Annotated in this window: 52 protein-coding genes (1 of these 52 running past the window's edge); 25 read left to right on the top strand and 27 right to left on the bottom strand. The window is 66.0% G+C overall.

Annotated features, from left to right (window positions below):
- The 3 genes from HNP98_RS19280 to HNP98_RS19270 all read right to left on the bottom strand — a co-directional run.
- On the bottom strand, positions 1 to 507 hold the beginning of the coding sequence (locus tag HNP98_RS19280) for a vanadium-dependent haloperoxidase (protein WP_173811817.1). 795 nt of this gene lie to the left of the window's left edge; 507 of the gene's 1,302 nt are visible here — the first part of the coding sequence; its start codon is at positions 505 to 507; its stop codon lies off the left edge, out of view.
- Between the two features lie 177 nt (positions 508 to 684).
- Positions 685 to 1,152, bottom strand: a complete 468-nt coding sequence (locus HNP98_RS19275) for a hypothetical protein (protein ID WP_173811816.1) — start codon at positions 1,150 to 1,152, stop codon at positions 685 to 687.
- An 85-nt stretch (positions 1,153 to 1,237) separates the two neighbouring features.
- Positions 1,238 to 1,618: a hypothetical protein gene (locus HNP98_RS19270; protein WP_173811815.1), complete on the bottom strand. Its 381-nt coding sequence runs from the start codon at positions 1,616 to 1,618 to the stop codon at positions 1,238 to 1,240.
- Between the two features lie 406 nt (positions 1,619 to 2,024).
- On the opposite strand from HNP98_RS19270, the gene HNP98_RS19265 reads away from it, so the two are divergent.
- Positions 2,025 to 5,105 (top strand): hybrid sensor histidine kinase/response regulator transcription factor, encoded by a 3,081-nt coding sequence (locus HNP98_RS19265; RefSeq protein WP_173811814.1) that lies wholly within the window; start codon positions 2,025 to 2,027, stop codon positions 5,103 to 5,105.
- Between the two features lie 184 nt (positions 5,106 to 5,289).
- Here the strand turns inward: HNP98_RS19265 and HNP98_RS19260 are convergent, their stop codons facing one another.
- Positions 5,290 to 7,482 carry an alpha-ketoacid dehydrogenase subunit alpha/beta gene (locus HNP98_RS19260; RefSeq protein WP_173811813.1) on the bottom strand — a complete coding sequence of 731 codons (2,193 nt, stop codon included), beginning with the start codon at positions 7,480 to 7,482 and terminating at the stop codon, positions 5,290 to 5,292.
- Between the two features lie 115 nt (positions 7,483 to 7,597).
- Between HNP98_RS19260 and hemF the strand changes: the two genes are divergently transcribed.
- Positions 7,598 to 8,518 (top strand): oxygen-dependent coproporphyrinogen oxidase, encoded by a 921-nt coding sequence (hemF, locus tag HNP98_RS19255; protein WP_173811812.1) that lies wholly within the window; start codon positions 7,598 to 7,600, stop codon positions 8,516 to 8,518.
- Positions 8,511 to 9,107: a phosphatase PAP2 family protein gene (locus tag HNP98_RS19250; RefSeq protein ID WP_173811811.1), complete on the top strand. Its 597-nt coding sequence runs from the start codon at positions 8,511 to 8,513 to the stop codon at positions 9,105 to 9,107. Before hemF ends, HNP98_RS19250 begins: the two co-directional genes overlap by 8 nt.
- A gap of 355 nt (positions 9,108 to 9,462) precedes the next feature.
- Here the strand turns inward: HNP98_RS19250 and HNP98_RS19245 are convergent, their stop codons facing one another.
- The 3 genes from HNP98_RS19245 to HNP98_RS19235 all read right to left on the bottom strand — a co-directional run bounded on the left by HNP98_RS19245 (position 9,463) and on the right by HNP98_RS19235 (position 12,588).
- Positions 9,463 to 10,329, bottom strand: coding sequence for an EamA family transporter (locus HNP98_RS19245; protein ID WP_173811810.1), 867 nt, complete (start codon positions 10,327 to 10,329; stop codon positions 9,463 to 9,465).
- Between the two features lie 70 nt (positions 10,330 to 10,399).
- The gene (locus HNP98_RS19240) at positions 10,400 to 10,990 is read right to left on the bottom strand and encodes a riboflavin synthase (RefSeq protein WP_173811809.1); all 591 of its coding nucleotides are present in this window, start codon (positions 10,988 to 10,990) and stop codon (positions 10,400 to 10,402) included.
- Between the two features lie 173 nt (positions 10,991 to 11,163).
- Complete coding sequence (locus HNP98_RS19235) at positions 11,164 to 12,588, bottom strand: sugar transferase (RefSeq protein ID WP_173811808.1); 1,425 nt, start codon at positions 12,586 to 12,588, stop codon at positions 11,164 to 11,166.
- A 121-nt stretch (positions 12,589 to 12,709) separates the two neighbouring features.
- Between HNP98_RS19235 and HNP98_RS19230 the strand changes: the two genes are divergently transcribed.
- The 3 genes from HNP98_RS19230 to HNP98_RS19220 all read left to right on the top strand — a co-directional run bounded on the left by HNP98_RS19230 (position 12,710) and on the right by HNP98_RS19220 (position 14,787).
- On the top strand, positions 12,710 to 13,405 hold the full coding sequence (locus HNP98_RS19230) for a protein-L-isoaspartate(D-aspartate) O-methyltransferase (protein WP_173811807.1): 696 nt from the start codon (positions 12,710 to 12,712) through the stop codon (positions 13,403 to 13,405).
- Between the two features lie 59 nt (positions 13,406 to 13,464).
- Positions 13,465 to 13,983 (top strand): acyl-CoA thioesterase, encoded by a 519-nt coding sequence (locus tag HNP98_RS19225; RefSeq protein WP_173811806.1) that lies wholly within the window; start codon positions 13,465 to 13,467, stop codon positions 13,981 to 13,983.
- A 105-nt stretch (positions 13,984 to 14,088) separates the two neighbouring features.
- Positions 14,089 to 14,787 (top strand): hypothetical protein, encoded by a 699-nt coding sequence (locus HNP98_RS19220; protein ID WP_173811805.1) that lies wholly within the window; start codon positions 14,089 to 14,091, stop codon positions 14,785 to 14,787.
- Positions 14,788 to 14,825: 38 nt separating this feature from the next.
- Here the strand turns inward: HNP98_RS19220 and HNP98_RS19215 are convergent, their stop codons facing one another.
- The 8 genes from HNP98_RS19215 to alaS form a co-directional block, all read right to left on the bottom strand.
- Positions 14,826 to 15,656 (bottom strand): hypothetical protein, encoded by an 831-nt coding sequence (locus HNP98_RS19215; RefSeq protein WP_173811804.1) that lies wholly within the window; start codon positions 15,654 to 15,656, stop codon positions 14,826 to 14,828.
- A gap of 194 nt (positions 15,657 to 15,850) precedes the next feature.
- Positions 15,851 to 16,975: a TlpA disulfide reductase family protein gene (locus tag HNP98_RS19210; protein ID WP_173811803.1), complete on the bottom strand. Its 1,125-nt coding sequence runs from the start codon at positions 16,973 to 16,975 to the stop codon at positions 15,851 to 15,853.
- A 182-nt stretch (positions 16,976 to 17,157) separates the two neighbouring features.
- The gene (gene gatB, locus HNP98_RS19205) at positions 17,158 to 18,624 is read right to left on the bottom strand and encodes an Asp-tRNA(Asn)/Glu-tRNA(Gln) amidotransferase subunit GatB (protein ID WP_173811802.1); all 1,467 of its coding nucleotides are present in this window, start codon (positions 18,622 to 18,624) and stop codon (positions 17,158 to 17,160) included.
- Between the two features lie 216 nt (positions 18,625 to 18,840).
- Entirely contained in the window at positions 18,841 to 20,460 is a 1,620-nt protein-coding gene (locus tag HNP98_RS22395) for an OmpA family protein (RefSeq protein ID WP_173811801.1), read from the bottom strand.
- A gap of 209 nt (positions 20,461 to 20,669) precedes the next feature.
- Entirely contained in the window at positions 20,670 to 21,524 is an 855-nt protein-coding gene (locus tag HNP98_RS19195) for an energy transducer TonB (RefSeq protein ID WP_173811800.1), read from the bottom strand.
- Between the two features lie 130 nt (positions 21,525 to 21,654).
- The gene (locus HNP98_RS19190) at positions 21,655 to 22,374 is read right to left on the bottom strand and encodes a hypothetical protein (RefSeq protein WP_173811799.1); all 720 of its coding nucleotides are present in this window, start codon (positions 22,372 to 22,374) and stop codon (positions 21,655 to 21,657) included.
- A 110-nt stretch (positions 22,375 to 22,484) separates the two neighbouring features.
- Positions 22,485 to 23,078 carry a TonB family protein gene (locus HNP98_RS22390; protein WP_173811798.1) on the bottom strand — a complete coding sequence of 198 codons (594 nt, stop codon included), beginning with the start codon at positions 23,076 to 23,078 and terminating at the stop codon, positions 22,485 to 22,487.
- Positions 23,079 to 23,230: 152 nt separating this feature from the next.
- On the bottom strand, positions 23,231 to 25,972 hold the full coding sequence (gene alaS, locus HNP98_RS19180; RefSeq protein ID WP_173811797.1) for an alanine--tRNA ligase: 2,742 nt from the start codon (positions 25,970 to 25,972) through the stop codon (positions 23,231 to 23,233).
- A gap of 166 nt (positions 25,973 to 26,138) precedes the next feature.
- Between alaS and HNP98_RS19175 the strand changes: the two genes are divergently transcribed.
- The 5 genes from HNP98_RS19175 (at position 26,139) to HNP98_RS19155 (ending at position 30,191) form a co-directional block, all read left to right on the top strand.
- A complete protein-coding gene (locus HNP98_RS19175; protein ID WP_173811796.1) occupies positions 26,139 to 27,176 on the top strand; it encodes a glycoside hydrolase family 53 protein in 1,038 nt (345 codons plus the stop codon).
- Between the two features lie 12 nt (positions 27,177 to 27,188).
- Positions 27,189 to 27,542 carry a MerR family transcriptional regulator gene (locus HNP98_RS19170; protein ID WP_068232072.1) on the top strand — a complete coding sequence of 118 codons (354 nt, stop codon included), beginning with the start codon at positions 27,189 to 27,191 and terminating at the stop codon, positions 27,540 to 27,542.
- 5 nt (positions 27,543 to 27,547) lie between these two features.
- Positions 27,548 to 27,970 (top strand): hypothetical protein, encoded by a 423-nt coding sequence (locus HNP98_RS19165; RefSeq protein ID WP_173811795.1) that lies wholly within the window; start codon positions 27,548 to 27,550, stop codon positions 27,968 to 27,970.
- Between the two features lie 29 nt (positions 27,971 to 27,999).
- Positions 28,000 to 29,136 carry a DNA-processing protein DprA gene (gene dprA, locus HNP98_RS19160; protein ID WP_217425836.1) on the top strand — a complete coding sequence of 379 codons (1,137 nt, stop codon included), beginning with the start codon at positions 28,000 to 28,002 and terminating at the stop codon, positions 29,134 to 29,136.
- 230 nt (positions 29,137 to 29,366) lie between these two features.
- A complete protein-coding gene (locus HNP98_RS19155) occupies positions 29,367 to 30,191 on the top strand; it encodes an aminotransferase class IV (RefSeq protein WP_173811794.1) in 825 nt (274 codons plus the stop codon).
- Here the strand turns inward: HNP98_RS19155 and HNP98_RS19150 are convergent.
- From HNP98_RS19150 to HNP98_RS19130, 5 genes are all read right to left on the bottom strand, one after another.
- Positions 30,177 to 30,398: a hypothetical protein gene (locus HNP98_RS19150; protein ID WP_173811793.1), complete on the bottom strand. Its 222-nt coding sequence runs from the start codon at positions 30,396 to 30,398 to the stop codon at positions 30,177 to 30,179. The two genes, HNP98_RS19155 and HNP98_RS19150, sit on opposite strands and share 15 nt — an antisense overlap.
- 245 nt (positions 30,399 to 30,643) lie before the next feature.
- The gene (locus tag HNP98_RS19145) at positions 30,644 to 31,525 is read right to left on the bottom strand and encodes a 3-keto-disaccharide hydrolase (RefSeq protein ID WP_173811792.1); all 882 of its coding nucleotides are present in this window, start codon (positions 31,523 to 31,525) and stop codon (positions 30,644 to 30,646) included.
- Positions 31,526 to 31,614: 89 nt separating this feature from the next.
- Complete coding sequence (locus tag HNP98_RS19140) at positions 31,615 to 32,142, bottom strand: hypothetical protein (protein ID WP_173811791.1); 528 nt, start codon at positions 32,140 to 32,142, stop codon at positions 31,615 to 31,617.
- 7 nt (positions 32,143 to 32,149) lie between these two features.
- Positions 32,150 to 32,944 (bottom strand): thymidylate synthase, encoded by a 795-nt coding sequence (locus HNP98_RS19135; RefSeq protein ID WP_173811790.1) that lies wholly within the window; start codon positions 32,942 to 32,944, stop codon positions 32,150 to 32,152.
- Between the two features lie 32 nt (positions 32,945 to 32,976).
- A complete protein-coding gene (locus HNP98_RS19130; protein ID WP_173811789.1) occupies positions 32,977 to 33,273 on the bottom strand; it encodes a TIGR03643 family protein in 297 nt (98 codons plus the stop codon).
- Between the two features lie 146 nt (positions 33,274 to 33,419).
- Between HNP98_RS19130 and HNP98_RS19125 the strand changes: the two genes are divergently transcribed.
- Positions 33,420 to 33,974 carry a hypothetical protein gene (locus HNP98_RS19125; protein WP_173811788.1) on the top strand — a complete coding sequence of 185 codons (555 nt, stop codon included), beginning with the start codon at positions 33,420 to 33,422 and terminating at the stop codon, positions 33,972 to 33,974.
- 72 nt (positions 33,975 to 34,046) lie between these two features.
- On the opposite strand, the gene HNP98_RS19120 is transcribed toward HNP98_RS19125, so the two are convergent.
- Positions 34,047 to 34,301, bottom strand: a complete 255-nt coding sequence (locus HNP98_RS19120) for a hypothetical protein (protein ID WP_173811787.1) — start codon at positions 34,299 to 34,301, stop codon at positions 34,047 to 34,049.
- 157 nt (positions 34,302 to 34,458) lie between these two features.
- Here HNP98_RS19120 and HNP98_RS19115 point away from each other — a divergent pair, with 157 nt between their 5' ends.
- Entirely contained in the window at positions 34,459 to 36,759 is a 2,301-nt protein-coding gene (locus HNP98_RS19115; protein WP_173811786.1) for an efflux RND transporter permease subunit, read from the top strand.
- A gap of 86 nt (positions 36,760 to 36,845) precedes the next feature.
- Here the strand turns inward: HNP98_RS19115 and HNP98_RS19110 are convergent, their stop codons facing one another.
- A complete protein-coding gene (locus HNP98_RS19110) occupies positions 36,846 to 37,400 on the bottom strand; it encodes a 2OG-Fe(II) oxygenase (protein WP_173811785.1) in 555 nt (184 codons plus the stop codon).
- A 110-nt stretch (positions 37,401 to 37,510) separates the two neighbouring features.
- Between HNP98_RS19110 and HNP98_RS19105 the strand changes: the two genes are divergently transcribed.
- Positions 37,511 to 38,329: an oxygenase MpaB family protein gene (locus HNP98_RS19105; protein WP_173811784.1), complete on the top strand. Its 819-nt coding sequence runs from the start codon at positions 37,511 to 37,513 to the stop codon at positions 38,327 to 38,329.
- A gap of 28 nt (positions 38,330 to 38,357) precedes the next feature.
- A complete protein-coding gene (locus HNP98_RS19100; RefSeq protein WP_173811783.1) occupies positions 38,358 to 38,765 on the top strand; it encodes a ribosomal maturation YjgA family protein in 408 nt (135 codons plus the stop codon).
- A gap of 93 nt (positions 38,766 to 38,858) precedes the next feature.
- Here the strand turns inward: HNP98_RS19100 and HNP98_RS19095 are convergent, their stop codons facing one another.
- Complete coding sequence (locus HNP98_RS19095) at positions 38,859 to 42,620, bottom strand: AAA domain-containing protein (protein WP_173811782.1); 3,762 nt, start codon at positions 42,618 to 42,620, stop codon at positions 38,859 to 38,861.
- Positions 42,621 to 42,801: 181 nt separating this feature from the next.
- Here HNP98_RS19095 and HNP98_RS19090 point away from each other — a divergent pair, with 181 nt between their 5' ends.
- Entirely contained in the window at positions 42,802 to 43,332 is a 531-nt protein-coding gene (locus HNP98_RS19090) for a hypothetical protein (RefSeq protein WP_173811781.1), read from the top strand.
- 33 nt (positions 43,333 to 43,365) lie between these two features.
- Here HNP98_RS19090 and HNP98_RS19085 read toward each other — a convergent pair whose 3' ends face one another.
- Positions 43,366 to 43,842, bottom strand: a complete 477-nt coding sequence (locus tag HNP98_RS19085) for a hypothetical protein (protein WP_173811780.1) — start codon at positions 43,840 to 43,842, stop codon at positions 43,366 to 43,368.
- Between the two features lie 120 nt (positions 43,843 to 43,962).
- Here HNP98_RS19085 and HNP98_RS19080 point away from each other — a divergent pair, with 120 nt between their 5' ends.
- Complete coding sequence (locus HNP98_RS19080) at positions 43,963 to 44,322, top strand: Imm51 family immunity protein (protein ID WP_173811779.1); 360 nt, start codon at positions 43,963 to 43,965, stop codon at positions 44,320 to 44,322.
- A 140-nt stretch (positions 44,323 to 44,462) separates the two neighbouring features.
- Here HNP98_RS19080 and HNP98_RS19075 read toward each other — a convergent pair whose 3' ends face one another.
- Positions 44,463 to 45,617 (bottom strand): L-dopachrome tautomerase-related protein, encoded by a 1,155-nt coding sequence (locus HNP98_RS19075; protein ID WP_173811778.1) that lies wholly within the window; start codon positions 45,615 to 45,617, stop codon positions 44,463 to 44,465.
- 173 nt (positions 45,618 to 45,790) lie between these two features.
- Here HNP98_RS19075 and HNP98_RS19070 point away from each other — a divergent pair, with 173 nt between their 5' ends.
- From HNP98_RS19070 to HNP98_RS19055, 4 genes are all read left to right on the top strand, one after another.
- A complete protein-coding gene (locus tag HNP98_RS19070; protein ID WP_173811777.1) occupies positions 45,791 to 46,084 on the top strand; it encodes a type II toxin-antitoxin system HigB family toxin in 294 nt (97 codons plus the stop codon).
- Positions 46,081 to 46,440 (top strand): helix-turn-helix domain-containing protein, encoded by a 360-nt coding sequence (locus HNP98_RS19065; RefSeq protein WP_173811776.1) that lies wholly within the window; start codon positions 46,081 to 46,083, stop codon positions 46,438 to 46,440. Before HNP98_RS19070 ends, HNP98_RS19065 begins: the two co-directional genes overlap by 4 nt.
- Positions 46,441 to 46,466: 26 nt before the next feature.
- Positions 46,467 to 46,724, top strand: a complete 258-nt coding sequence (locus HNP98_RS19060) for a hypothetical protein (protein ID WP_173811775.1) — start codon at positions 46,467 to 46,469, stop codon at positions 46,722 to 46,724.
- Between the two features lie 72 nt (positions 46,725 to 46,796).
- A complete protein-coding gene (locus HNP98_RS19055; RefSeq protein WP_246275227.1) occupies positions 46,797 to 48,782 on the top strand; it encodes an AAA domain-containing protein in 1,986 nt (661 codons plus the stop codon).
- Between the two features lie 71 nt (positions 48,783 to 48,853).
- On the opposite strand, the gene HNP98_RS19050 is transcribed toward HNP98_RS19055, so the two are convergent.
- Complete coding sequence (locus tag HNP98_RS19050) at positions 48,854 to 50,038, bottom strand: SMP-30/gluconolactonase/LRE family protein (protein ID WP_246275226.1); 1,185 nt, start codon at positions 50,036 to 50,038, stop codon at positions 48,854 to 48,856.
- A 310-nt stretch (positions 50,039 to 50,348) separates the two neighbouring features.
- Here HNP98_RS19050 and HNP98_RS19045 point away from each other — a divergent pair, with 310 nt between their 5' ends.
- Together HNP98_RS19045 and HNP98_RS19040 are read left to right on the top strand one after the other, a co-directional pair.
- Positions 50,349 to 52,559: a catalase gene (locus tag HNP98_RS19045; protein ID WP_173811774.1), complete on the top strand. Its 2,211-nt coding sequence runs from the start codon at positions 50,349 to 50,351 to the stop codon at positions 52,557 to 52,559.
- Between the two features lie 160 nt (positions 52,560 to 52,719).
- Positions 52,720 to 53,235, top strand: coding sequence for an FKBP-type peptidyl-prolyl cis-trans isomerase (locus HNP98_RS19040; RefSeq protein ID WP_173811773.1), 516 nt, complete (start codon positions 52,720 to 52,722; stop codon positions 53,233 to 53,235).
- 92 nt (positions 53,236 to 53,327) lie between these two features.
- Here the strand turns inward: HNP98_RS19040 and HNP98_RS19035 are convergent, their stop codons facing one another.
- On the bottom strand, positions 53,328 to 53,912 hold the full coding sequence (locus HNP98_RS19035; protein ID WP_173811772.1) for an acyl carrier protein phosphodiesterase: 585 nt from the start codon (positions 53,910 to 53,912) through the stop codon (positions 53,328 to 53,330).
- A gap of 132 nt (positions 53,913 to 54,044) precedes the next feature.
- Between HNP98_RS19035 and HNP98_RS19030 the strand changes: the two genes are divergently transcribed.
- Together HNP98_RS19030 and HNP98_RS19025 are read left to right on the top strand one after the other, a co-directional pair.
- On the top strand, positions 54,045 to 54,557 hold the full coding sequence (locus HNP98_RS19030; protein WP_173811771.1) for a pyridoxamine 5'-phosphate oxidase family protein: 513 nt from the start codon (positions 54,045 to 54,047) through the stop codon (positions 54,555 to 54,557).
- 112 nt (positions 54,558 to 54,669) lie between these two features.
- Positions 54,670 to 55,383: a spheroidene monooxygenase gene (locus tag HNP98_RS19025; RefSeq protein ID WP_246275225.1), complete on the top strand. Its 714-nt coding sequence runs from the start codon at positions 54,670 to 54,672 to the stop codon at positions 55,381 to 55,383.
- Positions 55,384 to 55,550 lie beyond the last annotated feature (167 nt).

Genomic DNA, 55,550 nt, shown 5'->3' with positions numbered 1-55,550 from the left:
GTCCGCGCCGTCGCCCGCCCGCTTGGCCAGCACGGCCTTGGCCGCCGCCTGGCCCAGGGCCACGCCCTGGGCCTTGGCGTCGCCGTCGCCGATTTTTGCCAGCGTGGCGAGGTAGAGCGAATCGACGTAGGCTTTCTCGTCGGGCAGCACCGCCACCAGCGCGTCGTGGGCGGCGGCGGCCACCGCGGCATCGGGCGCGGCGGCGGGCACCAGGGGCCCCTGCAAGGCGTAGGGGGTATTTTTTTGCTGGATGTTGTTCAGCGCGTCGTACATGGCCAGGTTCTCGATGGCGTACACCCGCGCCTCGATGTGGGGCAGCACGAAGAAGCCGGTGGCCGGGTTGGTCAGGCGCGTGACGGCCACGGTGCCGGCCTGGTTCCAGGCCAGCACGGCGGTGGGGGCCACGGCCCCGGGGGCTTCGGTCGCGTCTTTCTGGCAGGAGGAGGAGGCCAGCAACAGGCCCGCGGCCAGCGGCGCGGCGCAGGAGAGTAGAAAAATGTTTTTCATAAGAGCAGGCAACTGAGGGAAGGGATTGGTGAAGGGAGGGTGACGGGTGAAAAATTACCTTGTAAGTATTTGTTAAGTAAATAGTTGAAGCACCCGGGCAGCGGCGGGCCCCGTTCGGCCCCCGCCCCGCCCGCCCGGGCGGGCGGGGCGGGGGCCGAACGGGGCCCGCCGGTCCGGTCAGCGCTCCGTTGGGGCGGGGCGGAAGGCGCTCAGCAGGCGCGGGGCGGCCGGCGTCTGGTCGCCGCTCACCTCCGCCAGGCGCTGCTCGGTGGTGCGCAGCTGCACGCCGAAACGGTGCTTCTCGCGCCCGATTTCGACCACCAGCGCGTAGCGGCCGTCCGGCAGGTCGCTCAGGTTGAGCAGCCCGCCGAAGCTGAGGGCCGAGCTGCGCTGCTCGTACAGGACCGCGCCGTTGTCGCCGAGTACCTGGACCCGGCCGGCCAGGCGGGCGGGGTTGCAGCCCCAGACCCGGTAGGTCAGGTCGTGGGTTTGGTAGGCCCCGGCCAAGGGGGTGTTTTGCTGGGCGCGGGCGGCGCGGGGCCCAAAGGCCCCCAGCAGCGCGCTCAGCAGCAATACGGTGCGCCACTGGCCCCAACGGGCGGCAACGAACGGGAGGGAAGGGCTGGGCAATGGGAAAGTTTTCATGGCTCGGAAAGAGTGGGCAAAGCAGGAAAAAAAGGAAAGCGAACGGCGAAAAGCGCGGCGAACGCGGCGGGTGGGGACGAACGGCTTAGCGGACGGCGTACAGGTGTTGCAGGCGGCGGTCGGGGCCGAGCTGCCGGGCCAGCAGGCCGGGGGCCCGGGCGGCCGCGGCGGGGTCGCGCAGCACGCGGGCCAGGGCGCGGTTGAGCTGGCGGGCGGTGCGGCGGCAGCGGTGGGCGGCGGGGCGGGCCAGGTCGAGGCACAGGCCCGCCAGCCGCTCCTGGTACACGAGCCGGTCGTGGCCGTCGTAGAAGCGCACCAGGGTGTAGTCGTGCGTGGCGAGGTTGGTTTCGACGTTCCAATAGCCCGGGCCCGGGCGGGCCGCCGGGGCCTGGGCCCGGGCGGGGCCCGCCAGCAAGCCTAAGAGGAAGAGCAGCCCGAAGGCCCAGCGGTGGGAGCAGGTTTTCATGGTCGGGAGAGGTGAAAGGGTGGGGAAAAGGGGGAAAAGACTGGGGCGGGGAAACCGGGCGGCGGGCGGGCTTGCATGGCGGTAAGGGAATGGAAAAGTGGACCGTTTGAACGATTGCAAAGCACGAAGCCCCCGCCCCGGGCGGCGTTTGCGGAACGGGCAAAAGCATGTGCCCACGGAGCGGCGGCGTTTGCGCAGGTTGCAAAGGCGTTTGGGGAAGTTGCACAGCCCGGATTTGCGGTTTTTTTGGGCGGAAAAACCAGTTTATTTGACTGCTGATGAGCAAGCATAAAAATTTCGCTATATCTTCATAAAATAGTCCTCTACCAACCGTGGTTTGGGCAGTGCCGGGGCCCGCTGCCCCTGGTGCGCCGCCCCACGCCGGGCCCCCGCGGGGCCGCTGCCCATGAAAATCCGCTGCCTGCTTATCCTCGCCCTACTCGTTGGCCACGGCCTGCTGGGTAGGCCCGCGGCCCGCGCTGCCGGCCGGCCGGTTCTCCGTTCGGCCGCGCCCGCCAGCGCCCTGCTGCTCCTGCGGGCGGCCCTGGTCAACGCACCGGCCATGCAGCGCCTCGACGACACCGGGCGCTGGCGCTACCAGCCGGGCCAGCCGCCCGGCTGGGCCAGCCCCGCCACGCCCGACCAGGGCTGGCCGCTGGCCGACCCCAACTTTCTGGTGGAGGCACCGCCGCCCGGCTGGCGCGGGCTGGGCTGCTTCCGGCTGCGCTTCACCCTCGATTCGGCCCTGCTGGGCCAGCCGCTGGGCCTGGCCATTGTGCAGCAGGGGGCTTCCGACATCTACCTCGACGGGCAGCGGCTGGGGAGCATCGGCACCGTGGGTACTTCGGCCCAAACCACCCGGGGCCTCAGCCCGCGCTACCTCACGCTGCCCTTCCTGCTCCGCACCGCGGGGCCGCACTTGCTGGCCGTGCGCTACGCCCGCTTCGGGGCCTGGCCGCCGCCCTACGGGGGCTTTGCCCTGCGCGTGGCCCCGGCCGTTCGCCTCCAGGCCGAGCAAATCCGCCTCATGCGGGTGCGCTCGCTGCACCTGATGGTGATAACCGGCACCGGGCTGCTGGCGCTGCTGCACTTCTTTTTGTTCCTGTTCTACCGGCCCCAGCGGGCCAACCTGTACTTCAGCCTCTACGCGGGGGCGCTCATGGGCACCGCCCTGGTGGTGTACTTCCGCAGCACCGAGTCCGACGTGGCCTTGCTGCAGTGGCTGCAGCTGGGTTTCGCGGTGGCGCAAGCCGTTAATTCGGTGTTGCTGCTGGTCTTTCTCTATTCGGTGTGCGAAGGGCACCTGCCCTGGCGCTGGCTGGCGCTGGTGGGGCTGTTGCGCGCGGCGCTGGTGGCAATGTGGCTGGCGCAGCCCGCCGCGCAGGCCCAGGAATGGCCCCACCAGCCGCTGCTGGCGGCCATTTTTCTGCTGCCGTGGCTGGACATGCTGCGGGTGCTGGGCCGGGCGTGGCGGCGGGGGCGGCCCGGCATCGGCCCGGTGGCCGTGGGCGTGGTGGCCACCATTCTGGTGCAGGTGTTTGCGGCGTACGACGTCTTTCACGTGTGGGTCCGGTACTATTCGCTGGCCCAGCTGCTCACCATTCAGCTGGGCTTTCTACTGCTGCCCGTGTGCATGTCGGTGTACCTGGCCCGCGAGTTTGCCGCCACCCGCCGCCACCTGGAAGCGCAGCTGCGGCAGGTGGAGCAACTCTCGGCCCAAACCCTGGCCCAGGAAACCGAGCGCCGCCGGCTCGTCAGCGCCCAGAACGAGCGCCTGGAGGCCACCGTGCGGGCCCGCACCGAGGAAATCAGTCAGCAAAACCACGTGCTGGCCGCGCAGAAAGACGAAATCACGGCGCAGGCCGACCGCCTCCGGGCCCTGGACCAAGAGAAAACGCGCTTCTTCACCAACATCACCCACGAGTTCCGCACCCCGCTCACGCTCATGCTCGGGCCCGCCGCCCAAATCGCGGCCGACACCCGCGAGCCGGCCACCCGCCAGCAGGCCGCCCTGGTGCAGCGCAACGCCCAGCGCCTGCTGCACCTCATCAACCAGCTCCTCGACCTGGGCCGCCTCGAGGCCGGCCAGCAGGCCCTGGCCCTCGCCCCGGGCGACGCGGTGGCCTTCGTGCGCGGGCTGGTGGGCTCGTTCGAGTCGCTGGCCGAGCAGCGCGGCATCGGGTACTCGTTCGAGGCCGACCGGCCCGTACTGCCCGCCGCGTTCGACGCCGACAAGCTGGAGAAAATCCTGGTCAACCTGCTCGCCAACGCCTTCAAGTTCACGCCCAGCGCCGGCACCGTGGCCGTGGGCCTGCGCGTGGCCGGGACCGAAGGGGCCCCCGGGGCCCCCGCCTGGCTGGAGCTGACGGTGCGCGACACGGGCTGCGGCATCGCGGCGGCGCAGCTGCCGCACGTCTTCGACCGCTTTTACCAGGCCGACGCCTCCGACACCCGCGCCCACGAGGGCTCCGGCATCGGCCTGGCCCTCACCAAGGAGCTGGTGGAGCTGCACGGCGGCACCATTGCCCTGGCCAGCGAGCCGGGCCGCGGCACCACCGCCACCGTGCGCCTGCCGCTGCGGCCCGCCGCCGAAGCCGCGCCGGCGTCGCTGGCCCCGGCTGAGGCCCCGGCCAAGCCGGCGTTACGGGCCGTTGCTTTGCCCGCCGCCGACGCCGCCGACGCCGCCGACGCTCCGGCCCCCGGCCCGGCCCCCGCGCCGGACGCGCCGCTGGTGCTGCTCATCGAAGACAACGCCGACGTGCGGGCCTACCTGCGGGCCGTGCTGGGCCCCGCCTACCACCTGCTCGAAGCCGAAGACGGCGAAGCCGGCGTGGCCCTGGCCCGCGAGCACCTGCCCGACCTCGTGCTGACCGACGCCATGATGCCCCGCCTCGACGGCTACGGCGTGTGCCGGGCCCTGAAGGAGGACGAGCGCACGAGCCACATTCCCATCGTGTTGCTCACGGCCAAGGCCGACCTGCCCAGCCGCCTCCAGGGCCTCGACACCGGGGCCGACGCCTACCTCACCAAGCCCTTCCGGCGCGAGGAGCTGCTGGCCCAGCTGCGCAACCTCGTCCACGGCCGCCAGCAGCTCCAGGAGGCGTACCGCCGGGCGGTGGCCGACGCGCCCCCGCCCGGCCCGCCCACGCTGGAGGAAGCGTTTCTGGCCCGCGTGCGGGCGGCCGTGGAGCTGGCCCTCGACGACGAAGCCCTCGACGTGGAAGCCCTGGCCCACGCCCTGGCCCTGAGCCGCACCCAGCTGCACCGCAAGCTCAAGGCCCTCACCGGCCACGCCCCCGGCGACTTCATCCGCCTCGTGCGCCTCACCCACGCCCACGAGCTGCTGGCCGGCGGCGCGGCCACCGTGGCCGAGGCCGGCTACCGGGTGGGCTACGGCAACCCCGCCAACTTCTCCACCAGCTTCTCGCGCCACTTCGGCTACCCGCCCAGCGAGGCCCGCCCGCGGGCCGCAGCGGTGAGCAGCTGACAATTTTCAGTTGTCAGCGAGCGAATTAAGACCGTCATGCTGAACGTAGTGAAGCATCTCTCCCGCGCAAGCAATCCAATCGATTGGGTTTACTAACGCGGGAGAGATGCTTCGACTCCGCTGCGCTCCGCTCAGCATGACACCCTTCTTAACCCCCTGACAACCAGTAACTAACAACGAACAACTAAAAAGCCAGCAGCTCCCCGAGGGCCGCGGCTACTTTGGCGGCGCTGGGCAGCATCATCTTTTCCAGCTCCACGTTGAGGGGGATGGCGGGCAGGTTGGCGGCCCCGAGGGTGTGCACCGGCGCGTCGAGGGCCAGGAAGCAGTGGCGCTGGATGCGCCCGGCCAGGCTCTCGGCGAAGGAATTCATTAAAGGTTCTTCGGTGAGGACCAGTACTTTGCCGTGGCGGCCAACGGCGGCCTGCACCCCGTCGAAATCGAGCGGGTTGAGGGTGCGCAGGTCCAGGATTTCGACGCGGCCGGGGAAGTCGCGGCTGGCCGTGCGGGCCCAGTGCACGCCCATGCCGTAGGCGATGACCAGGGCCGTGTCGCCGCGCCGCAGGTGCGCGGGGTCGGCGGCCTGGGCCACGGCCGCTTTTCCCAGGGGGATGACGTAGCCGGCGGCGGGCTCCAGGGTTTTGGCGTCCTCCGTGCCGGGCACCTTACTCCAGTACAAGCCCTTGTGCTCGAGCATGACGACCGGGTTGGGGTCGAGGAACGCCGCCCGCAGCAGGCCTTTCATGTCGGCCGCGTTGCTGGGGTACACCACCTTGATGCCGCGGATGGTGAGCAATGTGCTTTCAATGGAGCCCGAGTGGTAGGGCCCGCCGCCGCCGTAGGCCCCCACCGGCACCCGAATCAGCGCCGGCACCGGAAACTTGCCCATGCTCAGGTAGCAGCTCTTACTTAATTCTTCAACTAATTGATTTAAAGCCGGCCAGATGTAGTCGGCGAACTGAATTTCAACAATCGGCCGGGCCCCTACCGCCGCCATGCCGGCCGTGCTGCCCACGATGTAGGCCTCCTGGATGGGCGTGTTGAACACGCGCTTATCGCCGTACTTCTTAGCCAGCAGCGCCGCCTCGCGGAACACGCCGCCCAGCTCGCCGCCCACGTCCTGGCCGTAGAACAGGGCCTCGGGGAACTCGGCCAGGATGTCGTCCACGGCGTGCAGGGCGGCGTCCACCATCAGCACTTTTTCGGCCCCGGCGGGGGCCCGCTCGCCGGCCTCGGCCAGCACGGCGGGCGGGGCAAACTCGTGGTCGGCGAAGGTGGCCGGGTCGGGGCCCGGGGCGGCCAGGGCCAGGGCCCAGTCGGCGGCCACGGTGGCCTGGGCCCGGGCGGCGAGGCCGGCCAGCTCGGCCTCGCCGATGCCGGCGGCCAGCAGGCGGCGGTGCAGGCGGGGCAGCGGGTCCTGGGCCTGGTGCTGGGCCAGGTCGTCGCCGCGGTACCACTCGCGGCGCACGCCGCTGGTGTGGTGGCCCAGCAGCGGGCACTTGGCGTGCACCAGGGCGGGGCCCCGGCGCTGGCGCACGTGGGCGTAGGCCTCGGCCAGGCCCTTGTAGGAGGAAATCAGGTCGGCCCCGTCCACCCGCACGCGGTGCAGGCCGGGGAAGCCGGCGGCGAATTCGTAGGCGTCCATGGCCCGCATTTCCTTCCCGGTGGCCGAAATGCCCCAGTCGTTGTCCTGCACCAGGTACACGATGGGCAGCCGGTGCAGCACGGCCATTTGCAGGGCCTCGCTCACCTCGCCCTCGGTCATGGCCCCGTCGCCGAGCGAGCAGAGCACCAGCGGCGGCAGCGGCTCGGGGGCCTCGTCGGGGTCGGCGCGGGTGCCCAGCAGCGGGCGCAGGGCCTCTTGCAGCCAGGCGCTGCCGGGGGCCCCGGTGCCGCCGTTGGCCGCCGGGGCGGGGCGCAGGCCCTGCCCCTCCAGGTAGGCCAGGGCGTGGGCCATGCCGGTGGCCGGAATGGCCTGCATGCCCGTGGCCGAGCTTTGGTGCGGGATGACGGGCACCCCCGGCCGCCGCAGCGAAGGATGGGCGTAGTAGGTGCGCCCCCCGCTAAAAGGGTCGTCGGCCTTGGCCAGCAGCTGAAGCATCAGCTCGTAGGGCCGCAGGCCCAGGCCCAGCAAAAAAGCGTCGTCGCGGTAGTACGGGGCGGCGTAGTCGGTTTCGGTGAGCAGGAAGGCGGCGGCCAGCTGCACGGCCTCGTGGCCGCGGGCCGTGGCGTGCACGTAGCGGGCGGCGGTGGCTTTCTGGTCTTCGTAGAGGGCCGCCAGGGCGGCAGCGGTGTGCATCAGGGCGTAGGCGCGGCGCAGCATCGCGGGGGTTAGGTCCTCGGTGGCCAGGGCCGCCGGGGTCGGGTGAGGGAGCATACAGGGCGGGAGGGTGGCCCGGCAAAGGTACGGGCGGCGGGGCCCGGCCGGATGTGGCCGTACTTTTGGGGCCGTAAGTTTCGCGTTTTCTGCCGGCCCCGCGCCGGCCCTGCCCGTGCCCACCTCCCCCACCGTTCGCCCCGAAATCGAAGCCTGGCTGGCCGATTTCCAGCTCCGCCTCTGCGCCCACCTCGAAGCCGCCGACGGGGGCCCCGCCCGCTTCGGCACCGACGCCTGGGAGCGCCCCGGCGGCGGCGGCGGCCGCAGCAAAGTGCTCGAAAACGGGGCCGTGCTGGAAAAAGGCGGCGTGGGCTTCTCGGCCGTGTGGGGCGCCATGAGCGAGGCCGCCGCCCGCCAGCTCCACATGCCCGACCCGCGCTTCTACGCCACCGGCGTGAGCCTGGTGCTGCACCCGCGCAGCCCGCGCGTGCCCATCGTCCACATGAACGTGCGCTACTTCGAGGCCGGCAACGGCGAGGCCTGGTTCGGCGGCGGCATCGACCTGACGCCCATTTACGTGGACGAAGCCCAGGCCCGGCGCTTCCACCAACGGCTAAAGGAAGTCTGCGACGCCCACAACCCGGCCTACTACCCGCGCTTCACGCGCTGGGCCGACGACTACTTCTACCTGCCCCACCGCCAGGAAACCCGCGGCGTGGGCGGCATTTTCTTCGATAGATTGACGGTGGGCCCCGACGGCACCGCCGGGGAATTATTCCAACTGATAAAGGACGTGGCCGAGCTGTTCGGGCCCTTTTACACCGCAATCATGGCCGAAAACCAGGCCCTGCCCTTTGGCCCCGCCGAGGAGGCCTGGCAGATGCTGCGCCGCGCCCGCTACGCCGAGTTCAACCTGGCCTTCGACCGCGGCACCCGCTTCGGCCTCGAAACCGGCGGCCGCACCGAGTCCATCCTCATGAGCCTGCCCCCGCGCACCGGCTGGAGCTACCAGCCCCACCCGCCCGCCCCCGGCACCCCGGAGGCCGCCACCCAGGCCTGGCTGCGCAAGGGCGTGGATTGGATTGGCCATGTTTAGGGCCCTGCACGCCCTCGACGACCGGCTGCTGCTGGCCGTGAACCACGCCCGGGGCCCCGCCCTCGACGCCGTGATGACCTTCGCCTCGAACCGCCTGGTGTGGTTTCCCTTTTACGCCGTGCTCATCGGCTGGCTGATTTGGCACTTCCGGCGGCGGGCGGCGGTGCTGCTGCCGCTGGTGGTGGCCGCCGTGGCCCTGGCCGACAGCATCACGAGCCGCTTGTTCAAGCCTTTTTTTGGCCGCCTGCGCCCCTGCCACAACCCGGCCCTGGAGGCCCGGCTGTACCTGCCCGACGGCTGCGGCGGGCAGTTCGGCTTCCTCTCGTCGCACGCGGCCAACGCGTTTGCCCTGGCGGTGTTCCTGTTGCTGACGCTGCCCGCCGGTCGCTACCGGGCCCTGAAAACCGGGGTGTTTCTGTGGGCCGGTTGGCTCTCTTACAGCCGCATCTACCTGGGGGCCCACTTCCCCACCGACGTGCTGGGCGGGGCCCTCATCGGCGCGGGGCTGGGCTGGGGGGCGGCCACCATTTTTCGCCGCCTCACCGCCCCCACGGGCCGCTGGGGCACCCTGGGCCGCGAAGTTGCATAAGTAAAAAGGGCCCCCAGCGTTGCGCTGGGAGCCCTTTTCTTTACGGTTTGCGGTTGCCAGTGTGGCCGTCGCCGTGGTCGCCCTGGCCGGGCTTGCTGGTCTTTTTGGCGTTGTGCGTATCGTCCTGCGAGAGCGACTTGTGCAGCTCGACGGACGTGTCAATTTCACCGTCTTTGGCGCGCCGGATGTAGCGCTTGTCGCCAGGTTTGGGCCCGAGGCTTCGCGTTTGCTGGGCATGGGCGGGGGCGTTAAGTTGGTCTAAACGTTACGTTTACCGAGTCCGTAGTGTTTTGCATTTTGCGCTGTTTTAAAAATACCAACCGCCGGGTAGCCCCCGGGCCGCGCCCCCCGGGGGCTACCCGGGGGCCGGCCGGGGGCGGCCCTGCGTCAGCGTGGCCCCCGCGCTGGCCGCCACGATGAGGCCCACGGCCAGCCACTGGCTGCCGAGCAGCCGCTCGTGGAGCAGCCACCAGCCGGACAGGGCCGCGGCCACGGGCTCCAGGCTCATCAGGATGCTGAAGGTGCGCGTGGGCAGGGTGCGCAGGGCCCGCATCTCGAGCGAAAAGGGCAGCACGCTGGAAAACAGCGCCAGCAGGGCCCCCAGCCCCAGCAGGTGCGGGGTGAGGGCCCGCAGGCTGCCGCTGGCCACGCCGAAGGGCAGCACGGGCAGCGCCGCGAACAGCATCCCGATGGCCACGGCCTGCGGGCCCGGCAGCACGGCCGCCGTGCGCCGGCCCAGCACGATGTACCCCGCCCAGCACCCCCCGGCGGCCAGGGCCAGGGCCAGCCCCAACGGGTCGGGGCCCCGGCCGTGCCACGGGGCAATGAGCGCGATGCCCGCGGCGGCCAGCCCGGCCCACCCGGCGTCGGCCCAGCGCCGCGAGCCGGCCACCGCCAGGCCCAGCGGCCCCACAAACTCCAGCGGCACGGCCAGCCCGAGCGGCACGCGGGCCAGGGCGCAGTAAAACAAAAAGTTCATCAGGCCCAGGGCCAGGCCGTAGGGCACCACGGCCCGCCACTGCGCCGGCCGCAGCCGCCCCAGCCGCGGGCGCACCGCCACCAGCAGCACCAGCGCCGACAGCCCGATGCGCAGGCTGGTGGTGCCGGCCGCCCCCAGCAGCGGAAACAGGCCCTTGGCGATGGCGGCCCCGCCCTGCACGCTCCCGATGGACAGGAGCACGGCGGGCACCGCGGGGAGCGAAAAGCGGGCAGCGCGGTTCATGGGCCGGCAAGGTAAGGCCGCCCCGGCGGGGCGCGGCGGCACCGGTGCTTGCGGGCGGCCCCGGCGGGGCTCAGCGCCCCAGCAGCTTGGCCACGTACTTGCCCACGATGTCGAACTCCAGGTTCACCACCTCGCCGGCGTGCAGCTGGTGGAAGCTGGTGTGCTCGTAGGTGTACGGAATGATGGCCACCGCGAAGCCGTCGTCGGTGCTCTCGAAGCAGGTCAGGCTGGTGCCGTTCACGCAGATGGAGCCTTTCTCGACCGTGACGCGGCCGGGCCCCGGCGCGTGCCGGAACCGGAAAATCCAGGAGCCGTCCTGGTCGTCCACGCTAAGGCATTCGGCGGTGGCGTCCACGTGGCCCTGCACAATGTGGCCGTCGAAGCGGCCGTTGGCGGCCAAGCAGCGCTCCAGGTTGACTTTGCGGCCGGGGGCCCACTGGCGCAGGTTGGTCACGCGCAGGGTTTCGTCGATGGCCGTCACCACGTGCGTGCCGGCGGCCGCGTCCACGGCCACCACCGTCAGGCACACGCCGTCGTGGGCCACGCTCTGGTCAATTTTCAATTCGCCCGCAAACGGCGACTGCACGGTGAACTGGCGGTTGGTGCCCGCGTTTTCGACGGCCACGACGGTGCCCAGGGCTTCGATGATTCCGGTAAACATAAATTGCTGATTAATCGTGATTAACCGTGATTTCGCTGATGGTAGCGGCACGGCTTGGAGATGTTAGGAGATAAACAGGCAACAAACAACTGGTTGATGTGGCCCCGCCCGCCGAAAACAAGTCCGTCACAATTAATCAGCGCAATCACGGTTAATCACGACTAATCAGCGATTTATTTGCCCCGGCCTTCGAAGATGATTTTCAGCGTGAACAGCATTATTCGGAAGTCCATGGCCAGGCTCATGTTTTCGATGTAGAGGATGTCGAATTTCAGGCGTTCCACCATCTGGGGCACGGTTTCGGCGTAGCCGTACTTCACCTGGCCGAGGCTGGTGAGGCCGGGGCGCACGCGGTGCAGGTGGCGGTAGTGGGGGGCCACGCACACGATTTGGTCGATGAAAAACTGGCGCTCGGGGCGCGGGCCCACCACGGCCATGTCGCCCTTGAGCACGTTCCAGAACTGGGGCAGCTCGTCGAGGCGCACGCGGCGCATGAACCGGCCCCAGGGCGTGATGCGCGGGTCGTGGTCGGAGCTGAGGGCCGGCCCGCCGCGCTCGGCATCGACGTACATCGAGCGGAACTTGATGATGCGGAAGGGCCGGCCGTTGCGCCCGATGCGCTCCTGGCGGTAGAACACGGGCCCCGGCGACGAGAGCCGCACCATCGCGGCCGCGAAGGCGTACACCCACCAGGCCAGCCCCAGGAACAGGGCCGCGCCGAGCACGTCGAGCAGGCGCTTCACCACCGCCTGCCAGAGGGGCAGCAGGTCGTGCTTGATTTCGATGAGCGGCGTGCCAAACGAATGGCTCACCTTCACCGAGCCCAGCAGGATTTGGTAGAGGTCGGGCAGGATGCTGATGCGCACGGGGCTGCCCTCCAGCAGGTTGAGGATGTGCTGGATGCGGCGGTGCTCGCTGGGCTCGATGGCGATGATGACTTCCTCGAGGCGCTGGGCCGCCACCAGCGCCGGCAGCTGCTCGTAGGTGCCCAGCGCGGGCAGGGCGGCCGCCAGGGCGGCGTCGACGGGCCCGCCGGCGGGGGCCACGAAGCCCACCACCCGCAGGCCCAGGTGGCGGCCGGTGCGGCCCAGCTCGCGGGCCGTGTCGAGCACCAGCGCGGTGCTGCCCACCAGCAGGGTCGGAAAAAAAATGTCGCCGCGCCGCACCAGCCGCTGCACGCTGCGCACGGCCGCGATGCGCAGCACCGCCGTGAACGTGTAGTGGACCAGGAAGTACGTGGCCACGGTGCGGTAGTAGAGGTGGTAGTTGCTCACGCCCTGGTCGTCGAGCAGCAGGGCGAAAAACAGCACCACCACGCCCAGCGTGGTCACCCGGAACAGGCGCAGCAGCTCGGCCAGGCGCGACTTGCGGAACACGTCGCGGTACTGCCCCAGCAAGGCGTAGAGGGCCGTCCAGCCCAGGCCCACGGCCAGGGCCGCCGACGCCAGCGCCTCGGCCACCGGCGGGGTGAAGTGGAAGCCCGCCAGCTCGTGCAGCAAGTACTTGCGCAGGCCGAAGAACGCCGCCCAGGCCAGCAGCGCCGCCGCAAAGTCGGCGGCCACGAGCTTGGCGTATTGCAGGCGGCGGAGGAGGGGCACGGAGTGGTTTAGGGCGTATTTTCGCGGGCCGGGGCCCGCGCCGCCCCAAAGGTAACGCCGCCGCGGCCGGGCCCGGGGCCCCGGGCCCGGCCCCCGGCCCCCGATTTTGCTCCCCGTTTCCGTGCCCCTCCCCGCTTCTAACGCCGCCGCGCCCGCCCCCGACACCTACCGCCACCGCGGCCAGCGCCGGGCCCTGGTGGCGGCCCTGCGCGCCCGCGGCATCCGCGACGAGCGGGTGCTGGCGGCGCTGGCCGCCGTGCCGCGCCACCAGTTTTTCGCCCCCGCCTTCGAGGCCCACGCCTACCACGACAAGGCCTTTCCCATCGGCGAGGGCCAAACCATTTCGCAGCCCTACACCGTGGCCTACCAGACCGCGCTGCTGGCCCCCGCCCCCCACCACCGGGTGCTGGAAGTGGGCACCGGCTCGGGCTACCAGTGCGCCGTGCTGCTGCGCCTCACGCCCCACGTGCACAGCATCGAGCTGAACGCCACGCTCTTTGCCGCCACCCAGCGCCGCCTGGCCGCCCTGCTGCCCCCCGACGGCCCGGCCCCCCGCCTGCGCTGCGGCGACGGCTCGCTGGGCTGGCCCGAGGCCGCGCCCTTCGACCGCATCCTCGTCACGGCCGGGGCCCCGGGGCTGCCGCCGGCCCTGCTGCGCCAGCTGGCCGTGGGCGGGCAGCTCGTCATTCCGGTGGGGCCCGCCCACGCCCAGCGCATGGTGCGGGTGGTGCGCGAGGGGCCCGATGCGTTTGCCCGCGAGGAGTTCGAGCCGTTTCGGTTCGTGCCGCTGCTTGGGGCCGGCGGCTGGCAGGGCTAGCGGGGCCCTACCTTTGCGCCGGGGGCCCGTGCCCGCCGTCATTTTTTTACCCGAGAGCAATGCGCAAGCAAAAGCCCGTGGCCGACTCGTTCGTCATCATGACCGAGCTGGTGCTGCCCAACGACACCAACACGCTCAACAACCTGATGGGCGGCCGCATGATGCACCTGATGGACATCGCCGGGGCCATTGCCGCCCAGAAGCACTCCAACCGCATCGTCGTCACGGCCTCGGTCGACAACGTGTCGTTCCGCGACGCCATCCGGCTCGGCAACGTGGTCACGCTCCAGGCGCAGGTCACCCGCTCGTTCAGCTCCAGCATGGAGGTGCACATCGACGTGTGGGCCGAGGACATCCCCAACGGCACCAAATTCAAAACCAACGAGGCGTTCTTCACCTTCGTGGCCGTGGACCAGTCGGGCCGGCCCATCGACGTGCCGGAGGCCGTGCCCGAAACGGCGGAGGAAATTTCTCTTTACGAAGGGGCCCTGCGCCGCCGCCAGCTGCGCCTGGTGCTGGCCGGCCGCATGAAGCCCGCCGAAGCCCAGGAGCTGAAAGCCCTGTTCGCGCTGGAATAGCTTTTTCAGCTTTTAGCTGTCAGCTTTTGCGCTGATGAGCCTTAAATAATAATAAAAACAAAAGCTGACAGCTGGCAGCCGACAGCTAAAAGCTACCCAACGCCCATGTCCGCCGAAAAGCTGGCCTTCCTCCAGAACTTCTACACCGACGTGACGCTCTACGTGCCCGTTGAGCCCGTTTCGCGGCCCGCACCGGCCGCGCCGGAGCCCCCGGCACCCGTTGCCGAAGCGGCCCCGGAGGCCCAAATCGTCGTTCCAGCACTGGCCCCCGCGCCGGCCCCGCCACCGGCGGCCCCGCCTGTGCCCGTGCCGCCCGCCCGCCTGCCCGAAGCCGCTCTGGCCGTCCCCGCCGCGGCTCCCGCAGTGGTACCTGCGGCCCCCGCGGTTCCCGGACCGCCCGCCCCGCCCACGCCCTTCACTACCCAAGGCAGCCGGGCCGACGGCGTGGTGCTGCTGGTGCGCCTGCCCCCCGACCAGTTTGTCAAGCTGCACCGCAACGTGTTCCTCAACAAGATGTTGCAGGCCCTGGGCCTGGTGATGGCCGACGTGGTGCTGGTGAACGTGGAGTCGCACCTGCCGGTGGCCCTGGCCGGCCTGCGCCGCGAGCTGGCCGCCACCCAGGTCGTGGCCTTCGGCCGCAACCTGCTCGACGTGGCCGTGCGCAACACCCAGATTTACGAGCCCGTGCAGTTCGCCGCCCAGGGCCTCTCCTACCTCGCCGCCGCCGAAATTGAGATGGTGGAGTACGACGTAAGCTTGAAAAAACGCCTCTGGCCGGGCTTGCAGCGCATGTTTTTGGGCTAAGGAATTCGTGGGACGGTTGTGCGCGGCAGCAAGCCTACCTATTGCGCCAGCAACGAATTGCCGTACGTCACCAGCTCGGCTAGGTGCGCGGGGTCGTAAAAGTCCAGCTTGTGTTGGGCAGCGTAAGCCGTAATGGCCTGGGCCTGGGGCCGAAACACCGCCAGCAGCGCTTTTTCGGGCTTGAGCAACCGCAAGACATGGCCCTCGGGGTCGGCCAAATAATAGTGGTCGGCGAGAACGGGGGGCACGTAGTAGGCCCCCTGGCCGGCCTCAGCGGGCCCGGGGGCGAGCCGCTGGCGGCGTAGCAGCAGGTACGGTCCGTTGCTGAGCTGCTCGAAAAACGCTGGCGTCGGCCGCTGGGCACCCACCCGGTCGTGGTCCCACAAAAAGGTGCGGAAGGTGCGCACGGACGCTGTGTCCGACAGAAAGTGTTGGCTGGGCGGCAGGTAGCCGCGCCGCCCAGAATAGGTTTGCGAAGTCCAGGCATCTAGCGGCGCCTGCAGCGATGCCTTCCGAACCGTGCGCTGGTTAAAAAGAGGGCTACTGAGATTATTCGAAACGCTGCGCGGCTCCTGGGGCGCAGGATTAAAATCGCGGGGGTCCGAGTCGACCAGTTGCCCGCCCTTTACTGCAAATATTTTCACCTGAGCTGCCGAAAAGGCGGCTGTTGTCTGGCTGTTCCCCGGCAGGCTTACCATGTCCAGCTCGCGGTATAAGCGCACGGGCCCGCGCAGCGTATCGCCGCTGGCCAACAGCACTGCCCCCGTCGAAAACTCCTGCACAAAGCCCGTGGGGCGCGTGGCAGCCGCGGCCCCGACCACCCCAAGGGCCACTATTCCCAAAACGGGCAAGAGATGTGAGCTTTTCATGAGAACCACCCGGCTAATGAACTGAGGAAGAGTTGCTGCCGTGCCAAATATAGGCGCTGCGCACAATTCGGCAACGGCCCGCGCTACTTGCGTTTCGGGCCGGAAAATCAGGGCGCGGGGGGACGTTAAAAAAGGCCGGCTCTTGGGGAGAGCCGGCCTCTTTTAGCAGTTATTCTTCCGCAATTCAACGCGCGCTACTTCAGCACTTCGGCCAGCTTAGCGTCCAGCTCGGCCCCGCGCAGGTTTTTGGCGATGATGACGCCGTTGGGATCGAGCAAAAACGACTGCGGGATGGCCGTGATGCCGTAGGCGGCGGCGGCCACGCTCTGCCAGTAGGCCAGGTCCGACACGTGGCTGGGCCAGAGCAGTCCATCGGCGGCAATGGCTTTGATCCAGCGGCCCTTCTCCTGGTCCAGCGACACCGAGTAGACGGTGAAGCCTTTGCCCTTGTCCTTGAACTTGTTGTAGGCCTTCACCACGTTGGGGTTTTCGGCGCGGCAGGGGCCGCACCAGCTGGCCCAGAAGTCCACGAGCACGTACTTGCCGCGCAGGCTGCTGAGGGCCAGCTTGGGGCCGGCGGGCGTGGGCAGGTTGATTTCGGGGGCCTTGGTGCCGGGGGCGGTGGCCCGCAACGGCTCCAGCCGGGCCGTCAGCTCCTTGGTGAAGGGCGAGCCGGGGTTGGCTTTGCGCTGCACGGCGGCGATGGAATCGGCGAATTGGAAGTTCTCTTCGGGGCTGAGGAAGGCCCCAACCGCGAAGCCCGTGGCCACGGCCGTGGGGTAGCGGCGCAGCACGCTTTTCACCCGGGCGGCGGTGCCGTTCTGGATGGTGGCGGCTTCCTGCTCAATGGCCTGCGTGGCGTCGGCTTTACCGGCCGCGGCCGCGGCGGTGTAGCGGGCTTTGAGGCCGTCCATCTGGGTTTTGGTGCCTTCCATCACCTGCGTCAGCTGGCGGAGCAGCTCGGCGTCGGGGCTGCCGGTCACGGTGTAGGTGGCGGGCAGGCGCTGGGCGTCGCCGGCCACGGCCACCCGGGTTTGGTCGTCGAGCAGCAGCAGCACTTGGTTGGCCTCGTTGATTTTGAGCTGGTAGAGGCCGGCCGTGGGGGCCGTGCCCTTGAAGGCAAACTTGCCCGCGGCGTCGGTTTTGGCCGAAGCCCGCTCCACGAACTGGTTCGATTGCAGCTCGGCCAGGTGCAGCTCGGTGCCGGCCGGCGCGTTTTGCAGCTGGCCGGTAATTTCGTAGCCCGCGGCCGCCGAGGCGGGCTGGCAGGCGTTGGCCCCGCCCAATACGGCGGCGGCCAGCAACACGGATTTTATCATAAGGTAACGCATAAAGCAAGTGGCAACGAACAACTGGGAACGAACATACGACAGCGGGCAATGGCTGAGTTTGCCTGGCAACAACGTTTTGACTGCCCGTTGTTCATTGGTAACGAAGCTGTTTAGAAAACACAATTGAACGCCCTGCTCACCGATTTTGGCAACTTCCTAAGCAGCTTCACCTATTCCACGAGTCCGCCTTCCAGCGCGGCGCGCAGCAGCTGGTTGGCTTGCTTGGGGTCGGCCTTGCCACCGGTTAGCTTCATCAGCTCGCCCATGAACATGCCGGTGAGGGATTTTTTGCCCGCCCGGTACTCGGCCACTTTGGCCGGGTTGGCGGCCAGCACCTGCGCCACCAGGGCCCCCAACTCGTCGCCGTCGGTTTTGGTGAGCAGGCCCAGGGCCTCGGCCGCGCCGGTGGCGTTGGCCGTGGGGTGCGCCAGCAGGTACGGGAACAACTGCTTGCTGGCCACCGAGTAATTGATTTTGTCTTCGTCAATCAGCTCAATCACGCCGGCCAGCTGGGCGGGGTCGAGCGGGAAGTCTTCCATCGGCAGGGCCCGCTCGTTGAGGTACGATTTCACGGGGCCCATCACCCAGTTGGCGGCGGCCTTGGCGTTGGGCGTTTGGCGGGCCAGTTCGTCGAAGTACAGGGCTACCTCTTTCTGGTCCACCAGCACCGAGGCATCGTAGTCGCTCAGGCCCAGCTCGCCGGTGAAGCGGGCGTAGAGCTGCTGGGGCAGGGCCGGCAGCCCGGCCTGCACGCGGTGCAGCCAGGCGTCGTCAATCACCAGCGGCGGCAGGTCGGGCTCGGGGAAGTAGCGGTAGTCGTTCATCGTCTCCTTGCTGCGCTGGCCGTTGGTGGTGCCGGTCACGGCGTCGAAGCCGCGGGTTTCGCTGGCCACCTCGCCGCCGGCCTCCACGATGGCAATCTGCCGCTCAATCTCGTAGGCAATGGCCCGCTGCACGTTGCGGAAGGAGTTCATGTTCTTCACCTCCACCTTCATTCCGAACTCGGGGGCCCCGTGCAGCATCACCGAGATGTTGGCGTCGCAGCGCAGCGAGCCTTCCTCCATGTTGCCGTCGCAGATGCCGAGGTACTCCACCAGTTTCTTGATTTCGGTGAGGTAGGCGTAGGCTTCCTCGCCGGTGCGGATGTCGGGCTCGCTCACAATCTCAATCAGCGGCACGCCGGCGCGGTTCAGGTCCACCAGGGTTTCGGTTTCGCCGGCCAGGTGCATGCTTTTGCCCGCGTCCTCCTCCATGTGGATGCGCGTGACGCCGATGCGCTTCATGGCCTCTCCCACGCGCACGTCGAGGTGGCCCTCGTAGCAAATCGGGGTTTTGTCCTGCGTAATCTGGTAGCCCTTGGGCAGGTCGGGGTAGAAGTAGTTTTTGCGGGCAAACAGGTTGTCGCGCCGGATGTGGCAGTTGGTGGCCAGGCCCATTTTCATGGCAAACTCCACGGCCGTGCGGTTCACCTTGGGCAAGGTGCCGGGGTGGCCCAGGGTGATGACCGAGAGGTTGGTGTTAGGGGCCACGCCGTACTCGTTTTCGTCCGACGAGTACATTTTGCTGCGCGTGAGCAGCTGGGCGTGTACTTCCAGCCCAATCACGGGCTGGTATTTAGCAATCAGGGCTTCGTCCATACAAGAGAAATAAGTGGGCCGCGGCAGGGGCCGACGCAACCCGGCCGCAAGTTAAAACCGATTTTGGCGGCGCTGCCGCACGCCGGGCCCGGGGCCCGGCCCCCCCCATCCCCGGCGCGGCCGCCGGGCCGGGCGAAACGGCCGCCGCATTGAAAAAAAAACAGCCCGCTCCAAGGGGAGCGGGCTGTTTTTACAATCGGCCAAAGCGGCTGCTACCTATTTCTTGGCAGCGGCTTTTTTAGCGGGGGCCTTCTTTTTGGCCGGGGCCTTTTTGCGGGCCGGAGCGGCCGCTTTGGGGGCGGTTTTGCCCTTGGCCTTCAGCTCGGCTACCGTGGGGGCAGGGCCGTACTTGGCCTCGTCGGGGTTGGCTTCGCCCGTCAGGTAGGGGTCCATCTCCACGCGGCGGTTCAGGGCCTGGCCGGCCTTGGTCTTGTTGCTGGCAATCGGCTTGAGCTTGCCGTAGCCGCGGGCCTCGATGCGGGCCGCCGGGATGCCTTTGGCAATGAGGTACGTGCGCACGGCCTCGGCCCGGTCGTAGCTCAGGCGCAGGTTGAAGGCTTCGTTACCCACGTCGTCCGTGTGGCCCGACATGCCCAGGCTGTAGTCCGGGTACTCGGTCAGCACACCCACGATTTGGTCGAGGCGCTTGTAGGACACTGGCAGCAGTGTGGCCTTGTTGTAGGCAAACTGGATGTATTTGGTGGCTTCCTGGAGCACCTTCTTCGACTCGGCCTTCATTTCGGGGCAGCCCTGATTGCTGGCGGGGCCGGCGCGGTCGGGGCACTTGTCTTGGTAATCCGGCACGCCGTCGCCGTCGCTGTCAAGCGGGCAACCCGTGGCGTCTACTTTCACGCCGCTAGGCGTGTTGGGGCACTTGTCGAGGTAGTCGGCCACGCCGTCGCCGTCGGCGTCGAGCGGGCAACCCGTGGCGTCCACTTTCACGCCGGCCGGCGTGTTGGGGCACTTGTCGTCGGCGTCGGCCACGCCGTCGCCGTCGGCGTCGGGGCAACCCTGCAGGGCGGCCAGGCCCTTCACGTCGGGGCACTTGTCCTGGTAGTCGGCCACGCCGTCGCCGTCGGTGTCGAGCGGGCAGCCGTTGGCATCCACTTTCACGCCGGTGGGCGTGTCGGGGCACTTGTCCTTGCGGTCGGCCACGCCGTCGCCGTCCGTGTCCTTGGCCTTGCCGATGTTAGCGGTGAAGCCGGCCGAAAACTGGAGGTAGCGGTCGTGGTCGTAGTAAAAACCGGTGGCGTTGCTGGCCGAGCCGTCGAGCTTGTCGTCACCGGTGACGAGCATGTGCTCGCCGGCTTGGGCAAACAGGCTAAATCCTGGCGTGAGGCGGAAGTCCAAGCCAATGGCCCCCTGCGCGTCGAACGACGTAAAGTCGAGGTGGTTGGCGGCCGCCGTGGGCGAAGCGTAACGGTCGGAATTGACGCGGGCCACGCCCGGCTGAATCAGGAAATAAGGCCGGATAACGGCGTCGTCCTTCAGCGGCAACTTGAACTTAAAGCCCAGGCCGTAGGTGCTGATGTTGGCGTAGAAACGCGTGCCGTTGTTGGCAAATGCGCCCGTGGGCGAGGGGAAGCGCAGCGTGGCCTGGTTGGCCGACAAGTTGATGTCGAAGCCTTTGCTGATGTAGCGGCTCAGGGTGAGGCCACCGCCATAGGTGCCGTTCTTGGCCTTAAAGTACGTGTTGCCCATGTCGCCCATGTACTGGAGCGTGGTACCGTACCCACTGATGCCAAATTTTCGGTCGGCCGACTGGGCCTGGCTGCGGGGGGCCGCTGCCAGTACGCTCAGGCCAAGCAAGGCGGTGGATGATAACAGGTGTTTCATAAAAGAAAAAAAGTGAAAGTTGGGGGAGACCCCGTGGGTAAGTAGCGCTGATATAGGTGCAGATATGCAGTCCCTGGCTGCATTCTAGTGCCGAGGTACGCAGACAGGCGGAAGGAGGTTTTAATTGAAATGATACGATAACATAAGATGCACCGTTCTACGGGGTTTCGTTTGGGGCCGCCGGGCCCGCCCCGGGCCGGGGCTCGCCGCTACTCGCCCCCGCCGCGCCGGATGCGGCGGCCCGGCACGGCCACGTAAAACACCACGGGCACCCGGCAGCTGGTGCGCACGAGCTGGCCGTCGCGCACGCCGGGCCGGAACCGTTTGGTAATGCCGCGCACGGCGGCCAGCACTTTTTCGTCGAGCCACGGGGCCGTGGACCGGGCCACGTAAGGGTCGGCCACCTCGCCGCGCTCGGTCACGGTGAAGGCCACGTCGATTTCCCCCACCGGCCAGCGGTCGGCGGCCGCCCCGTCGGCGGGCAGGCCGGCGAAGCCATAGCCCGCGAACTGGCGCATTTCGGCGCTGCTGGGGCGCACGCGCCGCGTCACGTCGTGGTAGAGCAGCAGGGCCCCGCCGGGGTAGAGCGGCGGCTGCTCGAAGGGGAAGTACGGCACCGGCCGGCCCTCGGGGTCGTAGCAGGCCCCGGGCAGGTTCTGGCCGGCGGCAAACGTATCGCGCCGCTTCAGGGTGCCGTCGGGGTAGTAGGCCAGCAGCTCGCCCTGCCGCTGCCCGCCCACGTACTCTTCTTTGGTGCGCAGCTGCCCGTTTTCGTACCAGGTGGTGCGCGTGCCGTGCACCACGCCCCGGGGCAAGTCGAGGTACGGCGTGTATTCCTGCAAGGCCCCCGCGGCGTAGTAGCGGCGCACCACGGCGCGGACGCTGTCGTAGCGGGCCACCTCGGCCCAGTGGTCGGCCCCGGCGGGGCCCGGCAGCGGGCGGTCGTCCGCGTCGAAATAGGTAACTGTTTTGTTAGGGTACGCCACCGGAGCGGTGCCCTGGGCCCAGGCCGCCCCGCCCAGCAGGACCAGTAGCAACGGCAACAACGGGCGCAAGGTGGGCATTAGGGGGCGCGGGAAGGGCAGAAAGACCAATTACAATCGCTGTTCGGGGCCCAATTGTTTTAGCCGCAGGCCGTAGGGTCGGGTCCCCTGGCAGTACAAGCGCTGCAAAAAGCTCCAACCCGGCCGGTCCCTAGCGCAACTGCGCGTCAATTTGCCGAATCAATTGGCGGCTGTGCTGCATTACGCCGTGGTATTTGTCTAGGATGTCGAGTATGGCCCCCGACCGGCTCAGGTAGTTTTGTGCGGGCCCCGTGGCCATCACGGCCACCAGGTTTTGCTGGTTGGGGGCCAGGTGCTCGTCGAGGTAACGGCCCAGGTTTTGCTGCTTGTAGTCAGAATACTGCTTAGCGTTGGTTACTAATTGGGGAATTAACTCCTGGTAATGGTCGAGGATGCTGTTGAGTAATTCTTCGTTCTCGACGATATCCAGGTCGCCGGCTGACTTCAGGCCCTCGAAGCGCGAAGAATTGGGCACCAGCACCGTGGAGTTCCGCAAGGTCCAGCTATAATTACGGAGGCTGTCGGGCCGCAGGGTTTGCGGCGTCAGGGACCGGTAGTAACGAGAGGCCCGCAGCTGGGTAACGTACGAGTCCGAATCCGAACGCATTTCGCGCAGGTCTTGCCGAAAGTCCTGCCGCAACCCGGTCAGGAATTTACGTTCCTTCTCGCGGTCCAAACTGTGCTCGTGCCAGGTGTGGAGCTGGATGGACAGCGTGATGGCAAACACGATGATGCCGATTTCCAACAGGATGTCGGGCAGGCGCTGCCGCCACGTTTGCGGCCGGTGGCCGTGTTCTTCCATCCCGAGCGCTTTTTTGGCGTGCTTGTTAACGAGGTCGGCTTCAATCATGGCGGGGGCAACGGCTATTGCGCGGGCGCGGAAAAGATAGGAGCCCTAAGGTAGCGCCGGGGCCCGCTGCGCGAAGCAGCGGGCCGTGCAAGCTATCGGCGCAGTTCAGTTTATTCTATATGAAAAGTAACAGGCAGCGTGAATAATGTATCAATCGGTTCACAATCCACAATGACATTGTACCATTTTTTTACGCGCTTGATGGCAGCAATGGCTTCTTCGTTGAGTAAAACAGAAGGGGATTCAACAACCCATACATCTACTAACCGTCCGAAACGGTCGACCATAAACTCCACCCTCACTTCGCCCTCAATGCCAAGCTTTAACGCCTTCGTAGGATATCGGATACTCATGTATTCTGAAGGAGTTGCTGGCCTGGGCGGACATTTTATTTGCCAGGCCAAGGTATCGCAATTTAGCGGCGTACCGTGCTCGTCAAAACACTTGCTTTCGGCAACTGCTTCTTTACCAAATATGCGGTGGCGACGCAACTTGCCATTGGGATAATAGGCAGATTCTTCCTGCGCATCACCCGCCCGATAAGTCGTTCGCCGCTTAACGCTGCCGTTATCGTAGTAAATCGTGGTTTCACCATCTCGCAAGCGCCGACGCAAGTTGGAAAATGAAGCAATTCCCCGCACCTTTTGCGGCGCGAAATACCATTTCTCCACAGCCCGCAGGCTGTCAAGGAATTCGGTTTCCACGGCATAACTAGCATTTTTGGGTGTTAGCAACGACCGGTGTTGCGCGTCAAAATATACTATCTGCTTTTTCACCGCCTGGGCCCGTAGGCAGAGCGGCAAAACCAGGCAGCAGAAAAGCACCATACACCGACGTGCGCACACAAGGCGAGCATTTAAGCAATAGCCTGCCCCACCAACCCCCCCGCCTTGGCGATGGCCGCGCCCAGGCCCGCCAGGTTTTTGCCGCCGGCGGTGGCGAAGAACGGCTGGCCGCCGCCGCCGCCCTGGATTTCCTTGGCCAGCTCGCGCACCAGCGCCGTGGCGTTGAGCTTGCCGGCTTTGGCCAGCTCGTCGGCCAGCATCACGGCCAGCTGGGGCTTGCCGTCGATTTCGGCGCCGAGCACCAGCACGAGGTGGGGCACGGCCTGGCGCAGGTGGAAGGCCAGGGTTTTGAGGCCCTCGGCGCTGGTGGCCTGCACCTGGGCGGCGAGGAAATTCACGCCGTTCAGGGGCTTCACCTGGCCGGCGAGCTGGTCCTTCTGCTGGTTGATGCTTTGCTGGGCAAACTGCTCGATTTGCTTGCGCAGGGCCCCAATTTCCTCGGTCTGCTTTTCGAGCGAGGTCAGCAGGTGCTGGGGGTTGCCGAGGGCCTCGCGCACCTGGGTGAGCAGGTCAATTTGCTGGTCCACGTAGGCTTCGGCGGTGCCGGCCGTCACGGCCTCGATGCGGCGCACGCCGGCCCCCACGGCGCTCTCGGCCACGATTTTGAAGTAGCCGATGCTGCCCGTGTTGGCCACGTGCAGGCCGCCGCACAGCTCCACCGAGTAGTCTTTATCGAAGGTAATGACGCGCACGAACTCGCCGTACTTCTCGCCGAACAGGGCCATGGCGCCCAGCGTTTTGGCTTCGGCAATGGGCACGTTGCGGCGCTCGTCGAGCGGGATTTGCCGGCGGATGCGCTCGTTCACGAGCTGCTCAATCTCACGCAATTGCGCATCGCTCACCTTCGTGAAGTGCGAGAAGTCGAAGCGCAGCAGCTTGTCGTTCACCAGCGAGCCTTTTTGCTGCACGTGCTCGCCGAGCACGCGGCGCAGGGCAGCTTGCAGCAAGTGGGTGGCCGTGTGGTTGTTGCGGATGAGCGTGCGCCGGGCCGCATCGGGCCGGGCCCGGAACTCGGCCGTCAGCTCCTGCGGCAGCTCCAGCACGGTGTGGATGATGAGGTCGTTTTCGCGCTTCGTGTCCAGCACGCGCAGCCGGTCCAGGTCGCTTTCGAGGTAGCCGGTGTCGCCAATCTGGCCGCCGCTTTCGGCGTAAAACGGCGTCTGGTCGAGCACCAATTGGTATTCCGTCTTGCCCTTCTTGTCGATTTTGCGGTAGCGCAGCAGGCGGGCGGTGGCCTCGTCCTGGTCGTAGCCCACGAACACGTTGGGGCCCTCGGCCTCGGCCACCGTCACCCAGTCGCTCTGCTCGGTTTCCTGGGCGTTGCGGCTGCGGTTTTTCTGCTGGGCCAGGGCCTGCTGGAAGCCGGCCTCGTCCACCGTCAGGCCCTTTTCGCGGGCGATGAGGGCCGTGAGGTCGAGCGGAAAGCCGAAAGTGTCGCTTAGCTCGAAGGCCGTGGCGCCGTCGATGACGCCGCCGTTGGCGCGGGCGGCTTCTTCCAGCGCATCGAGGCGGCGCAGGCCGGTTTCGAGCGTTTTCAGGAACGCAATTTCCTCTTCCTCAATCACGCGCGTCACGAACGCCTGCTGGGCTTTTAGTTCGGGGAAGATGTTGCGCATCTGGTCGGCCAGCACCGGCACCAGTTTGTAGAGGAAGGGCTGCTTCTGGTTCAGGCTCGAAAAAGCGTAGCGCACGGCCCGGCGCAGGATGCGGCGAATCACGTAGCCGGCCTTCACGTTGCTGGGTAGCTGGCCGTCGGCGATGGTGAAGGCGATGGCGCGGATGTGGTCGGCCAGCACCCGGATGGCGATGTCAGTCTTTTCGTTTGAGCTGTTAGCCATTAGCTGTTGGCTGTTAGCTTTTTCATCGGGAGAAGAGCTAATAGCTAACAGCTGAGAGCTAACAGCTAAGTGAGGCGTGGTGCCGTGGTATTCGATGCCTACCTCCTTGGCAATGAACTGGATGAGCGGCTGAAACACGTCGGTGTCGTAGTTCGAGCGCACGCCCGACACGGCCATCATCAGGCGCTCGAAACCCATGCCGGTGTCCACGCTCTGGGCGGGCAGCTTGATGAGCGACTTGTCGGCCAGGCGCTGGAACTCCATAAACACGTTGTTCCACACTTCCACCACCTGCGGGTGGTCGGCGTTCACAAGCTGGCTGCCAGGGGTTTGGGCGCGCTCCTCGGCGGTGCGCAGGTCCACGTGGATTTCGGTGCAGGGGCCGCAGGGGCCCGTGTCGCCCATCTCCCAGAAGTTGTCCTTCTTGTTGCCGGGCAGGATGCGGTCGTCGGTGGTGTACTGCCGCCACAGGGCCTGCGTTTCGGCGTCGGGGCCCAGGTCGTCGCCCTGGTCGCCCTCGAAGTACGTGACGTAGAGCCGGTCTTTTTCGAGCTTGAACACGTCCGTTAGCAGCTCCCAGGCCCAGGCGATGGCGTCGGTTTTGAAGTAATCGCCGAACGACCAGTTGCCCAGCATTTCGAACATGGTGTGGTGGTAGGTATCGTAGCCCACCTCCTCCAAATCGTTGTGCTTGCCGCTCACGCGCAGGCACTTCTGGGTATCGGCGATGCGCTTGAAGGGCGCGGGCCGGTTGCCCAGGAAGTAGTCTTTGAACGGGGCCATGCCGCTGTTGATGAACAGCAGCGTGGGGTCGTCTTTCACCACGAGCGGGGCCGAGGGCACGATGTGGTGGCCCTTGGAGGCGAAGAAATCGAGGAATTGCTGGCGGACGTGCGCGGCGGTGGGGAGCGACATGGGGAGCGGAGAAAAGGCGAATCGGGGCCCCGCGGCGGTTTTGGGTGGGCCACGGGACCGGCCCCGCAAAGGTAGCGCCGGGGCCCCGCGGCCCGGTAGGGCCCGGGCCCCTAACTTGCGGCTTCTGCCCGGCCCCGCCCCTTCCCCCCGCCCTTCTCCGCCGCTGATGCGCTCGTTTTCGCTGAATTTGTTGCGCCGGCCGCTCGCGCTGGTCGTTTTGCTGCTGCTGGCGGGCGGTGCCGCGGGGGCAGCCCGCCCGCGCCCGGCCCGGCTGGGCAAGGTGCTCGGAGCCGATATTTCTTTCCTGCCCCAGCTGGAGGCGCGGGGCGTGAAATTCGCCGATAAAACCGGTCCGAAAGACGCCATCCAGATTCTCAAAGAGCACGGCTTCAATTACATCCGGCTGCGCATTTTCAACAACCCCGCCGCCGACAGCGGCTACTCGCCGGGCAAGGGTTTCTGCGACCTGCCGCACACCCTGGCGATGGCCAAGCGCGTGCGGGCGGCCGGCCTGAAGCTGCTGCTCGACTTCCACTACTCCGACACCTGGGCCGACCCGCAGAAGCAGTTCAAGCCCCTGGCCTGGAAGGGCTTAAGCGGCCCCGCCCTGGAAGCCGCCGTGCACGACTACACCAAGGAGGTGCTGGGGGCCCTGGCCGCCCAGGGCACGCCGCCCGACATGGTGCAGGTGGGCAACGAAATCAACCACGGTATGATTTGGCCCGACGGCGACGTGCAGCACGCCGACAGCCTGGCCCGCTTCGACGCCCTGGCCGGCTTGGTGAAGGCCGGCATCCGCGCCGTGCACGAGGCCGACCCGGGGGCCCTGGTGATGCTGCACATCGCGCTGGGCGGCCAAAACGGGTATTCCACGCGGTGGCTCGACCGCATGGCGGCCCGCGGGGTGGCGTTCGACGTCATCGGCGAGTCGTACTACCCCAAGTGGCACGGCACCATTCCCGACCTGAAGGCCAACCTAACTGATTTAGCCAAGCGCTACCCGCAGGACATTGTGGTGGTGGAGTACTCCGAGCGCAAGCGCGAGGTGAACGACGTGGCCTTCAACCTGCCCGGCGGCAAAGGCAAGGGCACCTTCATTTGGGAGCCGCTGAACACCTGGGAAGCCGTGTTCGACAAGCAGGGCCAGGCCAACGACATGCTGCTGATGTACGACGAAATCAGCCGGAAATACCGCGTAAAATAACCTCACCGACTTATGCCTTACAAGGAGCGCACCATTGAGAAACAGTACTTTACCATCGGCGAGGTGGCCGCCCAGTTCAAGGTGGCCGAGTCGCTGGTGCGCTTCTGGGAAACCGAGTTCGACGAGCTGAAACCGCGCCGCAGCAAGAAGGGCAACCGCCTCTACACGCCGCAGGACATCGACACGTTCCGCACCATTTTCCACCTCGTGAAGGAGCGCGGCTACACCATCCCCGGGGCCCGCGAAATGCTCAAGCAGAAGGGGCCCCAGCTCAAGGACAAAATCGACGCCGTGCAGGCCATCGAGCGCGTGCGGGCCTTTTTGGTGAGCCTGAAGAAGGAGCTGGACGTGGCCCGGCCGGAGTAATTCCAATGGAGACCATTATGCTCATTACGGGGAGTTCCGAATCACTTCCCTATTTCAAACAAACAATTGGCGATGCTCTGCCAAAAAGTACCGTAACCGACCAAGGCGACCCGACCGTCGGATTTATAGTACAGAATGCGGGCTCAAACCGTCTCTACGTCGATTACTGCGGTAATGACCTGATTTCAATTGGCTGGAATGAATCAGAAATCGATTGGATTTCTCAACAATTTCCAGCAGAATATTATGCCTACAGCATTCAGTATAGAACCATTAATACTGTCAAAAAAATCTTGGTCAGAATTGCAAACTCAGATCAAATATTAGTTGATAATGATTGTGGCCAGTTAATGAAAGGGACGGATTTTGTGACAGAAATTATTAACAATCCAGAGTGGAATTGGCTAAAGGATTTAAGCAAACAGTAACAAGACGGATAGAACTTATTACATATTAGATGCCTCAAACTATTACCGACGACCTCTTCTACGAGCTAGCCCTCACGCTCATCCCCGGCGTCGGCCCGCAGCTTACGCGGCAGCTGATGAGCTACGGTGGCTCGGCCAAAAACGTGCTGCTGATGCCGCCGGGCCGGCTGCGGCGCATTCCGGGGGTGGGGCCCAAGGCGGTAACGGCCCTCACCGGGGCCGAGCGGGCCACGGCCCTCAGCCGCGCCGAAAAAGACCTGCGGCAGGCGGAGAAAGAGGGCGTCGAAATCCTGTTTTACACCAGCAAGCGCTACCCGCACCGCCTCAAACTCATTCCCGACGCGCCGGTCATCCTCTATTACCAAGGGCCCGCCGACCTGAACGCGCCCAAAGTGGTGGCCCTGGTGGGCACGCGCCAGGCCACCGACTACGGCCGCGAGCAAACCGAGCGCATCGTGCGCGGCCTGCTGCCGCACCAGCCGCTGGTCGTCAGCGGCCTGGCCTACGGCATCGACATCATCGCCCACCGCGCCGCCCTGCAGGAAGGCCTGCCCACGGTGGGCGTGATGGCCACTGGCCTCGACCGCATCTACCCGCCCGCGCACCGCAAAACGGCCGAGAAAATGCGCGAAGTGGGCGGCCTGCTCACCGAGTTTCCGTTCGGCACGCCGCCCGACCGGTACAATTTCCCGGCCCGCAACCGCATCATCGCCGGCCTGGCCGACGGCACCGTGGTGGTGGAAGCGGCCATCAAGGGCGGGGCCCTCATCACCGCTGAGCTGGCCCTGAGCTACGACCGCGACGTGCTGGCCGTGCCCGGCAACCTGGGGGCCCTCACCTCCGAGGGCTGCAACGCGCTGATTAAAAACAACAAAGCTGCACTGTACGCCGAGCCCAAGGACCTCGAAGAATTATTGAATTGGGATGCGGCCCTGCACCAATCGGGCAAATTCAAACCCGCCCCCGCCTACGCACCCGACGACTTTACGGCCGACGAGTTCGCGCTAATCACCGTGCTGGCCGGGGCCGACGGCCGCGAAGCCCAGATGGACGACCTCGCCTGGAAGGCCCAGCTGGCCATCCACGCCGTGGCCGCGCTGCTGCTGGGCCTGGAGTTCCGGGGCGTGGTGCGGGCCCTGCCGGGCAAGAAATTCGCGCTTGTCTGAACCACGGATTCGGGCGAATTTCTCGGATTGCGCGGATTTTGGGGACGATTCAGGCGGGGCAAATGGCCAGCTTTGGACCGCCTGGCTTAGGTTGGTTACGGCCCGGGCTGCCGGCTTTTCCGCCGGCTGCCCGGTAATTGCTGGGGCCCCTACCAATCACCGGGGCTCCTATCAATCCCCAGAGCCCCCGCTTACCCTTTCGCCCCCGCTTCACCGCACCCGTCACCGCTATGTATCTGCTTCACAACGGCCAGCTGCTGGCCCAGACGGACTTCGCCCTGCCCCTGCCCAACCGGGGCCTGGCCTTTGGCGACGGCTTTTTTGAAACCCTGATATTCAACGATAACCGCCTGCGCCTGGCGGCCGACCATGTGTCGCGGATGCAGCAAGCCGCCGCCGCGCTGTACCTGACGCTGCCCGCCGCCCTGGCCACGCCGGAGGCGTTGGCCGCCACGCTGGGGGCCCTGGCCGCCGCCAATGCCTTGCCCGCCGCCCGCCTGCGCCTGCAACTGTGGCGCGGCGGCGGCGGCCGCTACGCCCCGCCCACCGCCGCGGCCGAGTGGCTGGCCACCGCCGAAGCCTTTGCCCCCGACGACGCGCCGGTTCAGCAAGCAGACTTCGCGCTGGAAACCCACTCCATTTATTCCCCGCTCAGCTTTTGCAAAGGGCCCCAGGCGTGGCTCTACGTGCGGGCGGCTCACGAGCGCCAGCAACGCGGCCTGGACGAAATCATTCTTTGCGACGCGGCCGGGCACGTGGCCGAAGCCGGCGCGGCGGCCATTTTCTGGCTTAAGAAAGGCGTGCTTTTTACCCCGGCGCTGGCCAGCGGCTGCGTGGCCGGGGTGCGGCGGGCGCAGGTGCTGCGAGCGGCGAAGGCCGCTGACGTGGCGTGCTGCGAAGGATTATTTTCAAAGGAAGATTTACTCGCGGCTGACACCGTTTTCACCGCCAACGTGGCGGCGGTGCGAACGGTGCAGCGGGTTGAAAACGTGAATTTTTTATCGGTCGATTCGGTCCTACTGGTTCGCTTCGGCTTGGCTTCAGGGAAACCGTAGCACCGCCCGCGCCCCCGCCCACAGCCCGGCTCCCAACAACAAGGCCAGCGGCGCACACACCAGCGCGGCTCCCGCGTACGCACTGCCCCGCACCAGCACGGCCCGGCCGGCTTGGTGCAGCTGCCGGGCCCCCAGCTTTTGCCAAAGCTGCGCGAAAGAGACCCGCTGGCGTGCCACCGTCCACAGGCTCACCCAGCCGAGTAGCACAAGGCCTGGAAACGCGACCCAGTAAAGCGTTTGTCGCAACCCCGAAATAATAAGGCCCAAGACGTAGCGGCCAATAATTTCGGCGAACAGCTCACTCAAAAAGGTTTCCATCGACGGCAGATAAGCTACTTACTCGTGAACGTCCGGTTAGCTCAACTATTGTTATTCGTGGCAATCTCCAGAGGCTGCGCCGGGGCCGCTAAACCTGGGCGGCGTAAGGCACTGGGCCGTATTTTTCGCATCACCTACTTGAAATACTGCGCGTACTGCGCCGGCATGGCGTCGAGCGGCTTGATGAAAATACTTTTGTAGAACACTTCGGCGGCCTCGCTTTGCAGCTGGATTTTGCCGTGCGTGAGCGGCTGGGGCTGCCCGCTCAGCACGGCCCCCGAATTGTCCACGGCCAGTACCACGTGGCCGTTCACCAGGTGCACGCTCCGGCCGTTCACGTTGATGAGTTCCAGCTCGTTCCACTGGCCGTTGGGCCGCTCGTAATTGGCGGCCGCCTGGCAGAAGTAGGGGCCGCCGTTGCCCATTTTTACCGGGGCGGCGGCGGGGGCGTACTTCAGCGTGTCGCGGGTGGCGTTGTAGGCGGCGTGGATGGCGGCGGTTGATGAGGCGATGCACCAGTAGTCGCCCATGGCGTTGCCCTTTTGGTGCTCCGACACCTGAAATTCCTGGGCCAGCATCCAGCTGTGCCAGTAGTCTGCCCCGCACGGGCCCTGGCTGTTGTACAGCAGGCCGCTGTCGCGGGGCTCGTGCAGGCGGGGCACCCATTTCTTTTCGCCCCACTTCACCTTGAGCTTGAGGTCGTAGTTAGCAAAATCCTGTTTGGTGAAGACGCAGCCGTATATCTCGCCGCTGATGCGCAGCACGGGCTCGCCCGCCAGCACCACGACCGAAAAGACGTTCGCTTCGTTTTTATCGTAGCCAATGAGCGGCACCGGCTGGCCCTGGGCGTCGGTGGGCGGCTGGCCTTGGTAACCGGGCTGGTGCCGGTAGCTTTCAAAATTGCGCCACTTGCTCAGGCTTTTGTCCAGCAACGGCTCCCAGGCCCGGGGCGCGGGGGGCGGCGTGGCTCCCAGCAGCAGCGCGGCCCCAAGGGCCAAAGGGATTATTTTTTTCACGGGGAGGAATGGTGATTGGGCCAGCTTTGAACACCAAATCTAACCATTCCGGGGGCGGGCCCCAAGCCCGGGCCCGGCCGGGGTTTTCGTCATTCCGCCACGAAGCGAATGGGCACCACCAGCGAATCCTCTACGGCCTTGGAGCGCACGAAGCGCAGGGCCCCCAGCACCCGCAGCGCCTCCGCGTCGAGGGCCTGGAGGGCGGCGGGCCGGTACTCGGCTTCGGGGCGGGCCAGCTCGCGCCGGGTCACGCGGGGCGGCTGGCGCACCGAGCCGTCGGGCCGCACCAGCACGCGCACGAGCAGGCGGCCGGTGGGCAGGGGGGCCGCGGGCTGGTTTTTGGGCGGCCGCGCCGCCTCGGGGTACTTGGCCTGGGCCGACACAAAATCGAAAAACTGGGTGCGGCCGGCCGCCTGCCGGTCCGGGTCGGCCTCGTGCCAGAACCGGGGCAGCACGGGCGAGCGCAGCCGGGCCTCGGCCGGGGCGGGCGGTACGGCGCGGCGCTGCGGCAGCATCGGGAAGCCCGGGGCCGCGTACTCGCCGGTTTGGGCGCGGGCCGGCGGGCCGGCCAGCAGCAACCCTCCCCCCAACGCCAGCCCCAGGATGCAGTTTTTCATGGCCCCGCTATACGGCCACCGGGGCCTTGATGGCCGGCCAGGGGTCGTAATTCTCCAGCCGGAAATCGTCGTACTGGAAACCAAAGATGTCCGCCACGGCCGGGTTCAGGTGCATCTGCGGCAGCGGGCGGGGCTCCCGCGTGAGCTGCAGCTCGGCCTGCTCCAAGTGGTTGGCGTACACGTGCGTGTCGCCGCCGGTCCAGATGAATTCGCCGGGTTGCAGGCCCGTCACTTGGGCCACCATCAGCGTGAGCAGGGCGTAGGAGGCGATGTTGAACGGCACGCCCAGGAACACGTCGGCCGAGCGCTGGTAAAGCTGGCACGAGAGCCGGCCGTCGGCCACGTAGAACTGGAACAGGGCGTGGCAGGCGGGCAGCTTCATGGCCGGCAAATCGGCCACGTTCCAAGCCGAGACAACCATGCGGCGCGAATCGGGCGTGGTGCGCAGCTGCTGGATAATTTGGCTAATCTGGTCGATGTGGCCGCCGCGGCCGTCGGGCCAGCTGCGCCACTGGTGGCCGTACACGGGGCCTAAGTCGCCGTTGGCGTCGGCCCACTCGTCCCAGATTCTCACGCCGTTTTCCTTGAGGTAGGCGATGTTGGTGTCACCGCGCAAAAACCACAGCAATTCGTGAATGATGCTTTTCAGATGCACCTTTTTGGTGGTGACGAGCGGAAAGCCATCGGCCAAATTGAACCGCATCTGGGGCCCGAAAATGGACTTGGTGCCGGTGCCGGTGCGGTCGGTTTTGAGCGTGCCGTGGGCGAGAATCTGGCGGAGGAGGGCTTGGTACTGGCGCATAGGTGGCCCAAAGGTAAAACGCCGGGGGGCCCCTACCGCTTGCTGATTTTGTTGAGCGAGATGCTGCGCTGGCTGGCGCTCTTAAACCCGTCCACCTCATCGGCGCGCAGGGCCAGGTGCTTGGTGGCGCGGCCGGCCATCCGCGCCCGCCACATCCGAAACGACGACACCTTCATTTCGCGGCGCATCAGGGCCACCACGTCTTTTTCCAACAGGCCGAATTGCAGCTCGATGGCCTCAAACGGCGTGCGGTCCTCCCACCCCATCTCGATGATGCGGTCGATGTCGGCGACGGAGAGGTGGTCGAAAGTAGCGGAGGCGGGTTTCATGAGCTTTGTAACCCGCTTGGTTTGGCCAAGGTTTCCGGCGAAGAATTTATTATTTAAACCGTCTGCTTTGGTCCGTTTGCAAGCCAGCATCAGCTTTAACACTTGCTATATTTGAGGTATTAACTCCGGCCGCACTAACAAAACCAATGCTTCACCGCTACCGTCAATTATTACCGTTGCTGCTACTGGTAATTTGCTGCGTTAGCACCATTGTAACTGCCCTCAAGGGAACCGTTGAACTGGACGGCACTGCTTATGCCTTTGCACTCGGCCCTAAGCACTATGGGGCCCTAGCAGCAGTCGGCGCAGCGCTTATTTCGTATTTTCTTGCGAAGAAATATTACAAGTACTGCTTTGCGCTAACTCTATTATTCGGGTTGTTCGGAATCATCAATTTTACTGCGGTCCAATACAATGCGGGATTAGCATTTGGAGGGTTGAATATCGGGCTCAATCTTGTAATATTAGCAGTTATCTTCTTGACTTATTTACTGAATTATGGAAGAATAAATTTTCTTCTATTTGCGCTTATAAAGCCATCGGATGAAAAAACAAATAGAATACAGCAAGAAGAAATCGAAGAATTTAAAAATAAGTTTTCTCGAAAATCCACGGAGGACCTCACTCAAATAGTGATACGTAGAAAGCTAGTGCCTTCAGCAATAACAGCGGCCCAGCAGTTATTGCGCGAAAGGCAATGAATCAAAAATTGACAATTAAAAAGGCTGCCCTGTTACCAAGGCAGCCTTTTAATTAAATGTAAGTTAAGCCATTTACATCGTCTTCGTTACCGGGGCTTTCACCTGGGCGGTAGCGGCCGAGGCGGCGGCCATTTTCGCCATTTTGGCGCGGCAGCAGGCGGGCATGCCGGCGGTGTTGCCGCTGGCCATGCCGCGGGTGCACTGGGCGGCGGCCATGGCGGGGCAATTGTCTTTTTTGCCCTTGGCGGGCTTGCCCGGTGTTTCGTGGGCGAAGGTAGCGGTACCGGCGAAGGCGAACAGGGCGAGGGCGAGCAGGGTATTTTTCATGGCAGAAAATTAGGTAGGGGCTTGGAAGAAACAAAAGGACAAAACGGGGCGTTTTCCGCTTGCGGTCCCTAAAAGTACAACGCACGGCCCAATGTTTGGCGCGGCCGGCCGGGGCCCGTTTCCCTCCGCGCAACCCGGTTTCGCGCTACTTCTATTTATGTCCCTTCGCCGCACTTCTTACCTGGCCCTGCTCGTGCTGGGGCTGTTTTCCGCCCTCAGCGCTTACTACGTAGCGCAGCTGCGGTTCAACTATAACTTCAACGACTTCTACCCCGCCGGCGACCCCGACCTCGACTACTACCAGGGCTACACCAAGCGCTTCGGCAACGACAACGACTACCTGCTGCTGGGCCTGGAGGCCCCCGCCGGCCGCACCGTCTTCGACGGCGCTTTCCTGGGGCGCGTCGATTCGCTCTCGCGCCTGGCCCGGCGGCAGCGCCACGTGGTGGCCGTCACTTCCCCCACCACCCTGGCCAACCCCGTGGTGGAGGGCCTGGGCGTGTTCAACCTGCCCTACCTGCACCCGGCCGCCTACCGCGCCGACCCGGCCCAGCGGGCCCGCGACTCCGCGCTGATTTACCGCACGCCGGGCCTGGTGGGCAACGTGTTCAGCCCCGATGCCCGGGCCGTGACGCTGGTGGTGCAAACCACGCCCGACCTCAAAAAGCCCCCCGGCGACTCGCTGCTGGCCGTGCTGCGCGGCGGCCTGGCGCGGTACGGCTTCCCGGAAAAAAGCTACCACCTGGCGGGCCGCGCCGTGGCCCAGTCCGTGTTCGTGGACCGGCTCCAGCGCGAGCTTATCGTGTTCATGAGCCTGTCGGTACTGCTCGTCACGGGGCTGCTCTGGTTCACGTTTCGCACGTGGTGGGGCGTGGCGCTGCCGCTGGTGGTGGTGCTGGGGGCCATCCTGTGGGGGCTGGGCGTGATGGGGGCCTGCGGCGTGCGCATCGACCTGATGACGGCCCTGCTGCCGGTGATGATGTTCGTGGTGGGCACCTCCGACACGGTGCACATCATCACCCGCTACGTGGCCGAGCTGGGCTACGGGGCCACCAAAAAAGACGCCCTGCGCGTCACCATCAAGGAATCGGGGTTCGGCTCGGCGCTGTCGGCCATCACCACCAGCCTGGGCTTTTTCACGCTGATGACCAGCTCCATCCGGCCCATCTACAACTTCGGGCTCTTTACGGGCATCGCCGTGCTGCTGGCGTTCGTGCTCAGCTTCACGCTGCTGCCGGCGCTGCTCACGCTGCTCAAAAAGCCGCAGCTGCGGGTGCCGCGCCAGCAGGGCCACGGCTGGGACGGGGTGCTGAGCCGCCTGTTCCGGCAGGTGCTGGCGCGGCGGCGGCTCATTTTCACCGTCAGCGGGCTGGTAGTGGCAATTTCAATCGGGCTGGCCACGCGGGTGCACATCAACTCCATGCTGCTCGATGACTTGTCGAAAACCGACCCCGTGCGGCTGGATTTTGCTTTTTTTGAGCGCCAGTTTGCCGGCGTGCGGCCCTTCGAGCTGGAGCTGAAGCCGGGCCCCGGCCGCACCGTGTACGACCTGGCCGTGCTGCGCCAAACCGAGCGCATCGAAAACTACCTGCGGGGCCCCTACGGCCTGCGCTTCGCCGCCTCGCCGGTCACGCTCGTCAAGTCGATGCGCAAAGCCCTGCACGGCGGCGGGCTGGCCGAATACCGCCTGCCCGCCGATTCGGCCGAGCTGCGCGGCCTGCAAAGCAAGCTGCACCTGTTCCGCAAAAAAGCCGAGTTCCGGGCCCTGGCGCTGCCCGACGGCCGCGCCGGCCGCCTCACCGGCCGCATGGCCGACGTGGGCAGCATCCGCGCCGACGCGCTCAACGCCGGGCTGCGGCGGTTCCTGCGCACGTCGGTGGATTCAACGGTGCTGGGCACGCGCCTCACGGGCTCGTCTAATCTCATCGACAAGAACAACGAAAACCTGACCGTCAACATGATAACCGGCATGAGCATCGACGTGCTCATGGTTACGCTCATCGTGCTGGCGCTGTTCAAATCGTTCCGGATGGTGGTGGTCGTGCTCATCCCCAACCTGGTGCCCATCCTGATTGTGGCCGGCGTGATGGGCCTGGCCGGCGTGAGCATGAAGGTGAGCACGAGCATTATTTTCACCATTGCCTTTGGCATCGCCGTCGACGACACCATTCACTTCATCAGCAAGCTGCGGCTCACCCTGGCCCACGAAACGTCCGTGTTCCGGGCCGTGCGCCACACCTACCTGCTGGCCGGCAAGGCCGTCATCGTCACCTCGCTCATTTTGGTGGGCGGCTTCTCCACGCTGCTGTTTTCGTCGTTCGACGGCACGTTTTACGTCGGCTTCCTCATCGGCCTCACGCTGCTTTTCGGCGTGGTGGCCGAGCTGACGCTGCTGCCGCTGCTAATCCTGTTTTTTTACCGCCACCCCAAGCCGGCGGTGCAGGCGGTGCCGAACTAGCCGCCGCGCCGGGGCCGGCACCATGGGGCTCAAAAAAATGCGCAGGCGCACGTGGGGCCCGGCTTTTTGTTAAAAGCGCATCAACTCTATATCGGTACGCGGGTGCGGAACATCACGTCCGACCGCAGGACGTACTTGACGCCCTGCGTGACCTCGCTGCCTTCGTGGTACAGGCTGTGCAGGAAGACGAGCGCCGTGCCCTGCCGGGGGCGGATGCGCAGCCCCCGAAAGGCCGTGTCGCCGCCCTGAAAATTATCGTTCAGGTACACCATAAAGGTGAAATAGCTCGCTTCGTGCTCGTTGCGGATGTAGCTCTCGTCGAAATGGCCTTTGAAGCGGTGCCCCCGCTGGTAGCGGTAGAAGCGGAACAGCTCGTTGAGCCCGAGGGCTTGGCTGTTGCCCAGCCGCGTGGGCACGAAGGGCGCAGCTTTTTCCCACAGCGCCTCGGCCAGCTCCCCGCTGCGGTGAAACGCCCGGTTGTTGTTGCGCACGTCCGTGCGCACCCGGCTACCGGCCGCGGTATTGACCTTGGCCAGCTCGTACCCAATTTTTTCGCTTAGCACGATGTTCTCCAGGCATTCCTGCCGGGTCAAAAAGTCGTCCACCGTGAAAATAGAATCCGTCAACTGGGTGTATTTCATAACGCAAGTTAAAGTGTTGGGCTTGCTACCCAGCGCAATTTTCGGCGTGCAATGGGGTTGAGTGGAAGAAACAAGCTAGCTTTGTATTTCAAAGTTCTTTATAAATATCTATGTCATATTTTGTAGCGCCGGGTTCCGTCGTGCGGCGCATCTGGGGCACGGCCGACACGGTGCTCTTCATTTTTGCCGGCGCGGCGGCCGAGTTTGCCCTCAACAAGGCCGTGGACTGGCTCTACTTCACCGGCCGGCTGCCGGCCGACCCGCTGGGCCGGCTGTTTTCGACGGTGGACTACGCCCGCCAAATCGTGTTTGCCGACCAGGCCGGGGCCGAACGCGCCATCGACGCCATTGCCGCCATCCACGGAGCAGTGGAGGCCCGGCGGGGCGAGGCCATCCCCGACTGGGCGTACCGCGACGTGCTGTTTCTGCTCATCGCCTACTCGATGCGGGCCTTTGAAGTGCTGGAACGGCCGCTCACGGGCCCCGAGCGGGAGGAAATTGTGGCGGTGTTTGGCCGGGTAGGCCAGCGCCTGGGCATCCCCGGCCTGCCGAATTCCTACCCGGCGTGGCAGGTGGCGCGGGCCGAGCACCTGGCCCGCAACCTGGCCGCGAGCCGCTACACGGCCGACCTCTACCGGCAGTACCGCAAGCACCTGGGCGGCCCGCGCTACGCGCTGCTGCGGGCCGTGCAGGGCCTGGTGGTGCCCCCGGGCGTGGGGGCGCTGCTGCGCCTGCCCCCCGGCGCGTGGATACGCCCGGCCGTGGCCTTCTACCGCCGCACCAAGCGCTGGCCGGCGAGCCAGTGGGCCAAAAGCCTGCTACTCCCGGCCGCGTACCGGGCCCGCATCGACGCCCTGAACACGGCCCCGCTCCTGCCGGCCAGCCCAGCCCCCGCGCCGCCCCCGCCCCGGCGCTGCCCGATGCATTAGCCCCCACAACGCCAGTCTTGCTTCCTCGATGCTGCGCTTTCGAAAATCATACTTCCTGCTGGCCAGTGGTTTGTTTCTACTGGAAGTGTTCATTGCCCTGCGCCTGCACGACCGGTTCGTGCGGCCCTACGTAGGCGATTTTTTGGCGACCATTTTCCTCTATTGCCTCGTAATGAGCGTAGTACGGGTCCCGGCGGGGCGCGCGGCGGCGGGGGCGCTGCTCGTTTCGTACCTGGTAGAGGGCTTGCAGTACCTCGACTTGCTGACGTACCTGGGGTGGCAGCACTCGCGCCTGGCCCGCACCGTGCTGGGCAGTCATTTTGAATGGCCCGACCTGTTGGCCTACACGCTCGGGGCCCTGGCGGTGGTAGCGGCCGAGCGGGCGCGGCGGCCCCGCGCGGCTCCCACCGGGCCCGACGCGCGGCCCACTTCCTAGGTTATTGGTTGTTAGTCAATCAGCAATCGTTTGACTAACAACGAGCGATTGGCAACCCGTTTATTTTTGGGCGGCTACGTAAAACCCCTGGCGCTACGAATCAGCCGCTACCCAGCCGCCGGCGGCCCGCACCCGGGCCAGCAGCGCGGCGTGGTGGGGGGCGCGGGCCAGCACCTCGGCGTTGCCGAGCAGCACCAGCTGCTGGCGGGCCCGGGTGAGGGCCACGTTCAGCTTGCGGTCCACCCGGCCGGTTTCGTCGGGCGACACCATCATTTCCAGCTGGTGCTCGTGGTGGCAGCAGAAGCTGACGACGATGACGTCGCGCTGCGAGCCCTGGTAGCGCTCCACGGTATCGACGCTGACCTGGAGCAGGGCGGGCAAATCGTGCTGCTGGGCCAGCTGGGCCAGGCGGGCGCGGATGCGGGCGGCCTGGTTGCGGTAGCTGGCGATGATGCCCAGGCTGGTGGCGGGGTCGAAGCGGGGGCCCTCGCCCCGGGCCACGGCCAGGGCGGCGCGGGCCGCGAGGTCGGCCTCCTGGCCCGATTCCTTCTGCGACAGGTCGTCGGGCCGGCGCTGGGTGGGCACGAACACCAGGCGCTGGCGGCGCAGGGCTTCGCCGAAGGCATCGGCGGCCGGGGGCCAGGCGTGGGGGTTGAGGCTGACGGCCTGCCAGGGCTCGGGGCTGCGCAGCAAACCGCCGTAGAAGTCGTCGTTGACCAGCGCGGCCAGCTCCTGGTGGGCGCGGTACTGGCGGGCCAACGTGCCGTGGGCGTAGGGCCAGCGCGCCTCGGCCCGGCGGAACAGGCGTTCAAAGTAGGAATTGCGCAGGTTGGTGAGGCCTAGCTCGTGGCGCAGCAGCTCGGCCACGCCGGGGGCCACGGCGCTGCTGGCCGGCTCCTGGGCCACCACGGCGGGCAGCTGGCGGTGGTCGCCGATGAGGACGAACTTGCGCACCTTGGCCAGCAGGGCCAGCATGGGCGCTTCCAGCACCTGGCTGGCCTCGTCCACCACTGCCACGTCAAAGCTCTTCAGCAAAAACAGCTCCGGCTTGCCCAGCAGGCTGGCAATGGTGCCCACGTAGAGCGGCGTGCCGGTGAGGCGGGCCCGCACGGTCTGGCGCGAGGGCAGGTCCCGAATCATGTTGTCGAGCAGGTACGGGCGGTACGCGGGGGCCGTGCTCAGCCGCGAGCCAAGGCGGATGAAGGGCAGCCCGGCGGCCACCAGCTGCTCGCAGATTTCGTCCACGGCGCGGTTGGTGTAGGCGGCCAGTAGGGTTTGCTGGTCGGCGGCCACCAGCTGCACGGCCAGCTCGCGCAGCACCGCGCGGGTTTTGCCGGTGCCGGGGGGCCCGCAGAGCACGAACCAGTCGGGGGCAGCCAGGGCGCGGCGCACCACTTCGGCGGCGTCGGTGGCGGGGGCGTCGGCGGGGGCCCAGCCTTCGGGCGGGCGCGGGGCGGTGCGGGCCAGCAGGCGGCCCCGGCGCTCGGGCGGCAGCATCAGGAAGGCCGACAAGCCTGCCCACTCGCGCCGGAACGTGTCGAACGTGTCGGGCTCCAGAGCCCAGTGCGAGTGGCCGCGCAGGTAGCGCGGGGCAATGCGGCGGTTGCGCACGGCCAGCACCACGCGGCCGTCGGCCCCCAGGTCTTCGGCCAGCGTCACCTTCACGATTTGCGCGTCCAGGATGCTTAAGCTGTTAGCGGTTAGCTGCTGGCTGTTAGCTTTTTCATCCGCCGAAGCGTCCTCAGCCAGCAGCTTTGAGTCAACGGCTTTCATCCGCGGGTAGAGAATGAGCGTGTCGCCGGCGCGGAAGTTGACTTCGCGGCCCCCGGGGGCCCGTTGCAGCACGAGGTGGGGGCCCAGGCCGTCGCGGGCGTCGTCGGGGGCGTCGGTCTGGTCTTCGAGCAGGGTCAGGCCGTCGAGCAGGCTGAAGTTCTGGTGCTTGCGCTGGGCCGAGAGCCGCCACAGGCCGGCCTGGCCGCCGGCGTCGCCGGGGCGGGTGTCGTCGCCGAGCAGCGAGAGGCGCATCTCCCGGGCCCCGAAGCGGATGATTTCCAGGCAATAGGCCCGCTCCGTGACGTCGGCGGCGGCCCAGGTGTTGGCCACTTTCTCGGCCTTCTCGCGGGTGAAGGGCGGCAGCAGCGCCAGGTTGGGGCGCAGCACGGGGGCCAGCAGGGCGGCGGTGTGGCCGGGGCCCGGCGAGCGGGCCAGCAGCAGCTCGGTGCCCACCACGTAGTTGCGCACGGCCAGCAGGCGGTCCACCAGCGCCGGGTCGTGGTCCACGCGCCGCACGGGGGCCTGGCCGGTGGCGGCGTTGGAATAGAGGATGCTGGTGCGCCCGCGCCCGGCCGTTTCGCCGTCGGCCCCGAACACCGATTCCAGCAGCAGGCGGTAGAGCTGGGCCTGGGCCGCGTGGTTGCTCCAGGGCTGGTCGAAGGGCACGCGGGTGCTGCTCTTCAGCTCCACCAGGTCGTAGCCGGTGGGGCTTTCGTGCAGCAGGTCGAGCCGCCCCTGCAGGCCGTAGGTGGCCGACAGAAATGCCGGCTCCAGGAAGCAGTCGGCCGGCCGCAGGGGCTGCTGCTGGTAGCCGGTGCGCGAGGCGGCCACGAAGCCCTGCTGCCGGGTTTCGCGCAGGGTGCGGTGGTGGCGGCGCAGGTCGTTCAGCAATTCCGGCACCCCATTACGGCTCTGGAATTCGGGCAGCGTGCTCAGTAGCAGCGGGGCCGACCGAAACAGGCGGTGCTTGAGGAAATGGTCGAGGTCGAAGTCTTTCGGGGCCCGGGGCCCGGGGCCCGGTACCTGTTGTTTGGTGCCTGGTGCCCGGGTTTCTGGTGCTGCTGAAGCACCGGCAGCTTCTGGTACGGCAGCGGCTCCGTCTTCAGCAGTAAGAGTTAATTGTTTTCCATCGCCACTAATCACCAGCGGCTCGTTGCTAATTATTAACCGCTCACCGTCAACTGTTAACTGCGCACTGCTCACTGTTAACTGCTCACTGTCAACTGCTAACTGCTCATTGTTAATTATTAACTGCCGGGCCGCGTGGCTCACTTCCTCGTCGAGCAGGATGTTGACCAGGTTTCCCACGGCCAGCGGGCGCGACACCTCATCGGGCAAAAACGAGTGCAGCACGGCCAGCTCGGGCACGGTGCCGTCCTTGAGGGCGCATTCGGCCAGCGTGGTCACGTTTATCAGGTAGTCGGGCTCCAGCACCACGCGGCGCGGCAGGTAGTGGCCGTCGGCCTGGCGCACCGGCCCCACGAGGTTGAGGCCGGGGTGCAGGGCGGCGGCCAGCGGCAGCAGGTTGTCGTAGGCCGCGGGCACCCGCACGGCAAAGGGCCCCGCGGGCCGGTCGTCGGCCGGCGCGGCCAGCTCCACGGTGAGCACCCCGGTGGCCAGCTCGACGTGCAGCACGTGCACCCGCCACACCGCGGCCGCGTCGGGGGCCGGGGGCAGCGCGGCCCCCGCCACGGGGGCAGCCACAAGCAGCGGGCTTGCCAGGGCTTCGGCCGCGCCGGCGGGCCAGGGGCCGGTGTACGCTTCGGGCGTCAGGAAGGCCAGCAGCCCGGCCAGGGCGCCGAAGCCGGCGGCGGCCTCGGCGGGGGTGCCGGGGTAGCTCTCGTGCAGCACCAGGTTGGCGGCCAGGCGCAGGGCCTGCAAGCGGTGGCGCAGCGCCTCGGGCAGCGCCAAGGCAAAGCCCGCCCACCCGATGGCCTGGCTCAGGTTGCTGAACGGGGCCTTGTGCTGCTGGCAGGCGTGGCGCAGCAGGGCCTCCAGCAGCTTGCGCAGGCGCGGGAGCTGGTCGGCCGGCGCGGCGGGGAGGGCAAGGGCCGCGAGGCGGGCGTGGGGAGAATCGGGCAAGGGGCAGCGGGGCGGAACAGGGCATTAAAGGTACGCCCCCGGGCCCCGGAAGTCGTTTTTCGCGGCGGGCCCGGGCCCCGCCCACGCACTTTTTGCCCCGGGCCGCCCGGCGCGGCGGGTACTTTTGCAACCCCCGCGCCCGTTTTCCCGAACACCGGCCATCACCCGCCCGCTTTTTCCCGTGACCGTTCGCCTGATTTTTCTGCTGCTCGTGGCCAGCCAGCGGCTCGCCGGGGCCCAACCCGCCCCGCCCCCGGCCCCCGCCTCGCCCCTGCCCCGCCTGCTGGCCGAGCGCCGGGCTCTCACCCAGCACTACGCCGCCGCCCGGGCCCAGCACAACGGCCTGTTCGGCCTCAGCGACAAGCCCTCGAAGAAGGACTTGCAGGCCGTGGTGGACGCCCTGCAAGGCATCGTGAACAAAGACGAGCAAATCGTGGCCGTGCTCAACCAAACGGCCCAGGCCGCCCAGGCCACGGCCACCACGGTGCAGGCCACCAGCCGCACCGACCGCAACACGACCGGCGAGCGCCTGGCCGAGCTGCAAAGCGCGCAGCTGAACGCCCAGGAGCGCGAGAAGCAAACCGCCACCGACCGCCAGCTCCTGGAAGCGGACCTGCAGGAGGCGCAGCTGGGCCGCCTCTGGCGCGACGGCCTCATCGCCGGGCTCGGGCTGGCCTGCGCGGTGCTGCTGTGGCGGCGCAGGCGGCGGTAGGGGCGCGTTGGGGCCCACGGGCACTCATCCGGCTTACGGCACGCCGGCGGCCGGGCCCGGCCACCCGCTCGCCCCCTGCCACTGCACCAGCCACGCATTGGCCGCGCCCTCGTCGGTGAAGCGGGCAAACTGCACGGGGCTGCCGGGCGCGGGGGCCCGCGGCGACGCGGCGGGGTCGGTTTCCGCCTCCACCGCTTGCAGGTAGTTGGGCAACACCAGGAAACACACGCACAGCGGCTTGACTAGCTCGCGCTGCACCCGGGGCAGGAACTCGGTGAGCACCCATTCGGGGCCGTTGAGGCTGCGGTTGGTGCGGCGGCGCGAATCGATGAGCCAGTAGCCGCAGCCGTGGGCCAGGGCCGCGTGGCGCAGGGCGTCGTAGCCGGCGCGCAGCTCGTCTTCCGTCACCGAGCGCAGCCAGCGGCCGGCCACCTGGCCGAGGTCGGGGCGGTAGGCAACTTGCATAAAATCGGTAACGAACTGGTCCATCACGCGCGAAGCAAAGGCCATTGGGGGCCACCAACGAAAAGCAAGCACGACGCCCGGGCGGGCCCCGGACCAGGGCGGTTCGGGGGCGCGGGCCGTACTTGCCGTCCCGCCGCCCCGGCGCCCCGTTGCCCCGCCAAGATAATGACCAGCACCTTTCCTTTTGAAATAGCCGCCGCCAAAACGAACGCCAACCCCGCCCGCCGGTTCGCCATCGTGGCCCACGCGGGCCGGCTGGCCGACTACCACGACCTGTTCGAGGACTTCGGCTTCAGCGGCAGCGGCGCGTCGTGGCGCGAGCACCTCGAAACCATCATCGAAGAGTTTCAGCCCGAGCTGCTCGACCACCTTGAATTCGACGAAACCGGCGATACGTTCCTGGCCTACGCCGACACCCCCGACGCGGTGCGCGCCTTCCTGGCGTGCGTGCAGCCCTATTTCGGCGACCTCGCCAAGCTGGAGAAATACTTCCAGCAAACCGACCCGGAAGACTTTTTCCAGTAGGGGCCCGAGGTCCCTGGCGGCTATTTGATTAGGGGATTGTCATTCCGACGCAGGAGGAATCTGAGGACTGTCCTTGACTAATTTCACCCAGATTCCTCCTGCGTCGGAATGACACGTTTTCTACCTATTCGGATAGGCTCCTAGTCCCGAAACGGCTTGGCGCCAATCGGCATTTTGAAGAGCTGCACCGGGAAAGCCACCGTTTGCACGCCCTTTTGCTGGCCGGCGGTGCGGTTGATTTGCGCGGCCGGAATCCAGAGGTTGCCGGCGTGGTCAATCCACAAAGCATCGGCCCAAATGAGGCGCGGGTCCTGCACCAGCACGCTGCGTTGGCCGGTGGGCGTCACTTTCAGGATGCGCTTTTCGTTGGCGTCGGTTACGTAGAGGTTGCCAGAGGCGTCGATGGTGGTGCCGCCGCAGGTGGGCGAGTTGAAGAAGTACGTCACCCGCTTGGCCAGGGCTTCGGACGTGATGTTCGGGTCGTCCAGGTACTGGGTTTCGACGCGGTACATGGGGCCCGCGGCGGTCTGGAAATAGTAGTATTTGCCGTCGGGCGACACCTCCATCTGGTCGGCGTGCAGGGCCACGTCGTCGCCGTTGGGCTTCACCATTTTCTTGCCCTCGCCCAGCATCGGGCGGCGGGCGGTGGTGGTCGTGTCGTCGTCGAGCAAGCGGTGGCCCCGGCCGGTTTTCTGGTTGAGCACGATCAGGCCCGGGGCCCCGGCGTCGGTCACGTAAATCATGTCGCCGTGGAAGCGCAGGTCGTCCACGAAGCTCTTCTTCTTGACGTACTTATCGAGCGGAATGGACTTGAGCAGCTGGTTGGTTTTGATGTCGAACGCCAACAGCTTGGGTCCGTGGTCCACCGGCGCGGCGTCCGATTTGGGCGTGCCCGTGTCCACAATCCACAGGTTGCCGTCGGGCCCGAAGCGCAGCGAGTTGGCCCGCACAAACTTGCTGGCCGCCGCGGGGTCGTTGGGGCCCCAGCTGTTCCAGGCGCGGTTGGGAAAGGCCCGCACCGTGCCGTCGGCCTGCAACTCGCCGATGCGCGTGCCCCGGTCGCCCTCGTTGTGGGGGAAAAGCACAAATTTCCGGTCGTCGTCGGACACCGTCACGCCGTTCCAAATTGTGTCGGACGAGGCCACCGCCACCAGGCTCTTGGCGCTCTCGGAGGTGGGCACGGCGGGCGGCGCAGCCGTGGCCAACGTCTCCGGCTTGTCGGGCTTGGTAGTGCTGTTGCAAGCGGCCAGTGCCAGGAAAGCAGCGGCGGGGAGGATAGAGGTGAGGCGGCGCATGGGAAGGATTTGATAGGACGTTCCTTACACGGCAGATTGGGCATGGGGTTGCCGCGTTTTTCAGCTTCTGCGCTGCACCAGCTTTCAATCTCGTTTAATGGCAATAATTCGGCTGGGGCCCCGGCCTCCTCCAGCTTACCATTTTGGTAAGATTGGCGTATATTCGTGAATCGATGCGAATTATTAGCAAAGCCTTACTGCGCGAATTTTGGGAACGCTACCCGTCGGCCGCGCTGCCCCTACAAGCTTGGTACAAAGAGACAGCCGCCGCCACCTGGCCAACGCCCAACGATGTAAAAGCCCAGCACCGAAACTCCAGCATCATCGCCAACAGCCGGGTGGTTTTCAACATCAAAGGCAATGATTTTCGGCTGATTGTGGCCATCAATTATGCGGCGGCCATTGTGCACATCCGCTTCGTCGGCACGCACGCCGAATACGACAAAATAGACGCCGCTACCATATGAACGCCATCAAGCCCATCCGTACCGAAGCTGACTACCGCGCCGCCCTGGCCCGCGCGGAGCACATTTTCCAGGCCCAGCCCGGCGAACCGGAGTTTGACGAACTGGACGTGTTGGCTACGCTGATTGAGGCGTACGAAGCCCGCCACTACCCCATTCCCGAACCCGACCCCATCGAGTACATCAAATACAAAATGGCCGAACAGGGCCTGCGCCAGCGCGACCTCGCCGCGTGGCTGGGCGGCGAGAGCCGGGTAAGCGAAATCCTGAACCGCAAGCGCAAGCTCACCGCCAAGATGATGAAGGCTTTGCACCAGCACTTGGGATTATCGGCGGAGGTACTGCTAGCGGCGGCTTAAGCTGCTTCAGCAAACTTATTCAAGCCATGAAACTGACCAGGTATTGGTTTGAAATGGATTGGGGCCCCGAACCCATGATTAAGAACCGTTATTTCGGAGTGACGGCTTGGACACTTGAAGATGCTGTGTTCCTTCTTGAAACCATTATTTTCAAATCAGGCAAACTACCCCGCCCAAAGCGCGTCATAAATAATATCGACGTAAGTAAGCTTGATGCTAATCACGTCCTCCCAAACATGGGCGTCTGCACCATTCGAGGCATTTGGTATCCGCAGGGCTACTGACTTTCTCTGCCTTTGGGCCACCCTTTTCCCTTTTTCGTTGTTCCCTTCGCAACGAAATCAATCCGCTTTCTTTTGACTGAAACTACCCTCCCCCCCACCGACCCTTACGCCATCGAGAAAGAGCTGCGCCAGGTGCAGGCCCTGATGAAGCTGGAGCAGCAGGAAGACCTGGTGCAGTTCAAGCTCAAAAACGCCAAGGCCAGCATCCAGGAGCGCCAGCAGCGGGGCCTCACCTGGTACCCGGTCGCCATCACCAAGGAAGACGTGGGCTTCGGCGGCAAGGTGGTGCTGGAGCTGGAGCGCCCCGCCGGGCAGCAGGGCCTGCACCTGTTTCAGGTGGGCAAAAATGCCTCGCTCTTTGGCAACGTGGCCGGGCGCGCCGCCACCGACCGCCCCACCCTCAACGGGGTGATTACCAGCGTGCGGCGCAACAAGCTGCTGCTGGCCACCACCAAGGAAGACCTGCCCGACTGGGTGACCGAGGGCCACAAGCTGGGCATCGACCTCACCTTCGACGAGGTGAGCTACCGCGAGATGGACTACGCCCTGGGCAAGGTGATGGGGGCCTACGGCGACCGCCTGGCCGAGCTGCGCGACATCCTGCTGGGCGCCAAACCGGCCCGCTTCCGCGCCGAAAAGCCCGACGATATTTTTTACCCCAGCCCGCTCAACGACTCGCAGCAGGCCGCCGTGCGCCACGTGCTGGCGGCCCACGACGTGGCCATCGTGCACGGCCCCCCCGGCACGGGTAAAACCACCACCCTGGTGCAGGCCATCCTGGAAACCATCCGGCGCGAGCGGCGGGTGCTGGTCTGCGCGCCCAGCAACACGGCGGTAGACTTGCTCACCGAAAAGCTGGCCGAGCGCGGCGTCAACGTCATCCGCATGGGCAACCCCTCGCGCGTGTCGGACCTGCTGCTCGAGCACACCTTGGACGCCCAGGTGATGGCCCACAAGAGCTACAACGAACTGCGCAGCATGCGCCAAACCGCTGAGCAGTACCGCGAAACGGCCAGCAAGCACGTGCGCAACTACGGCTACGAGGAGATGCAGCAGCGCCGGATGCTGAAGGAGGAAGCCAAGATGCTGCACCAGCAGGCCGACGACCTGGAGCGCTACATCACCGAGGACCTCTTGGAGCAGGTGCAGGTGATAACGTGCACGCTGGTCGGGGCTTCTAACCGCAACATTCGCCACCTCACCTACGAAACGGTGTTCATCGACGAGGCCGCCCAGGCCTTGGAGCCGGGCTGCTGGATTCCCATCAGCAAGGCCCAGCGCGTGGTGCTGGCCGGCGACCACCACCAGCTACCGCCCACCGTGAAAAGCGAGAAAGCCGGGGCCCTGCGCGAAACGCTGTTCGAGAAAGCCATCAAGCGCCAGCCCGAGGCCGCTCGGATGCTGACGGTGCAGTACCGCATGCACGAGCAAATTATGCAGTTCAGCTCCGACGAGTTTTACGACGGCCAGCTGACGGCCTACAGCACCGTGCGCCACGCCGGCCTAGCGGATTACGACCTGCGCTTCGCCCCCGACCTGCCGGTGGAATTCCTCGACACGGCCGGCTTCGGGTTCACCGAGCTCACCATTCCCGAGAGCCGCTCCACGGCCAACCCCGAGGAGGCCGACCTGCTCCTCAAGCGCCTTGGCCAGCTGCTGGAACCCTACGACCCCGCCGACCACGAGGAGGACCTGCTCAGCATCGGCGTAATCGCCCCGTACCGCGCCCAAATCAACTATTTGAAGGACGCGGTGGAGGAAAACGACGAGCTGAACGGCCTCATGGCCCACCGGATGCTGAGCATCGGCACCGTCGATTCGTTCCAGGGCCAGGAGCGCGACATCATCGCCATCAGCCTGACGCGCAGCAACACGCACGGCGAAATCGGCTTCCTCAGCGACGTGCGCCGCATGAACGTGGGCATGACCCGCGCCCGCCGCAAGCTGCTGCTCGTCGGCGACTCCAGCACGCTCAGCGCCAACCCGTTCTTCAAGCGCCTGCTGGCCTACATCGAAAGCATCGGCGGCTACCGCACGGCCTGGGAAATGCAGGACTGAGATGGTTCTTCAAACCAAAAAGAAAGCCCGCTGCACTTAGTGCAGCGGGCTTTCTTTTTGGCGCCAGGGCCCTACTTTAGGTCAATATACGACTCCGTGTGCGGCGCGTCCGACTTCGTGTTCACGAAGTGTTTCACCGGGTTGTCGTAGTTGGAGATGTACAAGCGCTTGCCTTTGAGCAGCACCTCGGCGGGCTGGTCGAGTTTGCCGCCGGCCCCGTCGGTGTCGGGGTTTTGGGCCAGCGTGCTCACGCTGTTGTCCTTTAGGTTGATGACGAAAATGGCGTTTTGGCGGGCCCCGGTCACGTAGGCTTTGTCGGTGGCGCGGTCAATTACGAGGCCGTCGATGCAGGTGATTTTGTCGCCGGTCAGGGCCACGACTTCCTGCTTGGCGAAGGTGCCGTCGGGCTTGAGGCTGACTTTGTGGAAGCTACCGTCGCCAAACGAGCCGGTGTAGAGGTTGCCCTGGCTGTCGTAGTCGAGGCCGTCGGCGCCGTTGTCCACGCCGGTTTCGTTCACGACGGTCGTGAACATGGCCAGCACGTGCGAGTCCTTGGTTTTGGGCTTGAGGTGCAGCGGGCCGCCGGGCTTTTTCAGCTCCTCGAGGGTGAAGCGCATGATGGCGCTGCCCTTGGTATTGCCGGGCATGTCCCACTGGCTATCCGTCACATACAGATTATTGCCCTTCCACACCACACCGTTGGCCAGCGCAAAGCTGTCCACCACGGTTTCGATGGTGCCGGGCTTGCCGTTTTTCAGGTTGATGCGCATCAGGCGCGACACGTATTTTTTGCTGTTTTCGTACTGGTTTTCCGCGTAGTACACGTTACCATCGGGCCCGAAGGCCAGGTCCATCGGCGCGGCTTTTTTGGTGGTGGGCTCCACGGGCAGGTTGGCGGCGAAAGGCTTGTAGGTGTTGCCCACAATCTCGACAATGGCCGCGGGCTTGCTGTTGTCGGCCAGGTTGGGGGTCGAGAGCAAGAGGCGGCCGTCGGGGCCCAGGGCGAGGCCGTCGGGCGTGTTGTGCGCATCCGGCAAGGTGAAGAGCAGCTTGGGGTCGCCGATGGTGGGAATGGAGCCGGCGGGTACGCCCATGGTGTCGGCCGAAGCCGTTTTCAGGGCCGTCGAGTCGGTTTTTACCACGGCTTCCCGGTTCACGGCCGCGTCCTGGGTTTTGGGTGGGTTGGACTGGCAGGCGGGCAGCAGCGCGCCGCCGAGCAGCAGGGCCGCCAGCGAGTAACGGGTTGATTGGGACATTGAGAAGAATGGGTAAGGTGTTGATTCGAACATCGTTGATCGTGACGAGTCGGTACGCACGGTGCGGGGGCCGGGTTACTGGACGGCCGCGGCTTTGGGGCCCAGCCCAGCGCTAGCGTTGGGGTTGGAAAAACATTACCAAAAATTTATCGGGCCCACAGGCTCCTCCCTACCGGCTACCGACGCTGTGACGCTCAGCACACAACAAAAAGCGCCGCCAAAGTGGGTGCATACCGGAATAAAACCATGCACCAACCCCCCGACTAAAAAGTGCGTTGAGGTGACAGCAACCCCAAATAACCTCCTTTCCATGAGCGACAAACCCCTAGCCAAGCAGAACCATGAAGACGTGGTGGGCAACCCAAAAACGGATGAGCTGGCCCAGAACCGCAGCGACGGTTACGGCCAAACCCTGACCACCAACCAGGGCCTGCGCATCAACGACGACCAGAACTCGCTGAAAGCCGAAGAGCGGGGCCCCACCCTGCTGGAAGACTTCATCTTGCGCGAGAAAATCCATCACTTCGACCACGAGCGCATCCCCGAGCGCGTGATTCACGCCCGCGGCGTGGGGGCCCACGGCTACTTTGAAGCCTACGACAACGCCTCCGCGCTGACCAAGGCGCACTTCCTGCAGCCGGGCGTGAAAACGCCGATTTTCACGCGCTTCTCCACCGTGGTGGGCTCGCGCGGGGCCACCGACATGGCCCGCGACGTGCGCGGCTTCGCCGTGAAGTTTTACACCCAGGAAGGCGTGTACGACTTCGTGGGCAACAACATGCCGGTGTTTTTTATTCAGGACGCCGTGAAGTTTCCCGACTTCATTCACGCCGTGAAGCCGGAGCCGCACAACGAGATTCCGCAGGGCGCCTCGGCCCACGACACGTTCTGGGACTTCATTTCCATCACGCCCGAATCCATGCACATGGTGCTGTGGGCGATGAGCGACCGCGGCCTGCCCCGCAACCTGCGCACGATGGAGGGTTTCAACGTCCACACCTACCGCTTCATCGACGCGGCGGGCAAGTCGCGCTTCGTGAAAATGCACTGGAAGCCGCTGCAAGGCGTGCGCTCGGCGGTGTGGGAAGAAGCCCAGCAGATTTCGGGCAAAGACCCCGACTTCCACCGCCGCGACCTGTATAACGCCATCGAGATGGGGGCCTACCCCGAATGGGAGCTGGGCGTGCAGGTGGTGGAGGAAGAGGACGAGATGAAGTTTGGCTTCGACATTCTCGACGCCACCAAGCTCATCCCGGAAGAGCTGGTGCCGGTGCAGAAAATCGGCAAAATGGTGCTTAACCGCAATGTGGACAACTACTTTGCCGAAACCGAGCAGGTAGCCTTTTGCCTCAGCCACGTGGTGCCGGGCATCGATTTCAGCAACGACCCGCTGCTCCAGGGCCGCCTGTTTTCGTACCTCGACACCCAGCTCAAGCGCCTGGGCAGCGTCAACTTCCACGAGATTCCCATCAACCGCTCGCTGGCCCCGGTGGCCAACAACCAGCGCGACGGCCACATGCGCCAGACCATTAACAAGGGCCAGACCAGCTACTCGCCCAACCTGCTCAACGACGAGTTTCCGAAGCAGGCCAAGCAGGCGGAAGGCGGTTTCGTGAGCCACTACGAGCGCGTGGACGGCCACAAGATCCGGATGCGCAGCAAGAGCTTCGTGGACCACTACACCCAGGCCAAGCTGTTCTGGAACAGCCAGTCGGAAGCCGAGCAGATGCACCTCGTCAAGGCCATTCGCTTCGAGCTGGGCCACGTGAACAAGGAAGCCGTGCGCCTGCGCGTGCTGGTGCAGCTTGCGCAGATTGACGCCACCCTGGCCCACCTCGTGGCCGAAGGGCTGGGCCTGGAAGTGCCCTCGGCCGAGGGCGTGCAGCTCAACTACGGCGTGGGGGCCGACACCAACCCCGCCGACTACACCGCGCCGCCCGTCAAGGGCGACGTGGGGCGCTCGGCGGCCCTGAGCATGACCCCCGACAGCCCGGCCAACGCAGGCAAAACCGACATCAAAACCCGCCAAATTGCCATTTTGGCCGCCGACGGAGCCGACGTGGCCGCCATCGGCGACCTGATGAAAACGCTGATGGACGAGGGGGCCCAAACGGCCATCGTCGCCCCCCGCCTGGGCAAGCTCAAGGGGCCCGACGGCGCGGAGCTGCTGATTAACTGGACGTTCCAGAACACGTCGTCGGTGCTGTTCGATGCCGTGTACGTGGCCGACGGGGCCGCCAGCGCGCAGCGCCTGGCCCACGACGCCGATGCCGTGCGCTTCGTGGCCGAAGCCTTTCGGCACTGCAAGCCCATTGCCGCCGCCGGCGAGGGCGCGAAGGTGCTGGAAGCCGCCGCTCAGCCGGGCGCGGCGGACATCCTGGACGCCGACGGTGTAGTTGTCGGCCTCAACGGCCAGGCCGCCAGCCTGGTGCCGGACTTCATCAAGGCCATTGCCCAGCACCGCTTCTGGAGCCGTGAGCTGAAAGTGTGGAAGCGCGAGCTGGAGGCCGTGCCGGCCTAAGGCCCGGTTTTTTCGCGCACCCATTCCCCGCGCTGGCCCGGCCGGCGCGGGGAATTTTTTGCCCCGCCCGGGGCCCCAGCGCGGCGCGACCGGGCGGGGTTGCCTTTCTTTGCAGCCCCGTCGGGCGGGCGGCTCTTTTCTACCTCTCCACTTCCCTCCCATGACTGCCATCAGCGAAAACCAAGTCGTCACCATCACCTACGACCTGAGCGTGACCGACGAAAACGACGAAAAAGTACTGGTCGAATCGGCCGAGGCCGACGCGCCGATGGTGTTCATCTACGGCCAGAGCGGCCTGCCCGAAGAGTTCGAGCGCCAGCTCGACGGCAAAAACGCCGGCGACACCTTCCAGTTCAGCCTCACCCCCGAACAGGCCTACGGCGAGTACGACGAGCAGGCGCTGGTTGAAATTCCGAAGGACGTGTTCCTGGTTGACGGCAAGCTCGACGACGAGATGCTGCAAGAGGGTAATTTTCTGCCCATGGCCGACAACGAGGGCAACCACATGCAGGCCAAGGTCATCAGCATCGGCGAAACCGCCGTGCAGATGGACTTCAACCACCCCCTGGCCGGCATGGTGATGCACTTCGACGGCAAGGTGGCCGACGTGCGCCCCGCCACCGCCGAGGAGCTGGCCCACGGCCACGTGCACGGCGAGGGCGGCCACCAGCACTGAGTCATTTAAACAGTTAGCAGGCACCGTTTAGCAGCCGTTCCGCTAGCTTAATTGGCTAGCGGAACGGCTGCTAAACGGTGCCTGCTAACTGTTTAAATGAAAGAGGAAACCAGCAACGGAAAAAACTCCTGAAAATCGGCTTCGTAGGCAGCGTAGTTGGCCAGCAGTTCTACCGGGCCGGCCGCCATGCCTGAGCCGGGCGCGGCGCGGCGGCTGAGGCCGGCCAGGGTGCGGGCCACGCCGTCGATTTCGGCGTAGTGGAGCAGCCAGTTGTGCTGCACCAGGTGCGGAAAAAACTGCTGCACCCGGGCCGGAAACTCCGCCTGCCGGGCCCCGAGCTGGGCGTACACGCGGTGGGTGAAATCGGGCAGGGTTTCCGTCGAGAACTGCTCAAAACGACGGGCCAGGAAATGGTCGAAAAACACGTCCGACACCACCCCGGCGTACTTGCCGTGGCCGGCCAGGCGCAGGCGGGCCGTGGCGCGGCGCACCACCGGGTGCTGGTCGGTGAAGGCGTCGATGGCGCGGTGCTGGCGGATGCCGGCCTGCACGCCGGGCCCGTAGGCGTCGAGCCGGCGGCCGGGCACGGCGTCGGCAATGAACTGGCCCACGAGGCGGTCGGGGTAGCCGGGCGCGGCGGGCGGGCCGGCCAGGAAAAGATGGGCGAGGAAATTCATCGACCCCGGAAGATACGGACCCAGCCCGGGCCCGGGCGTCAACCCCAACCGGGCGGCGGCCGTAAGCACACGGCCGGCCGCGCCCAACCTGGGCGCGGGCCGGGCCGCGTCTCTCCCTAACTTTTTCCTCCGATGTCCGATAAAACGCCCGTTACCAACGACCTGAACAAGCTGTTTGATAAAATCAAGGACGTGCGCATCGCCATGCTCACCACCTTTGACGAGCAGCAGAACCTGCACAGCCGCCCCATGGCCACCATCCGGCCCACGGCCGACGGCTCCCTCCTCTTCCTCACCGACGCCGAATCGGCCAAGGTGTACGAAGTCAACAAAGACAGCAAGGTGAACCTGAGCTACGCCAGCCCCGAAGCCAACGTGTACGTGTCGGTATCGGGCACGGCCAACGCCTACCGCGACGCGGCCCAGGCCGCCGAACTGTACACCGAAGACATGCGGGCCTGGTTTCCGAAGGGCAAAGACGACCCCAACATTATGATTTTGAAGGTAACCATCGAGCGCGGCGAGTACTGGGACACGCCCAGCAGCCTGCTGAGCCGCGCCTACGGCTACGCCCGCGCCGTGGCCACCGGCGAAGCCAGCAAGGACGACGACGTGAACGCCCACGCCCAGGTGCAGGTAAAATAATGGCTAAGGTCCCGACTTACCGGGCCGTTGGCTGTTGAGGAAGGGCCGGAAGCAATTCCGGCCCTTTTTTGCGGGCCCTGCCGTCCGCTTCACTTGGTTGCCCCGCCCTGCTTTGCCCCTCACCACGCTTTCCCTCGTTACGCTGCGCCCCGGGCACGCCCGCTGGGCCCTGGCCCAAATGGGCACCGCAGTGCCGCTGCTGCGGCGCGTGCCGGGCCTGCGCTTCCACAAGCTGCTGGGCAGTGGGGCCGGCGGCTTCGGGGCCCTGCCCAACCTGCGCCGCTACGGCCTGCTGGCCGTGTGGGACGAACCGGCCGCCGCCGCGGCGTTTTTCGCGGCCGGCGGCGTTTGGCGGGAATACGAGCGCCGGGCCGCCGAAATATGGACGGCCCAGTTGCGCCCCCTCAAGGCGCAGGGGCGCTGGGACGGCACCAACCCGTTCGACTACGCAGAGGCGGCCGCGCCCGGGGCCCCGGCCGACGGGCCGGTGGCCGTGCTCACCCGCGCCAGCATCCATTGGCTGAAAACGCCCCGGTTTTGGCGCTACGTGGCCCCCACCAGCGCCGCGCTGGCCGGGGCCCCGGGCGTGGCGCTGGCCATCGGGCTGGGCGAGCTGCCGGTGGTGCGCCAGGCCACGTTCAGCGTGTGGCGCTCGGCGGCGGCCATGCAGCAGTACGCCTACCACGACGCCCGCCACCGCGAAGCCATGCTGCTCACGCGCCGCGAAAATTGGTATTCGGAAGAATTATTTGCCCGCTTCCAAGTGCTGCGCAGCGAGGGCACCGTGGACGGCCACGACCCGTTGGCACAGTTCGAAATTGGCTGATTTTTAGCTGCTAATTATTAGGGTGCTAATTGTTATTTCGCGGCTAAATAATTAATTACAAACTAATAATTTGGGTAGTGGCTTAAAGCAGGGTGATTTCCAAATTATGCTGGTCAATAGCAATTTTAATTCGGTTATAATGGCTCGCGCGGCACTTGCTGAACGAG

Source organism: Hymenobacter caeli (genome assembly GCF_013294115.1).
Classification (GTDB): domain Bacteria; phylum Bacteroidota; class Bacteroidia; order Cytophagales; family Hymenobacteraceae; genus Hymenobacter; species Hymenobacter caeli.
Note: the sequence above shows the minus strand (reverse complement) of the source record. Positions and strands in the feature narration are given on the sequence as shown.

Excerpts from the sequence above, each read along its gene's own strand:
- HNP98_RS19220 (WP_173811805.1), top strand. The coding sequence starts at position 14,089 with ATGTCCGCCGAAAAGCTGGCCTTCCTCCAGAACTTCTACACCGACGTG.
- HNP98_RS19175 (WP_173811796.1), top strand. The coding sequence starts at position 26,139 with ATGCGCTCGTTTTCGCTGAATTTGTTGCGCCGGCCGCTCGCGCTGGTC.
- HNP98_RS19060 (WP_173811775.1), top strand. The coding sequence starts at position 46,467 with ATGAAACTGACCAGGTATTGGTTTGAAATGGATTGGGGCCCCGAACCC.
- HNP98_RS19155 (WP_173811794.1), top strand. The coding sequence starts at position 29,367 with ATGTATCTGCTTCACAACGGCCAGCTGCTGGCCCAGACGGACTTCGCC.
- HNP98_RS19210 (WP_173811803.1), bottom strand. The coding sequence starts at position 16,975 with ATGATAAAATCCGTGTTGCTGGCCGCCGCCGTATTGGGCGGGGCCAAC.
- HNP98_RS19035 (WP_173811772.1), bottom strand. The coding sequence starts at position 53,912 with ATGAATTTCCTCGCCCATCTTTTCCTGGCCGGCCCGCCCGCCGCGCCC.
- HNP98_RS19050 (WP_246275226.1), bottom strand. The coding sequence starts at position 50,038 with ATGTCCCAATCAACCCGTTACTCGCTGGCGGCCCTGCTGCTCGGCGGC.
- HNP98_RS19085 (WP_173811780.1), bottom strand. The coding sequence starts at position 43,842 with ATGGCCTTTGCTTCGCGCGTGATGGACCAGTTCGTTACCGATTTTATG.
- HNP98_RS19125 (WP_173811788.1), top strand. The coding sequence starts at position 33,420 with ATGCTTCACCGCTACCGTCAATTATTACCGTTGCTGCTACTGGTAATT.
- HNP98_RS19105 (WP_173811784.1), top strand. The coding sequence starts at position 37,511 with ATGTCATATTTTGTAGCGCCGGGTTCCGTCGTGCGGCGCATCTGGGGC.
- HNP98_RS19250 (WP_173811811.1), top strand. The coding sequence starts at position 8,511 with ATGTTTAGGGCCCTGCACGCCCTCGACGACCGGCTGCTGCTGGCCGTG.
- HNP98_RS19045 (WP_173811774.1), top strand. The coding sequence starts at position 50,349 with ATGAGCGACAAACCCCTAGCCAAGCAGAACCATGAAGACGTGGTGGGC.
- HNP98_RS19140 (WP_173811791.1), bottom strand. The coding sequence starts at position 32,142 with ATGAAAAACTGCATCCTGGGGCTGGCGTTGGGGGGAGGGTTGCTGCTG.
- HNP98_RS19075 (WP_173811778.1), bottom strand. The coding sequence starts at position 45,617 with ATGCGCCGCCTCACCTCTATCCTCCCCGCCGCTGCTTTCCTGGCACTG.
- HNP98_RS19070 (WP_173811777.1), top strand. The coding sequence starts at position 45,791 with ATGCGAATTATTAGCAAAGCCTTACTGCGCGAATTTTGGGAACGCTAC.
- HNP98_RS19135 (WP_173811790.1), bottom strand. The coding sequence starts at position 32,944 with ATGCGCCAGTACCAAGCCCTCCTCCGCCAGATTCTCGCCCACGGCACG.
- gatB (WP_173811802.1), bottom strand. The coding sequence starts at position 18,624 with ATGGACGAAGCCCTGATTGCTAAATACCAGCCCGTGATTGGGCTGGAA.
- HNP98_RS19260 (WP_173811813.1), bottom strand. The coding sequence starts at position 7,482 with ATGCTCCCTCACCCGACCCCGGCGGCCCTGGCCACCGAGGACCTAACC.
- HNP98_RS19275 (WP_173811816.1), bottom strand. The coding sequence starts at position 1,152 with ATGAAAACTTTCCCATTGCCCAGCCCTTCCCTCCCGTTCGTTGCCGCC.
- HNP98_RS19170 (WP_068232072.1), top strand. The coding sequence starts at position 27,189 with ATGCCTTACAAGGAGCGCACCATTGAGAAACAGTACTTTACCATCGGC.
- HNP98_RS19225 (WP_173811806.1), top strand. The coding sequence starts at position 13,465 with ATGCGCAAGCAAAAGCCCGTGGCCGACTCGTTCGTCATCATGACCGAG.
- alaS (WP_173811797.1), bottom strand. The coding sequence starts at position 25,972 with ATGTCGCTCCCCACCGCCGCGCACGTCCGCCAGCAATTCCTCGATTTC.
- HNP98_RS19240 (WP_173811809.1), bottom strand. The coding sequence starts at position 10,990 with ATGTTTACCGGAATCATCGAAGCCCTGGGCACCGTCGTGGCCGTCGAA.
- HNP98_RS19080 (WP_173811779.1), top strand. The coding sequence starts at position 43,963 with ATGACCAGCACCTTTCCTTTTGAAATAGCCGCCGCCAAAACGAACGCC.
- HNP98_RS19195 (WP_173811800.1), bottom strand. The coding sequence starts at position 21,524 with ATGCCCACCTTGCGCCCGTTGTTGCCGTTGCTACTGGTCCTGCTGGGC.
- HNP98_RS19270 (WP_173811815.1), bottom strand. The coding sequence starts at position 1,618 with ATGAAAACCTGCTCCCACCGCTGGGCCTTCGGGCTGCTCTTCCTCTTA.
- HNP98_RS19190 (WP_173811799.1), bottom strand. The coding sequence starts at position 22,374 with ATGATTGAAGCCGACCTCGTTAACAAGCACGCCAAAAAAGCGCTCGGG.
- HNP98_RS19065 (WP_173811776.1), top strand. The coding sequence starts at position 46,081 with ATGAACGCCATCAAGCCCATCCGTACCGAAGCTGACTACCGCGCCGCC.
- HNP98_RS19130 (WP_173811789.1), bottom strand. The coding sequence starts at position 33,273 with ATGAAACCCGCCTCCGCTACTTTCGACCACCTCTCCGTCGCCGACATC.
- HNP98_RS19115 (WP_173811786.1), top strand. The coding sequence starts at position 34,459 with ATGTCCCTTCGCCGCACTTCTTACCTGGCCCTGCTCGTGCTGGGGCTG.
- dprA (WP_217425836.1), top strand. The coding sequence starts at position 28,000 with ATGCCTCAAACTATTACCGACGACCTCTTCTACGAGCTAGCCCTCACG.
- HNP98_RS19030 (WP_173811771.1), top strand. The coding sequence starts at position 54,045 with ATGTCCGATAAAACGCCCGTTACCAACGACCTGAACAAGCTGTTTGAT.
- HNP98_RS19265 (WP_173811814.1), top strand. The coding sequence starts at position 2,025 with ATGAAAATCCGCTGCCTGCTTATCCTCGCCCTACTCGTTGGCCACGGC.
- HNP98_RS19215 (WP_173811804.1), bottom strand. The coding sequence starts at position 15,656 with ATGAAAAGCTCACATCTCTTGCCCGTTTTGGGAATAGTGGCCCTTGGG.
- HNP98_RS22395 (WP_173811801.1), bottom strand. The coding sequence starts at position 20,460 with ATGAAACACCTGTTATCATCCACCGCCTTGCTTGGCCTGAGCGTACTG.
- HNP98_RS19100 (WP_173811783.1), top strand. The coding sequence starts at position 38,358 with ATGCTGCGCTTTCGAAAATCATACTTCCTGCTGGCCAGTGGTTTGTTT.
- HNP98_RS19110 (WP_173811785.1), bottom strand. The coding sequence starts at position 37,400 with ATGAAATACACCCAGTTGACGGATTCTATTTTCACGGTGGACGACTTT.
- HNP98_RS19120 (WP_173811787.1), bottom strand. The coding sequence starts at position 34,301 with ATGAAAAATACCCTGCTCGCCCTCGCCCTGTTCGCCTTCGCCGGTACC.
- HNP98_RS19040 (WP_173811773.1), top strand. The coding sequence starts at position 52,720 with ATGACTGCCATCAGCGAAAACCAAGTCGTCACCATCACCTACGACCTG.
- HNP98_RS19245 (WP_173811810.1), bottom strand. The coding sequence starts at position 10,329 with ATGAACCGCGCTGCCCGCTTTTCGCTCCCCGCGGTGCCCGCCGTGCTC.
- HNP98_RS19165 (WP_173811795.1), top strand. The coding sequence starts at position 27,548 with ATGGAGACCATTATGCTCATTACGGGGAGTTCCGAATCACTTCCCTAT.